Here is a 43663-nt window from a genome sequence, read left to right as displayed (position 1 = left end):
AACCTTATTCAGGACGGGACAGGGCAAAAAAAAAGGGGCGGTTTGACCCGCCCACATTTTTTCCCTATTCCCTGTATTCCTTTTCATCGTCCTGATGAATCGCGTCCTGCGATGTCCGTTCCCCTCTTCCTTGAAGGGCGTGTCTGTCCGTCGACACAACCCCGATATTAGAGAGTTCCCTGGCGAGAGCAATCGCCCTTCCCGGCTGAAACTGAGCGTAATAAGCCCTTCACATTAAAAAATATACATGTAATTCAATTGGTTAAATAATTAGTGTGAGCACGATCGCCGTCTGCCACAGTGTAAAAATAACGAACACTTACGAAACAGTAAGCCAAGGCTTACACCGCGAGCCTACATCTCGAACACGATCCTCCTGTTGGAGCTGCCTAAGGCTACGATCTTTTGATCTTGATCTTAAACAGGATCAAAAGATCGCAGCCTTCGGCAGCTCCTACACGAGCAACAGCACCGACATCAAAAACAGCAGGCAACAAAAAGCCCCGAACCAGTCGGGGCTTCTTGCGGGCGGTCGTGTGAGGTGCTTACTGAAACAGCGACTCGCTCGACAGGCCATTCTTTTCAAGGATCTCACGAAGGCGCTTGAGGCCTTCCACCTGGATCTGCCGCACCCGTTCCCGGGTCAAGCCGATTTCCAGGCCTACATCTTCCAGCGTACTGCTCTCGTGCCCGCGCAGGCCGAAGCGGCGAATCACCACCTCGCGCTGCTTGTCGGTCAGCTCGGAGAGCCATTGATCGATGCTCTGCGACAGATCGTCATCCTGCAGCAGTTCGCACGGATCGGTAGGACGATCGTCAGTGAGGGTGTCCAGCAGGGTTTTATCCGAATCCGGACCCAGCGAGACGTCGACCGAAGAAACCCGTTCATTCAGGCCCAGCATGCGTTTGACCTCGCCCACCGGTTTTTCCAGCAGGTTGGCGATTTCTTCGGGTGAAGGTTCGTGGTCGAGCTTTTGCGTCAGCTCCCGTGCAGCCCGCAGGTACACGTTGAGTTCCTTGACCACATGAATCGGCAACCGGATGGTCCGGGTCTGATTCATGATCGCGCGCTCGATGGTCTGACGAATCCACCAGGTCGCGTAGGTCGAGAAGCGGAAGCCGCGTTCAGGGTCGAACTTTTCCACCGCGCGGATCAGTCCGAGGTTGCCCTCTTCGATCAGGTCCAGCAGCGACAGCCCCCGATTGACGTAACGCCGGGCGATTTTCACCACCAGCCGCAGGTTACTTTCAATCATGCGCTTGCGCCCGGCGGGGTCGCCACTTTGCGACAAGCGCGCAAAATGAACTTCTTCCTCCGGGGAGAGCAGTGGGGAAAAGCCGATTTCGTTGAGATACAACTGCGTGGCATCAAGTGCACGCGTGTAATCGATGTACTTGTGTTGTTTAAGTGAAGCGGAGTGTTTGGATTTGGAACGAACGGAAGGTGGAGCAGCCCCTTCATCATTCGACATCGAAGATTCCGAATCGATGCCGGCCTCCATAAGGAGAACCTCATCGTCGATGTCAAACTCCGGCACTTCTTTACTGAGAGCCATTGTTATAGTCCTTTGGTGAGTTCGACCCCAAGCTCAAGCGACGCCTTTATCCTTGGCAGCGCTGGAGCCTGTCCCCCCTACGTGACGGAACAGGCTGGCTTACAAATCAACGTCTTGGCAGGAACTGCAGTGGATCTACAGGTTTACCTTGGCGGCGAATCTCAAAATGCAGTTTCACCCGGTCTGTACCCGTTGACCCCATTTCGGCAATTGTCTGTCCGACCTTGACCTGCTGTCCCTCCCGAACCAACAGCCTGCGGTTATGGCCGTAGGCACTGACGTAGGTTTCGCTGTGTTTGATGATGACTAATTCGCCGTAGCCCCTTAAGCCACTCCCGGCGTAAACCACCGTCCCATCAGACGCAGCTAAAACAGGCTGTCCCAAATCCCCGGCGATATCAATTCCTTTATTCAAACTACCGTTTGAAGAGAATTTACCAATCAGAATGCCATTAGATGGCCATCCCCAGCCGGTCGGGGCTGGGCCGGCAGGAGGCAGTGGCGCGGGGGCCGACTTGTTGGCGACGGACGGTGCAGCCCCAGTAGAACCGGTGGTTGTAGTGGTCGTCGTGCCATTTGCCTGGCGCCGGATTACCGTGGTTTTACTCGACGAAGAAGGCGAGGAACTGGCGTTGCTCACCACAGCGGTCGATGTTGAACCGGTGCGACCATCGAAGCGAATTGTCTGACCCGGATGGATCGTATACGGCGTAGGAATATTGTTCCGGGCCGCGAGGGCTTTGTAGTCCCAGCCGTAGCGGAAAGCGATCGAAAACATCGTATCGCCCGGACGGACTACGTACTGTCCGGTCGTCACGGTAGGACGCTGCGCCACCGCATTGTTGCGATCGACCACACGAACATTGTTCGATTTGGTGCTGGAGCAACCCACCAGCAAGGTGCTCAAGACAAGGCCAGTCACCAGGCGCTGAAAGCTCGTGTTACCCATACGCTGCGCAATGACTGTGAGACTCACCCGCCGCTCCCTTTGTGGTGGCTGAAAAATTGGAATGCCGGATGTCGGCATGAGGTGTCGCAAGTATAACGGGCCGAAACAGCTTTACCTTTAATGAAGCGAAATCGCTTCGCGCACACGTTTGCAAGTTGCCACTCTGCTGCGTTTAAACAATCGCTGCCGGAGTAAGACCCGAGCGAACGAAAGGAATTCAGCGCCTTTATATAAATGCTCAGGCCAGTGGCCCGTTGAGCAAAGGCACGAATCGAACAGCGCCGAGAACGTGTCGGGAAAAGCCGTTTTCTTCACGCACGATCAGCATCAGTTGTTGCACTTCTCCGGAGCCGACCGGTATGACCAGTCGGCCGCCAGGTGCCAGCTGATCGAGCAAAGCTTGCGGTACATCGGTGGCCACGGCGGTGACAATAATGCCGTTGTAAGGCGCCAGCGCCGGCCAGCCTTCCCAGCCATCGCCCCAGCGGAACACCACGTTGCGCAGGTTCAGTTCGACCAGACGCTCCTTGGCGCGATCCTGCAGGACCTTGATGCGCTCGACCGAAAACACCCGCTCGACCAGCTGTGACAACACCGCTGTCTGGTAACCGGAACCGGTGCCGATCTCCATCACCTTATCCAGCGGCCCCGCCTCCAGCAGCAGCTCGCTCATGCGCGCCACCATATAAGGCTGGGAAATCGTCTGGTTATGGCCGATCGGCAGCGCCGTGTCTTCATAGGCACGGTGCGCCAGCGCTTCGTCGACGAACAAGTGGCGCGGAGTCCGCCGGATCACTTCCAGCACCTTGGCGTTGGATACACCCTCTTCATACAGCCGCTGGATCAGGCGCTCGCGGGTACGCTGGGAGGTCATGCCGATGCCGCTGCGCAGTCGGTCTTCGTGTTCGCGAGCCATCAGCGCAGTCCCTCGAGCCAGCCGTCGAGGCTTCGGAAAGCATCGTTGAAGGTGCGATCGAGCTGCAACGGGGTGATGGAAACGTAACCCTGCATCACCGCATGGAAGTCCGTGCCCGGGCCGCCGTCTTCGGCGTCGCCAGCAGCGGCAATCCAGTAGCCGGCCTTGCCACGTGGATCGACCACTTTCATCGGTGCCGCCGCCCGGGCGCGATGACCGAGGCGGGTCAGCTGGATACCGCGAATATGGTCGATCGGCAGGTTCGGAATGTTCACGTTTAGCACCGTGCGCGGCGGCAGGTCGAGCCCGGCATGGGCCTCGACCAGTTTGCGCGCAAAGTAGGCCGCTGTCGGCAGATTATCCACCTGACGCGAGACCAGCGAGAAGGCAAACGACGGACGCTCCAGGAAGCGTCCTTCAAGAGCTGCCGCCACTGTCCCGGAATACAAAACGTCGTCACCCAGATTGGCGCCGAGATTGATGCCCGACACCACCATATCTGGCTGGCGCTCCAGCAAGCCATTAAGGCCCAGGTGCACGCAGTCGGTCGGTGTGCCGTTGAGGCTGATAAAGCCGTTGGCCAGGTATTGCGGGTGCAGCGGACGGTCGAGCGTCAGCGAACTGCTGGCGCCGCTTTTGTCCTGCTCCGGGGCGATAACCACGCATTCGGTGTAATCCGCCAGCGCAGCATAAAGCGCGGCGAGACCGGGTGCGGTTACCCCATCATCGTTAGAAATCAGAATACGCATGGGCTGTCCGTCTGCCCCACCGGCACCAGATCAACGAGTTCGCGCACCAATACGGTGGCGAAGCATCCGGCCGGGAGGACGAATTCCAGTTGCAGAATGTCAGGCTGGGGATAATGCCACGTCAACCCGCCAATGGGCAGCCGCAGGATGCGACGTTCGTGGCTCATGCCGGCATGAACCAACCAATCGCGCAGCTCTGCTTCATCGGCAGCGATCCCCTGCTCCAGTTCATGGACAACGCCTGCGGTCGGCGAGTCACCTTCGCCCCACTGCGGGCCGGTCGGGTGCAGATCGAGAATCGCCAGGCGCGGGTCGCTGCATTCAGCTTCACCGGCCGGGAAAAAGCTGCGGCTGTCGGTGAACGCCAGCAGATCGCCAACCTGAGCTTTTTGCCAAGTGCCATCAGCCACACGCGCCGCCAGCACTTTGTTGAATAGAAAGCTGCGCGCCGTCGACAGCAGACGCGAACGCACATTGCGCTGCTCCGGCAAGGCCTTGCGCGCCGCCCACGCACGCGCATCAACGACGTTGCCGCCGTCATGGCCGAAACGCTGGGCGCCGAAATAATTGGGGATGCCTTGCTGGGCGATCAGTTGCAGACGTTGTTCAATCGCGTCTTTATCACCAGTGAACTGAGTCAGGCGCAAGGTGAAACCATTGGCCGAATGCGCACCGCGTTGCAGCTTGCGTTTGTGGCGAGTGGTCTTGAGGATCTTCAGCGTATCGTTTTCCGCCGCCGACAGATCCGGATCGGCCTTGCCCGGCAGTTGCACGCTGAACCACTGGCGGGTCAGCGCCTGACGATCCTTGAGACCGGCATAGCTGACGGTACGCAGCGGCACGCCGGCAGCCTTGGCGATACGCCGTGCGGCTTCTTCAGTGTTGAGGCCGCGTTTCTCGACCCAGATCCACAGGTGTTCGCCATCGCCGCTGAACGGGATGTCGAGCACTTCATCGACCTGAAAATCTTCAGCGATAGCTTTCAGTACCGCGCTGCCGAGGGCGTCGCCATAGGCACGCGGGCCGAGCAATTGCAGTTCGTTCATGCGCGCAGCAACAAGGCAACGGAGTGCACGGCGATGCCTTCTTCGCGACCGACAAAGCCAAGCTTTTCGGTGGTGGTAGCTTTCACGTTCACTTGATCCAACTCAACTTGAAGATCCGCCGCGATCAGCGCGCGCATCGATTCGATATGCGGGGCCATTTTCGGCGCCTGGGCAACGATGGTGTTGTCGACGTTGCCGACTTTCCAGCCTTTGGCGTGGATCAGCGCGACGACATGACGCAGCAGCGCACGGCTGTCGGCGCCCTTGAATTGCGGGTCAGTGTCCGGGAAGTGCTTGCCGATATCGCCCAGCGCCGCGGCGCCGAGCAAGGCATCGCTCAAGGCGTGCAGCAGGACGTCACCGTCGGAATGAGCGAGCAGCCCGAAGCTGTGTGCAATGCGCACGCCGCCCAGAGTAATGAAATCGCCTTCAGCGAAACGATGCACATCATAGCCGTGGCCAATACGCATAAAAAAAACGCCCCGATTTTTGTCAGGGCGTGATTCTACCTGCATTAGGCCTTAAGGGCGCGTGCGTGATGCTGCAAGTGGTCGTCTATGAAGCTTGCGATGAAGAAATAGCTGTGGTCGTAGCCCGGTTGCAGGCGCAACGTCAGCGGATGGCCCGCCTGTTTTGCTGCTTGTTGCAGGGCTTCGGGTTTGAGCTGGGTGGCGAGGAAGTCATCGCGGTCGCCCTGATCGACCAACAGCGGCAGTTTTTCATCCGCCTCGGCGATCAATGCGCAGGCATCCCACTCCTTCCACTTGGAACGGTCTTCACCCAGGAAACGAGAAAAGGCTTTTTGCCCCCACGGGCAATCCATCGGGTTGTTGATCGGCGAGAACGCCGACACCGATTGATAGCGACCCGGGTTGCGCAATGCGCAGACCAATGCGCCGTGGCCGCCCATGGAGTGGCCGCTGATGCTGCGTTTGTCGGATGCGGGGAAATGCGCTTCAACCAGTGAGGGCAATTCCTGCACAACATAGTCATGCATCCGATAGTGACGCGACCAAGGTTCCTGCGTGGCATTCAGATAGAAGCCGGCGCCAAGGCCGAAGTCCCATGCGCCATCCGGATCGCCCGGTACATCCGGCCCACGCGGGCTAGTGTCCGGGGCGACGATGATCAAACCCAGTTCGGCGGCCATGCGCATCGCGCCAGCCTTCTGCATGAAATTTTCATCGGTGCAGGTCAGGCCCGACAGCCAGTACAGCACCGGCAGTTTTCCGCCCTGCTCCGCCTGCGGCGGCAGGTACACAGCAAACACCATGTCGCAACCGAGCACGTCGGAGCGATGGCGATAGCGCTTGTGCCAGCCGCCAAAACTTTTCTGACAGGAGATGTTTTCCAGGCTCATGTAAAAACTCCTACGCGGTCACGGCAACACGCCTTCACGACGTGTCGCCATATCCCGGCGATTGATCAGAAATGAATGACGGTACGGATGCTTTTGCCTTCGTGCATCAGGTCGAACGCCTTGTTGATGTCTTCCAGGCCCATGGTGTGGGTGATGAAAGTATCCAGCGGAATCTCGCCGCTCTGAGCCATGTCGACGTAGCTTGGCAACTCGGTGCGACCACGAACGCCGCCGAATGCCGAACCGCGCCAGACGCGACCGGTGACCAACTGGAATGGACGGGTGGAGATTTCCTGGCCGGCACCGGCGACACCGATGATCACCGACTCGCCCCAGCCCTTGTGGCAGCACTCAAGGGCTGCGCGCATCAGTTGCACATTGCCGATGCATTCGAAGGAGAAGTCAACGCCGCCATCGGTCATGTCGACGATCACTTCCTGGATCGGACGATCGAAATCTTTCGGATTGACGCAATCGGTGGCACCGAGTTGCTTGGCGATTTCGAACTTGGCCGGGTTGATGTCGATAGCGATGATGCGCGCAGCCTTGGCTTTAACAGCGCCGATCACCGCAGAAAGACCGATGCCGCCCAGACCGAAGATGGCCACGGTGTCCCCCGGCTTGACCTTGGCGGTGTTGAGCACAGCACCGATACCGGTGGTCACGCCGCAACCCAGCAGGCAAACCTTCTCGAGCGGCGCATCTTTGGAGATCTTCGCTACGGAGATTTCCGGCAACACGGTGTATTCCGAGAACGTCGACGTACCCATGTAGTGGAAAATCGTTTCGCCCTTGTAGGAAAAACGCGAAGTGCCGTCCGGCATCAAGCCTTTGCCCTGAGTCGCGCGAATCGCCTGACACAGGTTGGTCTTGCCCGACTTACAGAATTTGCACTGGCCACATTCCGGGGTGTACAGCGGAATGACGTGGTCGCCAACGGCAACCGAGGTTACGCCTTCACCGATGGCTTCAACGATAGCGCCGCCTTCGTGACCGAGGATCGACGGAAAGATGCCTTCCGGATCAGCGCCGGACAGGGTGTAGGCGTCAGTGTGGCAAACACCGGAAGCGACGACGCGCAGCAATACTTCACCGGCCTTGGGCATGGCGACATCGACTTCTACGATTTCCAGCGGCTTCTTGGCCTCGAAGGCAACGGCGGCGCGCGACTTGATCATGCTGACTCTCCAGTGAATCCATTGAATAAAAAAACCAGACAGCCAGTGTAGTTCAGCGCTGACTGATGAATAATCCGGACAAATGCAAAATATTATTGCTGTACAGGGATAATCCAATGTCCGAAAACCGCTGGGAAGGCATCGACGAATTTGTTGCCGTGGCTGAATGCAGCCAGTTCACCGCCGCCGCTGAACGCCTTGGGGTTTCTTCCTCGCACGTCAGTCGACAAATCGTACGACTGGAAGAGCGCTTGCAGACGCGCCTGCTCTATCGCAGTACTCGGCGGGTGACGCTGACCGAGGCCGGGCAGACTTTTCTGCAACATTGCCAACGTTTGCAGGATGGTCGCGAGGAGGCGTTGCGTGCGGTCGGCGATTTGACCAGTGAACCGAAAGGCATGCTGCGCATGACCTGCGCGGTGGCATACGGCGAACGCTTTATCGTGCCGCTGGTGACGCGGTTTATGGGGCTGTATCCGCAGTTGCGTATTGATATCGAGCTGAGCAATCGCCAACTTGATCTGGTGCATGAAGGGCTGGATCTGGCGATTCGGTTGGGTCGGTTACAGGATTCGCGATTGGTCGCAGCACGACTGGCACCCCGGCGCATGTACCTGTGTGCGTCACCGTCCTACCTTGAGCGGTACGGTCGCCCACACAGTTTGTCGGAACTGAGTCGGCATAATTGCCTGATCGGCAGCTCGGATATCTGGCAACTCGAACAGAACGGTCGGGAATTTTCTCAGCGAGTGCAGGGAAACTGGCGTTGCAACAGTGGGCAGGCGGTGCTGGATGCGGCGTTGCAGGGGGTCGGGCTGTGTCAGTTGCCGGATTATTACGTGCTGGAGCATCTGCACAGTGGCGCGTTGATTTCGTTGCTGGAGACGCATCAGCCGCCGAATACGGCAGTGTGGGCGCTGTATCCGCAGCAGCGGCATTTGTCGCCGAAGGTGCGCAAGTTGGTGGATTTTTTGAAGGTGGGATTGGCTGAGCGGCCGGAGTATCGAGGTTGAAAAGCAAAAGATCGCAGCCTTCGGCAGCTCCTACAACGGCATGCGAACCCATGTAGGAGCTGCCGAAGGCTGCGATCTTTTAGCGACGGTTAGCCCAACGCTGGCGCAACCATTCGAGATCTTCCGGCCGGGTAACCTTGAGGTTATCCGCGCGCCCTTCGATCAGTCGCGGCTTCAGCCCCGCCCACTCCATCGCCGACGCTTCGTCAGTAATCACGGCATCCGCAACCAGACTGTCCGCCAACGCCCGATGCAACGCGCCGAGGCGAAACATCTGCGGTGTATACGCCTGCCAGATCACACTTCGATCGACGGTTTCCACTACACGGCCATGCTTGTCGACCCGTTTCAAGGTGTCGCGCGCAGGCACCGCTAGCAATCCGCCTACCGGATCGTCCGCCAGTTCATCGAGTAACTTGTCGAGATCTTCGCGGCTCAGGTTGGGCCGTGCCGCATCGTGCACCAGCACCCAATCCTCATCATCGGCACCCTGCGCATGCAAATGCAGCAAGGCATTGAGCACCGAGCCAGAACGCTCAGCCCCGCCTTCAACGCGCTGAATTCGCGAGTCGCCAGCGCACGCCAGATTCGGCCAGTAAGGATCATCAACAGCAAGACTGACCACCAACCCCTTGAGGCTTGGGTGATCGAGGAAACAGCCGAGGCTGTGTTCGAGAATTGTGCGCCCGCCCAGTTGCAGGTATTGCTTGGGACGGTCCGCGGCCATTCGGGCACCGACGCCCGCGGCAGGAATCACGGCCCAGAAGGCCGGCAGGGAATTGATCATTGGGCCAACTGGTAAAGGGTTTCGCCGTCCTTGACCATGCCCAGCTCGTGGCGAGCCCGCTCTTCTACAGTCTCCATGCCTTTTTTCAGCTCGCTGACTTCAGCGTCCATCACTCGGTTGCGCTCCAGCAAACCCTCGTTCTCGGCATGTTGATCAGCAATCTGCTGATTCAGCTCGGCGACCTGCGCCAGACTGCCATTGCCCACCCACAGGCGGTACTGCAGACCGGCCAGCAGCAAGAGCAGAACGAGAAACAACCAGTAAGGACTGCGCATCGAATATCAGGTATCCAGTGAAAAAAGACAGCCACGCCAAAACTTTGAAGCATCTGATAGCACGAAGCCTGGAAAGATCCAGGCTTGTGCTGTCAAGGCATCAGATTAGTGGCAAATCCATCGCTGTCACGACTTTTTCGACACAATCCGCTGTCCTTTTATCAGTTGGTACTCAGCCGCGGAACTCGCTGCGACCGTTGTACTTGGCTTTGCCATTCAACTGCTCTTCGATACGCAGCAGTTGGTTGTACTTGGAAACGCGGTCGGAACGGCACAGCGAACCGGTCTTGATCTGGCCAGCCGAGGTGCCCACAGCCAGGTCGGCAATGGTCGAATCTTCGGTTTCGCCGGAACGGTGCGAGATCACTGCGGTGTAACCGGCAGCCTTGGCCATCTGGATGGCTTCAAGGGTTTCGGTCAGGGTGCCGATCTGGTTGAACTTGATCAGGATCGAGTTGGCGATGTTTTTATCGATGCCCTCTTTCAGGATCTTGGTGTTGGTGACGAACAGGTCGTCGCCTACCAGTTGCACCTTCTCGCCGATCTTGTCGGTGAGGATCTTCCAGCCAGCCCAGTCGGACTCGTCCAGACCGTCTTCGATCGAGATGATCGGGTAACGCTCGGTCAGACCTTTCAGGTAGTCGGCGAAACCTTCAGCGGTGAACACCTGGCCTTCGCCGGACAGGTTGTACTTGCCGTCTTCGTAGAATTCGCTCGCCGCGCAGTCCAGCGCCAGGGTCACGTCGGTGCCCAGCTTGTAACCGGCGTTGGCAACGGCTTCCGAGATCACTTTCAGCGCGTCTTCGTTGGAGGCCAGGTTCGGTGCGAAACCGCCTTCGTCGCCAACGGCGGTGCTCAGGCCACGGGCCTTCAGCACAGCTTTCAAGTGATGGAAAATCTCGGTGCCCATGCGCAGACCTTCCGAGAAAGACTTGGCGCCAACCGGCTGCACCATGAATTCCTGGATGTCGACGTTGTTATCGGCGTGTTCGCCACCGTTGATGATGTTCATCATCGGTACCGGCATCGAGTAAACACCCGGCGTGCCGTTGAGGTTGGCGATGTGTGCGTACAGCGGCAGGTCCTGATCCTGAGCAGCAGCCTTGGCCGCAGCCAGGGACACGGCGAGGATGGCGTTGGCGCCCAGGGTTGCCTTGTTTTCGGTACCGTCGAGCTTGATCATCGCGTGATCCAGCGCTTTCTGGTCGCTTGGGTCGGTGCCCAGCAGCAGATCGCGGATCGGGCCGTTGATGTTGGCGACTGCTTTCAGTACGCCTTTGCCCAGATAACGGCTCTTGTCGCCATCACGCAGCTCGAGCGCTTCACGCGAGCCAGTGGATGCACCGGACGGCGCGCAAGCGCTGCCGATGATGCCGTTGTCGAGAAGCACGTCCGCTTCCACGGTGGGATTGCCACGGGAGTCGAGAACTTCACGACCTTTGATGTCGACGATTTTTGCCATTGTTGTAAACACTCCAAAGTTGACGAAAACGACGCAGCTAGAGGAAATCTTTTTACCGTCGGCAAGTGGTGTGCAGCGGGCAGCTTGCAGACGACAACGCACATGCCCGAGGGCATGTGCGACAAATCGTGCGGTACTTTACCGGAGAATTGAGTGTTACGCGGTTTCTACCGTCGGAAAACTCTTCACCAGTTCGTCCAAAGCTTTGAGCTGGGCCAGAAATGGCTCCAGTTTGTCCAGACGCAAGGCGCAAGGGCCGTCGCATTTGGCGTTGTCCGGATCCGGATGCGCTTCGAGGAACAGACCCGCCAGCGACTGGCTCATGCCAGCCTTGGCCAAATCCAGAACCTGCGCACGGCGACCGCCAGCGGAGTCGGAACGACCGCCTGGCATTTGCAGCGCGTGGGTCACGTCGAAGAAAACCGGGTACTCGAACTGCTTCATGATGCCGAAGCCGAGCATGTCGACCACGAGGTTGTTGTAGCCGAAGCTCGAACCACGCTCGCAGAGGATCAGTTGGTCGTTACCCGCTTCCACGCACTTGCTCAGGATGTGTTTCATTTCCTGAGGCGCGAGGAACTGGGCTTTCTTGATGTTGATCACTGCGTTGGTCTTGGCCATCGCGACGACCAGATCGGTCTGGCGCGACAGGAAGGCCGGCAGCTGAATGATGTCGCAGACCTCAGCGACGACCGCGGCCTGATCAGGCTCGTGGACATCGGTGATGATCGGTACGCCGAAGGCTTGTTTGATGTCCTGGAAGATGCGCATGCCTTCTTCCAGGCCAGGGCCACGATACGAATGCACAGAAGACCGGTTGGCCTTGTCGAAACTGGCCTTGAACACGTATGGGATACCGAGTTTCTCGGTGACCTTCACGTACTCTTCACAAACCTGCATGGCCATGTCACGGCTTTCCAGCACGTTCATGCCGCCGAACAGCACCATGGGTTTGTCGTTGGCAATCTCGATGTCGCCGACGCGGATGATCTTCTGTGCCATCGGGTTACGCCTTCTTCTGGTGTTGAGCCAACGCTGCTTTGACGAAACCGCTGAACAGCGGGTGGCCATCGCGCGGTGTCGAGGTGAACTCAGGGTGGAACTGGCAAGCGACGAACCATGGATGATCCGCTGCTTCAACCACTTCAACCAAGGCTGCGTCAGCGGAGCGACCGGAAATCTTCAGGCCGGCTTCGATGATTTGTGGCAGCAGGTTGTTGTTCACTTCGTAACGGTGACGGTGACGTTCAACGATCACATCCTTGCCGTAGCAATCGTGCACCTTGGAGCCGGTTTCGAGCAGGCACTCCTGAGCGCCGAGGCGCATGGTGCCGCCCAGATCGGACGCTTCGGTACGCACTTCAACGGCGCCGGTGGCGTCTTCCCATTCGGTGATCAGACCGACAACCGGGTGGCCGCTGGCGCGGTCGAACTCGGTGGAGTTGGCGTCTTTCCAGCCCATCACGTTACGGGCGAACTCGATGACTGCCACTTGCATGCCCAAGCAGATGCCCAGGTACGGAACCTTGTTCTCACGAGCGTACTGCACGGCAGTGATCTTGCCTTCCACGCCACGCAGACCGAAACCGCCCGGTACGAGGATCGCGTCGACACCTTCGAGCAGCGCAGTGCCCTGGTTTTCGATGTCTTCGGAATCGATGTAACGCAGGTTGACCTTGGTGCGGTTGCTGATGCCGGCATGACTCATCGCTTCGATCAGCGACTTGTAGGCGTCCAGCAGTTCCATGTACTTGCCGACCATGGCGATGGTCACTTCGTGTTCCGGGTTCAGCTTGGCGTCAACCACCGCTTCCCACTCGGACAGATCAGCGCTGCCGCACTGCAGACCGAAACGCTCAACGACGAAATCGTCCAGACCCTGCGAGTGCAGGATGCCCGGGATTTTGTAGATGGTGTCGGCGTCTTCCAGCGCGATTACCGCACGTTCTTCAACGTTGGTGAACTGAGCTATCTTGCGACGCGACGAGATGTCGATCGGGTGATCGGAACGGCACACCAGTACGTCTGGCTGCAGGCCGATCGAACGCAGTTCTTTCACCGAGTGCTGGGTTGGCTTGGTTTTGGTCTCGCCGGCAGTGGCGATGTACGGCACCAAAGTCAGGTGCATCAGCATCGCGCGCTTGGCGCCGACTTCGAAACGCAGTTGACGGATGGCTTCGAGGAACGGTTGCGACTCGATGTCACCAACGGTGCCACCGATTTCAACCATGGCCACGTCAGCGTCGCCAGCACCCTTGATGATGCGGCGCTTGATTTCGTCGGTGATGTGCGGAATCACCTGGATGGTTGCACCCAGGTAGTCACCACGGCGCTCTTTGCGCAGCACGTGCTCGTAGACACGGCCAGTGGTGAAGTTGTTGTTCTGGGTCATGGTCGTGCGGATGAACCGCTCGTAGTGGCCCAGGTCCAGGTCGGTCTCGGCGCCGTCGTGGGTGACGAACACTTCGCCGTGCTGGAACGGGCTCATGGTGCCCGGGTCAACGTTGATGTACGGATCCAGCTTGAGCATGGTGACCTTAAGTCCCCGCGCCTCCAGGATGGCTGCCAATGAAGCCGATGCAATGCCTTTCCCCAAAGAAGAAACAACACCGCCCGTGACGAATATGTAGCGCGTCATGAAAAACCCTAGAAGTCTGCGTTAAAGCGGTCCGAGCCGCCGGGGAAAGCGAAGGAAGGCCGAAGCCCCCGATCACCTGCATTAATCACAGTGCACCTTTCAAAAAAACCGCCGCGTTGGGACAGACCGGCAGATGAAACACCGGTACGTTGCTCGCTACACATTTTTTGGAATCGCCCAGCAAAGACTGCTTGGTAATCGGCAACTCCTGCAATTCAGGCGAATCCACAGAAGTTGTATCAAGAAGGGAGCGTAGTCTACCGGAATGCTCCTTTCAGCTCAAACCTTGATCTTCGTCTGTTGGCTGCCAATGCAATTGCCAGCCGTCTTGCCCATTGCCATCAAGCCCCGGCAGGTTCGCCACCGCGAGCAGTTTGTCGCCGCGAAACAGCAGCGGCAATCTGCCACGGACGAAGCCCGGTACCGCGCGCTCGTTGAGCAGGCGCTTGAGATCACGATGACCGCGATCCGCCAGATGCATCACTTCGCCACCCTGACGATAGGCGATGCGCAATGGCCCGCAAGGCGCCTGTCCGCTGAACATGACACGGCCGTTATCGGCCAAGCGTAGCGCTGACGATGGCACTTGCCAGTCGGCGCCGATCACCGGCGCGCGCAACCAGTTACCGCTCAGCCACCACACACGACCGGCGCTGCGGTGCAACTCGCCCTCAGCCAGCCGCCAGACGGGTGATGCATCGGGAGCGGCTTTGCACAGATCCGTCCAGCCCGACCAATGGTCAGTGTCGGGCAATTGCGTGAAGGGTTCGAGCCAATGGCTGATCGCGTTTCGTTGCCGGGCGGTAGACAGTGCCGCGAGCGGCGCCAGTTCCAGCGACGGTAAGCCCAACCATGCGTAATCATGGGCAGTCGCAGCTTGCGCCAGATCGATCTGCGCCAGTTCGTCTAGCAGCCCCTGCGCCTCCCGCAGATGCGCGGCGCTGCGGGACATGCTTGCCTGCGCTTGCGGCCAGCGAGCGCTCAGCAGCGGCATGACCTGATGGCGCAGATAGTTGCGCGAGAATTGCCGATCCTGATTGGACGGATCTTCGATCCAGCGCAATTGATGAGCCTGCGCATACTCTTCCAGCCCGGCGCGGGAGATGTCCAGCAACGGACGAATCAGAGTGCCCTGCCCCACTGGCCGCTGCGCCGGCATCCCGGACAACCCGCGCACACCGGCGCCACGTAATAGCCGGAACAAAAGTGTCTCCGCTTGATCATCGCGATGCTGGCCAGTGAGCAATACGTCATTGGCTTGCGTCAGCGAACTGAACACCGCGTATCGCGCATCCCGCGCCGCGCGCTCCAGGCTTGCACCCGGTTGCACCTTCACCCGCTCGATCAGCAACGGCACACCCAGCGCATCGCAGATGGACTGGCAATGTTGCGGCCACGCATCAGCCGCAGCCTGGAGGCCGTGATGGATATGAACAGCGCACAGCGGGGGCAGGGATTCGGTTTTTACGAGATGGGCAAGCAGATGCAGCAGAACAGTGGAATCGAGTCCACCAGAGAAGGCGATACGCCAATGAGCGGCATTGCGCCAAGGCTCAAGGTTCAGCAGAAGCCGCGACGGCAAATCACTCTTCGAAGAATTCATAGAGAGGGTCGCTTCTCAAAGATCCTGTAGGAGCTGCCGAAGGCTGCGATCTTTTGATCTTGAAAGATCGCAGCCTTCGGCAGCTCCTACAGGGGTACTGCGTTCGACTTAGAGGCCGTAGCTCATCAGTCGATCATAACGGCGCTTGAGCAGCGCTTCGTTATCGAACGTCTTCAGCATCGCCAGTTGCGAGCTCAGCTCGGCACGAATCGAGGCAGCCGCGGTGGCCGGATCACGGTGTGCGCCGCCCAGAGGCTCGCCAATCACCTTGTCGACAATGCCCAGGCCTTTCAGACGTTCAGCGGTGATGCCCATCGCTTCAGCAGCATCCGGCGCTTTTTCTGCGGTTTTCCACAGAATAGATGCGCAACCTTCCGGCGAGATCACCGCGTAGGTCGAGTACTGCAGCATGTTCAACTGATCGCAAACACCGATCGCCAATGCACCGCCGGAACCACCTTCACCGATAACGGTGGCGATGATCGGGGTTTTCAGGCGCGACATCACACGCAGGTTCCAGGCGATCGCTTCGCTCTGGTTGCGCTCTTCAGCGTCAATACCAGGGTAAGCACCCGGGGTGTCGATGAAGGTCAGGATCGGCATTTTGAAACGCTCGGCCATCTCCATCAGACGGCAAGCCTTGCGGTAGCCTTCCGGACGCGGCATGCCGAAGTTGCGACGCACCTTCTCACGCACTTCACGGCCCTTCTGGTGACCGATGATCATCACCGGCTGGTCGTCCAGACGGGCGATACCGCCAACGATCGCAGCGTCGTCAGAGAAGTGACGGTCGCCGTGCAGTTCGTCGAACTCGGTGAAGATGTGCTGGATGTAGTCCAGGGTGTACGGGCGTTTCGGGTGACGCGCCAGGCGTGCGATCTGCCAGCTGGTCAGCTTGCCGAAGATGTCTTCGGTCAGCGTTTTGCTCTTGTCCTGCAGGCGGGAGATCTCATCGCCGATATTCAGCGAATTGTCATTACCGACCAAGCGCAACTCTTCGATCTTGGCTTGCAGGTCGGCGATCGGCTGTTCGAAATCTAGAAAATTCGGGTTCATAGGCGTCCGTCTTGGGTCGTGTCCCAAATGAGCTTGGGTCGGCCGGTTGTCTATTCGCGCCCTACCTTAAGGGAGAGGCGCGCTGAGGTCGAGATTAAAAATTCAGGTGGCGGGCGAGCGCAATGATGGCACTCGCCGGTCAACGGTATTGGAGGAAGACGTTGTCTCGCCCGAACTGGTCACGCAGTGCTTGAATCAACGCATCTGCCGGGTCGATCCGCCAGGTCTCGCCAAACTGCAGCAAGGTCTTCGCATCCGGGCTGGTGTACTCCATGGTCACCGGGCATGCGCCGCGATGACGCTTGAGCAAATCACCCAACCAGCGTAGCTGATCGCCTTTCAGGTCCTGGGTTTGCAGCTTCAGGCGCAGGCTCTCGGCAAGGTTGGTGCGCGCATCTTCCATGCTCATCACGCGCTTGACCCGCAGGCGCAGGCCGCCGGAGAAGTCGTCGTTGCTGACTTCGCCTTCAACCACCACCATCGCGTCGGTCTGCAACAGCGACTGCGCGGAGTGGAACGCATCGGCAAACAACGACGCCTCGATCCGCCCGGAGCGGTCGTCGAGGGTGATGAAGCCCATCTTGTCGCCCTTCTTGTTCTTCATCACCCGCAGGGCAATGATCATCCCGGCCACGGTCTGCGTGTCGCGGGCCGGCTTCAGATCAATGATGCGCTGGCGGGCGAAACGACGGATCTCACCTTCGTATTCGTCGATCGGGTGACCGGTCAGGTACAGGCCCAGGGTGTCTTTTTCACCCTTGAGGCGTTCCTTGAGGGTCAGCTCTTTGGCCTTGCGATGCACCGCGTAAACGTCGGCATCTTCCTCGACGAACAAGCCGCCAAACAGGTCGGCGTGGCCGCTGTCGTGAGTGCGCGCAGTCTGCTCGGCGGATTTGATCGCTTCTTCCATCGCGGCCAGCAGCACCGCACGGTTGCGGTCGATGTTGGCCTGATAAGCCTTTTGCTCTTCATGGAAGTACGGGCCGAGACGATCCAGCGCACCGCTGCGGATCAAACCGTCGAGGGTGCGTTTGTTGATGCGTTTGAGGTCGACGCGGGCGCAGAAATCGAACAGATCCTTGAACGGCCCGTCCGCGCGCGCCTCAGTAATCGCTTCAACAGGCCCCTCGCCTACACCCTTGATCGCGCCGAGACCATAAATGATGCGGCCTTCGTCGTTCACCGTGAACTTGAACTCCGAGGTATTCACATCCGGCGCGTCGAGACGCAGCTTCATGGTGCGAATTTCTTCGATCAAGGTCACGACCTTGTCGGTGTTGTGCATGTCCGCCGACAGTACCGCGGCCATGAACGGCGCCGGGTAGTGGGTCTTCAGCCAGGCGGTCTGGTACGAGACCAGACCGTAAGCAGCCGAGTGAGACTTGTTGAAGCCGTAACCGGCGAATTTTTCCACCAGGTCGAAAATGTTACCGGCGAGGTCGGCTTCGATATTGTTGGTCTTGCAACCCTCAATAAAACCGCCGCGCTGCTTAGCCATTTCTTCGGGTTTTTTCTTACCCATAGCCCGACGCAGCATGTCCGCACCGCCGAGGGTGTAACCGGCCATGACCTGAGCAATCTGCATCACCTGTTCCTGATACAGGATGATGCCGTAGGTCGGCGCCAATACTGGCTTGAGGCCTTCGTATTGATAGTCGGAGTGCGGATACGCCAGCTCAGCGCGACCGTGCTTACGGTTGATAAAGTCATCAACCATGCCCGATTGCAGTGGGCCCGGACGGAACAGGGCCACCAGTGCGATCAAGTCTTCCAGGCAGTCGGGCTTGAGCTTTTTGATCAGCTCTTTCATGCCGCGCGACTCAAGCTGGAATACCGCGGTGGTTTCAGCTTTTTGCAGCAGCGTGTACGTCGGTTTGTCGTCGAGCGGGATGAACGCGATGTCCAGCGGCGGCTCGTCGACCTTGGCGCGGTCGCGGTTGATGGTCTTCAGCGCCCAGTCGATCACCGTCAACGTCCGCAGACCGAGGAAGTCGAACTTCACCAGACCGGCCGCTTCAACGTCGTCCTTGTCGAACTGGGTTACCAGACCGTCACCGGCCTCGTCGCAATAGATCGGCGAGAAGTCAGTCAGCTTGGTCGGCGCGATAACCACACCACCGGCGTGTTTACCGACGTTACGCACAACGCCTTCGAGCTTGCGCGCCATCTCCCAGATTTCTGCGGCTTCTTCATCGACCTTGATGAAGTCACGCAGGATTTCTTCCTGCTCGTAGGCTTTTTCCAGGGTCATGCCGACTTCGAACGGAATCATCTTCGACAGACGATCCGCCAAACCGTAGGACTTGCCCTGCACCCGCGCCACGTCGCGCACCACAGCCTTGGCGGCCATGGAACCGAAGGTGATGATCTGGCTTACCGCGTTGCGCCCGTATTTCTCGGCCACGTAATCAATTACGCGGTCACGACCGTCCATGCAGAAGTCGACGTCGAAGTCGGGCATCGAGACCCGTTCCGGGTTAAGGAAACGTTCGAACAGCAGGTCGTATTCCAGCGGGTCGAGGTCGGTGATCTTTTGAACGTAAGCCACCAGCGAACCGGCACCCGAACCACGGCCCGGACCTACCGGTACGCCGTTGCTCTTGGCCCACTGGATAAAGTCCATAACGATCAGGAAGTAACCGGGGAAGCCCATCTGGATGATGATATCCAGCTCGAAATTCAAGCGGTCGACATAGACCTGACGCTTGGCTTCGTAGTCTTCGGTGGTGTCCTTGGGCAGCAGCACTGCCAGTCGTTCTTCAAGACCGTCGAAGGAGACTTTGCGGAAATATTCGTCGATGGTCATGCCATCGGGAATCGGGAAGTTGGGCAGGAAGTGCGTGCCCAGTTTCACTTCAATGTTGCAGCGCTTGGCGATCTCGACGGTATTTTCAATCGCGTCGGGAATATCGCTGAACAGCTCGATCATTTCCTCGGCGCTTTTCAGGTATTGCTGATCGCTGTAATTCTTCGAGCGACGCGGGTCGTCGAGGGCGCGGCCCTCACCGATGCACACGCGGGTTTCGTGGGCGGCGAAGTCTTCCTGCTTGATGAAGCGCACGTCGTTGCTCGCCACCAAAGGCGCGCCGAGTTTGTCGGCCAGCGCCACGGCGCCGTGCAATTGTTCTTCATCGTTGGGACGGTTGGTGCGCTGGATTTCCAGATAGAAGCGATCCGGGAACACCGCCATCCACTCGCGCGTCAGGGCCTCGGCTTCAGCCGGGTTGCCACTGATCAAGGCCATGCCGATCTCGCCCTCTTTGGCGGCGGACAGCATGATCAGGCCTTCGTTGGCTTCAGCGACCCACTCACGCTCGATGATGATCATGCCGTTGCGCTGGCCTTCGATGAAGCCGCGCGAGATCAACTCGGTGAGGTTGCGATAGCCCTTGGCGTTCATCACCAACAGGCTGAGCCGGCTCAGCGGTGCGTCCGGGTCTTTGTTCGACAGCCACAGGTCGGCGCCGCAGATCGGTTTGATGCCTGCGCCCATGGTGTTTTTATAGAATTTGACCAGGGAACACATGTTGTTCTGGTCGGTGACCGCGACCGCCGGCATGTTCATGGCGGTCAGCGCCTTGACCAGCGGCTTGATCCGCACCAGCCCGTCGACCAGCGAGTATTCAGTGTGCAGGCGTAGATGAACGAATGAAGCCGGCATAGTGATCCTGTCCAGTTACATAGAGACAACAAGGCCCGGATTGTACCGGGCCTCGAACAAAACATCAGCCTTGCGACTAAACCTGCGTCAGGCCTTCCAGCGCTTCGTAAGCCTGACGCACCGGGGCGAACGAGCGCCGGTGAATCGGCGTCGGGCCAAGCCGCACCAACGCTTCCAGATGAACGGGCGTCGGGTAGCCTTTATGGCCACCGATGCCGTAACCCGGGTAGATCAATTCGAATGCGGCCATTTCACGATCACGACTGACCTTGGCCAGAATCGACGCCGCTGCGATAGCAGGTACCTTGCCGTCACCCTGCACCACCGCTTCGGCGCGCATCGGCAGCTGCGGGCAGCGGTTACCGTCGATCATCGCCAGTTTCGGCTGAATGTGCAGGCCGGCGACCGCGCGCTGCATGGCGAGCATGGTCGCGTGAAGGATGTTCAGTTCGTCGATTTCTTCGACTTCTGCGCGGGCGATGCACCAGCTCAGGGATTTCTCGATGATCTCGTCGTAGAGCTTTTCACGCTTGGCTTCGGTGAGTTTCTTCGAATCGTTGAGGCCGAGGATCGGCCGGTTCGGATCGAGGATCACCGCCGCCGTCACCACTGCACCGCACAACGGGCCGCGCCCAACTTCATCGACACCGGCCACCAGTTCTTCGACTTCAGCGACCAGGGTGAAATCCAGACCCATTTGCATGCTTGTCTTGCTCATCGTGTTTGACCGATCAGGTTAAGGACGGCGTCCGCCGCCTGATTGGAAGCGTCCAGCCGCAGCGTGCGGTGGATCTCGTCGAAGCCACGGGTCTGCTCTTCGCCACCGTCGATCAGCGGCAACAGGGTCTGCGCCAGCGCATCGACCGTCGCATCATCCTGCAACAGTTCTGGCACCAGCAAGCGCTGGGCGAGCAGGTTCGGCAAAGACACGTACGGGCTCTTGACCATGCGTTTGAGAATCCAGAACGTCAGCGGCGCCAGACGGTAAGCCACTACCATTGGGCGCTTGTACAGCAGCGCTTCGAGGGTCGCGGTGCCGGAAGCGATCAACACGGCGTTACACGCAGCGAGGGCCAGATGGGATTTGCCGTCGAGCAAGGTCACCGGCAGATCACGGCCGGCGAGCAGCTCTTCAAGCTGCGCGCGGCGTTCGGGATTGGCGCACGGAATGACAAAGCGCACACCTGGGCGCATGGCGCGCAATCGTTCAGCGGTGTCGAGGAAAAGCCCACCCAAGCGCGACACTTCGCCACCACGGCTGCCGGGCATCAACGCCACCAGCGGGCCGTCGGGCAGGCCCAACTCGGCACGCGCCGCCGCGCGATCCGCCTCCAGCGGAATGGTATCGGCCAGCGTGTGGCCGACGAACCGCACCGGCACGCCCTTCTCTTCGTAGAATTTCGCTTCGAACGGCAGCAGCGTGAGCATCAGGTCGCAGCCTTCGCGAATCTTCAGCACGCGTTTCTGCCGCCACGCCCACACCGACGGGCTGACGTAATGCACGGTCTTGATCCCGGCCTGACGCAGCTTCAGTTCGATGTTGAGATTGAAATCCGGAGCATCGATGCCGATGAACACGTCCGGCTTCTCGGCGATCAATGTGGCGATCAGGTCCTTGCGGCGCTTGAGCAACTCGCGCAGGCGACCGAGCACTTCTACCAGGCCCATGACCGACAAGCGTTCCATGGGAAAGTACGACGTCAGGCCTTCAGCCTGCATCAGCGGCCCGCCGACGCCGATGAACTCGACCGCCGGATGCTGCGCCTTGAGGGCGCGCATGAGACCGGCGCCGAGAATGTCACCGGAAGCCTCACCCGCCACCAGCGCAATACGCAAATTAGCCATGATCAGCGAGTGATGCCGCGAGTCGACGACTGGATCGAGTCGCGGAAAATCGCAACTTCCGGGAATTGCGCCGCCGGCTCTGCCAGCTCCGCCAGAGCCTGCTCGACCGTCAGGCCTTGGCGGTAGACGGTTTTGTAGGCGCGACGCAGTGTGTGAATCGCATCTTCACTGAAACCACGACGGCGCATGCCTTCGAAGTTCATGCTGCGCGCTTCGGCCGGGTTGCCGAACACGGTGACGAACGCCGGAACGTCCTTGCCGATCGCCGTGCCCATGCCGGAAAAGCTGTGGGCACCGATGTGGCAATACTGGTGAACCAGGGTGAAACCGGAGAGGATCGCCCAGTCATCAACGTGTACATGGCCGGCCAACGCGGTGTTGTTGACCAGAATGCAGTGGTTGCCGATTACGCTGTCGTGACCGATGTGGGCATAGGCCATGATCAGGTTGTGATCGCCCAGCGTGGTTTCCGAGCGATCCTGAACGGTGCCACGGTGGATGGTCACGCCTTCGCGGATGACGTTGTGGTCACCAATCACAAGACGGGTTTCTTCACCTTTGTACTTCAGATCCGGCGTGTCTTCGCCTACCGAGGAAAACTGGTAGATGCGATTATGCTTGCCGATGCGCGTAGGGCCTTTGAGGATTACATGCGGCCCGATCACGGTACCCTCGCCGATTTCCACACCTGCGCCGATGACCGACCACGGGCCGACCTCGACGCCGTCAGCCAGTACGGCCGACGGATCGATGATTGCGCGAGGGTCAATCAAACTCATAGCTTGCGTTCCGCGCAGATGATTTCAGCCGAGCAGACCGGCTTGCCGTCCACCGAAGCCTGGCATTCGAACTTCCAGATCTGGCGCTTGCAGCTGATGAACTTGGCTTCAAGGATCAACTGGTCGCCCGGCAACACAGGCTGACGGAAGCGCAGCTTGTCGGAACCGACGAAGTAGTAAAGCGTGCCGTCGGCAGGCTTCACATCAAGCATTTTGAAACCGAGGATCCCGGCAGCCTGAGCCATCGCTTCGATGATCAGTACGCCCGGCATGATTGGATGCGCCGGGAAGTGACCATTGAAGAACGGTTCATTGATGCTGACATTCTTGTAGGCGCGAATGCGCTTGCCTTCAGTGTCCAGTTCCACCACCCGGTCCACCAGCAGGAACGGGTAACGGTGAGGCAGGTATTCGCGAATCTCGTTGATGTCCATCATTTCGGGGGGAAGCCTATGTAAAGATTGGGAGCGCGACTGACGCGCACTCCTCTAGCAAATCAAGGAGGCAGTCTAGAGGCTGTGCACACTTGATATGGAAATGGTATCAGCCATCTGATGAAGCATTGCCGTCAGGGGTCACTTCCCCTACGCGCTTTTCCAGCTGTTTCAAACGTCGCGCGATGTCATCGAGCTGACGGATGCGGGCCGCGCTTTTGCGCCATTCGGCCGCCGGTTGCATGGCTGTACCGGAAGAATAGGCACCCGGCTCGGTAATCGAGTGAGTCACCATGGTCATCCCGGTGAGGAAAACGTTGTCGCAAATATCAATGTGGCCAACCAGACCGACACCGCCAGCGAGCATGCAATGCTTGCCAATCTTGGTGCTGCCAGAAATGCCGACACAGGCGGCCATGGCGGTGTGATCACCGACCTGGACGTTGTGCGCAATCTGGATCTGGTTGTCGAGCTTCACACCATTGCCGATCACGGTGTCGGCCAGCGCACCACGGTCGATGGCGGTATTCACGCCAATCTCGACATCATCGCCGATGGTCACGCCACCGATCTGGGCAATTTTCTGCCAGATACCCTTCTCGTTGGCAAAGCCGAAGCCTTCACCACCGAGTACCGCACCGGACTGAATCACCACACGTTTGCCGATGCGCACGTCGTGATACAGGGTCACGCGGGGCGCGAGCCAGCCGCCTTCACCAATTTCACTGCGCGCGCCGATAAAGCAATGTGCGCCCAAGGTCACCTGAGCAGCGATCCGCGCACCGGCTTCGACAACCACAAACGGGCCGACGCTGGCGGTTGGATCAACCACAGCGTCGTCCGCAATCACTGCCGATGGATGGATACCCGCCGCAGCTTTTGGTTTGGGATCGAACAAGTGCGAAATACGTGCGTAGGCCAGATAAGGATCCGGCACCACCAGCGCATTCCCGGCAAAGCCTTCAGCATCAGCTTCTTTGAGCAATAGCGCCGCTGCCTGCGAGCCTGCCAGGTATTTGCGATATTGAGGATTTGCCAGAAAGCTCAACTGAGCTGGGCCAGCCTCTTGCAAAGTGGCTAGCCCAGTAATTTGCTTCTCCGGGTCGCCACGCAGGGTGGCGCCGAGGAACTCGGCCAACTGGCCGAGTTTGATAGTCACGGTCATGGGTTACTTCAGCTGATTCATGCGCTCGATAACCTGGCGCGTGATGTCGTACTGAGGCTTGACATCAATTACTGCGCCACGCTCGAACACCAGGTCAAAACCACCTTTCTTGATGACTTCTTCCACTGCGCTATCCAGTTTCGGCTTCAGTTGCTTGAGCATTTCGCGGTCGGCAACAGCTTTGGCTTCGTTCAGCTCTTTGGACTGGAACTGGAAGTCACGGGCTTTTTGCTTGAATTCCAGCTCCAGACGCTCACGCTCGCCTTGCTGCATCTTGTCGCCACCGGCCATCAGACGGTCCTGAATGCCTTTGGCGCTGCTTTCCAGAGTTTTCAGTTTGGTCAGTTGCGGACCGAACTTCTTCTCGGCATCCACGGCGTACTTCTTGGCCGCGTCGGATTCCAGCAGCGCCATCTGATAGTTCAGAACAGCGATTTTCATGTCGGCAAATGCCGGGCCTGCCACCATCAAGGAGGCCAGGAGAACCAATTGAGTCAACTTACGCACGATGCACTCCTACAAAATCCATTGTCGTTATCTTGGGTCAGACGCTTAGAACGTCTGGCCGAGGGAGAATTGGAACACTTGAGTTTCAGCGTCATCCGGTTTCTTGATCGGCATGGCCAACGCGAAGCTCAGAGGACCCAGCGCGGTGACCCAGGTCACACCCACACCGACGGAGCTCGCCATGTTGCTGAGGCTGATATCGTTGCACTGAGTGCTGGAAGTCGAACCGACGGTAGCGTTGGTAGTCTTCTCGCACTTGGAGTCAAACACGTTACCGACATCCCAGAATACCGAAGTACGCAGGGAGCGCTGATCTTTGACAAACGGCAGCGGGAACAGCACCTCGACACCACCCTGGATCAACACGTTACCGCCGAACGGCAGCGGATCCTGATCCGGGTCGGCAAGCGTACCGGTGTTGCCGGTCACACCTGCACCTCGGCTAGGCGTACTGCGCGGACCCAGCGTACTGTCCTTGAAGCCACGAACCGAGTTGAAACCACCAGCATAGTAGTTTTCATAGAACGGCAAGCCGTCAGTCGAACCGTAACCGTCGCCATAACCCAATTCGGTGTGCAGACGCATGGTGTAGTTCTCGCTCAGTGGCTGGAACAACTGGCCACGGTAATCAAGCTTGAAGAACGACAGGTCGCTGCCTGGAATAGTGGTTTCCAGCGTCAGGCTCTGGGAGCGGCCACGGGTCGGCAACACGCCTTTGTTCAAAGTGGATTCGGACCAGCCGGCCGACGCCTTGAAGTTCAGGTATTGATCGCCTTCCTTCTTAACGAAGTCGAAAATCTCGTCAACGGTATAAGTACCGGTCTTGATCTTGTCTTGTTGTGCGGACAGACCAAAGGTCAGACGCGAAGTCTCGCTGATCGGGTAGCCAACGTTGACGCCGGCACCGAGGCTGTCTACCGCATAGCTCGCTACGTCGACGTCGAGGTCTTTGTAGTCAGTGGTGCGATAGAACGCGTTGTAACCCAGGCTCACGCCATCGGCGGTCCAGTACGGGTCAACGTAACCGAAGTTGTAGCGGCTCTGGTATTCGCTTCGGGTCAGACCGACGCTGACACGGTTACCGGTACCGAGGAAGTTGTTCTGGGTGATCGAACCACCGAGGATCAGACCGGCGCTCTGGGCGAAACCGACGCTGGCGGTGATCGAACCGGAAGCCTGTTCTTCAACCGCGTAGTTCACGTCGACCTGGTCGTCGACACCCGGCACGGCCGGGGTTTCAACGTTGACTTCTTTAAAGAAGCCCAGACGCTCAAGACGGGTCTTGGATTGGTCGATCAGGTAGGTCGAAGCCCAGCCGCCTTCCATCTGGCGCATTTCACGACGCAGCACTTCGTCCTCGGACTTGGTGTTGCCACGGAAGTTGATGCGGTTGACGTAAGCGCGCTTGCCTGGATCGACAGCAAACAGGATGTCGACAGTGTGGTCGTCATCGTGCGGCTGAGGCACGCCGTTGACGTTGGCGAAGGTGTAACCCTCGTTGCCCAGACGACGGGTGATCAGTTCGGAGGTGGTGGTCATCAGCTTGCGCGAGAACACCTGGCCCTTCTGCACCAGCAACAGCGATTTGACCTGGTCTTCAGGGACTTTCAGGTCACCGCTGAGTTTGACGTCACGAACGGTGTACTTCTCGCCTTCGGTCACGTTGACGGTGATGTAGACGTGTTTCTTGTCCGGGGTAATGGACACCTGGGTCGAAGCGATATCCATGTTGATATAGCCACGGTCCAGGTAGTAGGAACGCAGACGCTCCAGGTCACCGGAAAGCTTTTCACGGGCGTACTTGTCATCGTTCTTGAAGAACGACAGCCAGTTGGTGGTTTTCAGTTCGAACAGGTCGGTCAGGTCTTCCTCAGGGAAAACCGTGTTGCCCACCACGTTGATGTGCTGAATGGCGGCAACGGTGCCTTCGTTGATCTTCACTTTCAGACCAACACGGTTACGCGGCTGCGAGACCACTTCGGTATCGACGGTAGCCGAATAGCGGCCCTGCGCGACGTACTGGCGCTGCAGTTCGTTACGCACGCCTTCGAGGGTGGCACGCTGGAAGATCTCGCCTTCGGCCAGACCGGATTGCTTGAGGCCCTTCATCAGGTCTTCAGTGGAAATCGCCTTGTTGCCTTCGATTTCGATACTGGCGACGGATGGGCGCTCGACAACCGTGATTACCAGAACGTTGCCTTCGCGGCCCAGCTGGATATCTTGAAAGAAACCGGTTTTGAACAACGCACGAGTGGATTCCACCAGGCGACGATCATCCGCCTGCTCGCCGACGTTCAACGGCAAGGCACCAAAGACACTACCCGCGGAGACCCGCTGGAGGCCATTGACGCGAATATCAGAGATAGTGAAGGACTCGGCGTGAACTTCGGCGATCATCAATACGGTGAGAACCGCAGTTAGCAGCAGACGTTTCATGAAGTCCTTTCTTATTCCAACTGGCAATAAACAAACTGCCGCAAAATGCGGCAGATTCGCAATTCAGCGAAGCGTTACAGTCGACCCAGATCGTTGACCAGAGCAAGCAACATCACCCCGACCACCAAACTGATACCGATCTGTATCCCCCAACCTTGCACCCGATCCGACAAGGGACGACCACGCGCCCACTCGATCAGATAAAACAACAAATGCCCCCCATCCAGTACAGGAATGGGCAGCAAATTCAGAACACCCAGGCTAATACTCAGATAAGCAAGGAAATTCAGGAAATCAGCGACGCCCGACTGGGCAGAAGCGCCCGCCACTTTAGCAATGGTTATCGGTCCACTCAAGTTTTTTACCGAGAGCTCGCCGAACAGCATTTTCTTTAGCGAATCGAGGGTCAGGACGCTCATGGTCCAAGTGCGACGAGCGCCCTCGCCAATCGCGGCCAAAGGCCCATAGCTGACCTCGCGGATCATTTCCGGCGGCCAGTCGATCGCTTTGACGCCAGCGCCCAGATAACCGCTTGGCGCCTTGCTTTCGCCGCGAGCCGCCAGCGTCACCGGGACGTCGATTTGAGCACCATCACGCTCGACACGCAGCATGATTTTGGTATCAGGACGCGTACGAACGGTATCGACCACTTGCTGCCAGTCGTTCAACGCCAGACCGTCGAGCGACACCAGACGGTCGCCGGTTTTCAGGCCAGCAGCTTGCGCCGGGCCTTTTGGATCGAGCTCAGCCAGCACCGGCGGCAAGGCCGGGCGCCATGGACGAATACCCAACGAACGAATCGGATCCGGCTCGTCGGCCCCCTTGAGCCAATGATCCAGCGCCAGTTCGCGCGGCGAATCCGCCGTAGAACCCTGCTCACGCACCAATAACTGCAGTGAACCGCTTTCACCCAGACGACGCACTAATTGCAAATTGACCGCTGCCCAGCCCGAAGTCGGCTCGCCATCAATTGCGACAATCTCCTGACCCGCCGTCAGACCAGCCTTGGCGGCGATACTACCGGACTCGACCGCACCGATGACCGGGCGCACCTGCTCGCTGCCCAACATCGCCAGCACCCAGAAGAACACCAGGGCCAGCAGGAAATTGGCAATCGGACCCGCGGCCACAATGGCGATACGCTGACGCACGGACTTGCGATTGAACGACTGATCAAGCTGCTCGAACGGGACTTCGCCTTCGCGCTCATCGAGCATCTTGACGTACCCACCGAGCGGAATCGCGGCAACCACGAACTCGGTGCCTTGCTTGTCGTGCCAGCGCAGCAGGGGCATGCCAAAGCCTACGGAGAAACGCAGAACCTTGACGCCACAGCGTCGCGCGACCCAGAAGTGGCCGAATTCGTGAAAGGTGACCAGCACACCCAAGGCGATCAGGGTGCCGGCAATCATATAGAGCGCGCTCATCTACTTTCTCCGCAATCCTGTTCAGTGTCGCGTGTAGCCATTGTGTTGCAAAATCTATCGGCCGTGCCGGCTCAGCCATTGCTCAGCCAGAATCCGGGCTTTTGCGTCGGCGGTAAACACCGCATCGAGATCATCCAGCGCAACAACCGGCTCAAGACTCAAGACTTCTTCGATGATACTCGCGATTTCCAGGTAGCGAACCCGCCCATCGAGAAACGCTGCCACCGCCACTTCATTGGCCGCATTCAACATCGCCGGCGCGCTGTCGCCCGCTTCAGCCGCTTGACGGGCCAGACGCAAGCAAGGAAAACGCTGTTCATCCGGGGCTTCGAAGTCCAGCCGCGCGACTGCAAACAGATCCAGCGGCGCCACACCCGAATCGATGCGCTCCGGCCAAGCCAGGGCGTTGGCGATCGGCGTGCGCATATCAGGGTTGCCCAATTGCGCCAGCACCGAGCCATCGACGTAATCGACCAACGAGTGGATCACACTCTGCGGATGGATCACCACCTCGACCTGCGCAGGCTTTGCATCGAACAACCAGCAGGCCTCGATCAACTCAAGCCCTTTATTCATCATGCTGGCTGAATCCACGGAGATCTTGCGCCCCATGGACCAATTCGGGTGCGCACAGGCCTGATCAGGTGAAACATGCGCCAGCTCAGCCATCGGCGTCTGCCGGAAGGGGCCGCCAGAGGCTGTCAGCAAGATCCGTCGCACGCCCACCGAACTCAAGCCACGGGCGAAATCCTGTGGCATGCACTGGAAAATCGCATTGTGTTCGCTGTCGATCGGCAGCAGGACCGAACCACTCTTGCGCACGGCTTGCATGAACAAGGCGCCGGACATCACCAGCGCCTCCTTATTGGCCAGCAGGATTTTCTTGCCCGCCTCGACCGCAGCCAGCGTCGGACGCAGGCCCGCAGCGCCAACAATCGCCGCCATGACCGCATCGACTTCCGGAGCAGAGGCGACCTGACACAAGCCCTCCTCCCCCACCAGAACACGGGTCGGCAAGCCGGCAGCACGCAAGTCGTCCTGCAGACCACGCGCGGCAATCGCTTCCGGCACCACTGCAAACTGCGGCACGTGACGCACGCAAAGGGCCAGCAACTCACTCAGGCGAGTGAAACCACTCAAGGCGAAAACTTGATAACGCTCAGGATGACGAGCAATGACGTCGAGGGTGCTCAGGCCAATCGAGCCTGTCGCCCCAAGAACGGTAATCTGTTGAGGACGACTCACGGCGCAGCCATCCACAGCAATACAGCGAAGACGGGGATGGCGGCGGTCAAGCTATCGATGCGATCCAGAACACCACCATGACCCGGCAGCAGATTACTGCTGTCCTTGATGCCGGACTGACGCTTGAACATGCTTTCGGTCAGGTCGCCGACAACGGAGATGAAAACGATCAGCGCGGCGCCAATCAAGCCTTTGAGCAATTCGGCAACCGTCCAGTCACGCACCAGCCCGACGACGGCAGTGATCACCAGACTCAATGCCAGACCGCCATAAACGCCTTCCCAGCTTTTACCCGGACTGACTTGGGGCGCCAGTTTGCGCTTGCCGAATTTTCGGCCAGAGAAATAGGCGCCAATGTCCGCGCCCCACACCAGCACCATGACCGCCATGATCAGCCAGTTGCCCAGCGGATACTGCTTGATCTGTACCAAACCCTGCCAGGCGGGCAAGAGAATCAGCAAGCCAATGACCAATTTGGTGGCAGCCGTGGACCAATGTTCGCTGGAACGCGGATAGGTCAGTACCAGGTACGTCGCCACCGCCCACCAGAGCACCGAAGCCCCCAGCACCCAAGGCGCCAGGCCTGGCAACACATACATGACGAACAACATCAATGCGACGACCGCGGCATAGCCGACGCGGAACGATTGTGCGGTAAAGCCCGCCAGACGTGCCCATTCCCAGGCACCCAGGCTCACGACCAGACCGATGAACAGGGCAAAACCCGAACCTTCGAGCAGGAAAAAACCGCACAAGGCGATCGGCAGCAGGATCAGCGCAGTGATGATTCGTTGTTTAAGCATTAAACCCGGGCTCCAGCTTCGACCTGTTCACTCGTTTTACCGAAGCGACGCTGACGCGAAGCGAAATCGGCCAGCGCATTGCGCATGGCATCGTGTTTGAAGTCCGGCCAGAACAGGTCGGAGAAATACAACTCGGCGTAAGCCAGCTGCCAAAGCAGGAAGTTGCTGATGCGATGTTCGCCACCCGTGCGAATGCACAGGTCCGGTAGCGGCAGATCACCGGTGGCCAGACAGGTTTGCAACAGATCAGGAGTGATGTCTTCCGGGCGCAGATGCCCGGCCTGGACTTCACGCGCCAGACGCTGTGCAGCTTGCGCGATATCCCACTGACCGCCGTAATTGGCGGCGATCTGCAGAATGAAGCGATTGGCACCTGCCGTCATCGTTTCAGCTTCACGCATGGCGGCCTGAAGCTCAGGATGAAAGCGCGAACGATCACCAATGATGCGCAGGCTGATGTTGTTGTCGTTGAGGCGCTTGGCCTCACGACGCAGCGCCTTGAAGAACAGATCCATCAAGGCACTGACTTCATCGGCCGGACGCTGCCAGTTTTCACTGGAGAAGGCGAACAAGGTCAGCACTTCGACCTTGGCCTCAGCGCACACCTCGATCACTGCCCGCACAGCATCCACGCCCGCTTTATGCCCGGCGACACCTGGCATAAAGCGTTTTTTAGCCCAGCGATTGTTACCATCCATGATGATCGCGACATGGCGCGGCACCGCGGACGGCGCAGTCTGCTTGGTCTTGTCCATTAAAAACTCGACCCTTATACGGCCATCAGATCCGCTTCTTTTTGCTTGGTAGCTGTATCGATATCAGCTTCGGCCTTGTCGGTCAGCTTCTGGATATCGGCAGCAGCACGACGCTCTTCGTCTTCGCTGATTTCTTTGTCCTTGACCAGCTTTTTCAGCTCGCCCAAGGCGTCACGACGAATGTTGCGCACGGCAACACGAGCATCTTCGGCGGCACTGCGCGCCTGCTTGGTGAAGCCCTTGCGGGTTTCTTCAGTCAGGGCAGGCATGGAGATCAGCAACAACTCGCCCAGGTTGGTCGGGTTGAGGTTCAGGCCAGCGCTCTGGATTGCCTTATCGACTGCCGCGAGCATGTTGCGCTCGAAGGCAACGACTTGCAGGGTGCGCGAGTCCTTCACAGTGATGTTGGCTACTTGAGTGATGGAGGTGTCTGCGCCGTAGTACGGCACCATCACGCTGCCCAGAATGCTTGGGTGAGCCTTGCCGGTACGAATCTGGCCAAAAGCATGGGACAGAGAGTCCAGGGATTTTTGCATGCGCTCTTGAGCGTCTTTCTTGATTTCGTTGATCATTGTTGACCTTCCTCGATCAGGGTGCCTTCAGCGCCGCCATGGACGATGTTCAGCAGGGCACCAGGCTTGTTCATGTTGAATACGCGCAACGGCATCTTGTGGTCGCGGCACAGGCAGATAGCGGTCAGATCCATCACGCCCAGCTTGCGATCCAGTACTTCATCATAAGTCAGATGATCGAACTTCTCGGCATGCGGGTCTTTGAACGGGTCTGCGGTGTAAACGCCATCAACCTTGGTCGCTTTCAGCACGACGTCGGCGTCGATTTCGATTGCACGCAGGCAGGCTGCCGAATCCGTGGTGAAGAACGGATTGCCGGTACCGGCCGCGAAGATCACGACGTCTTTGGAGTTCAGGTGACGCATGGCTTTGCGGCGATCGTAGTGATCGGTCACGCCGACCATGGAAATGGCCGACATGACGATGGCCGAGATATTGGCACGTTCCAGCGCATCGCGCATGGCCAGGGCGTTCATCACAGTGGCCAGCATGCCCATGTGGTCGCCTGTGACCCGATCCATACCGGCTTTGCTCAGGGCTTCGCCACGGAACAGGTTGCCGCCACCGATCACCAGACCGACCTGAACGCCGATGCCGACCAGTTGGCCGACTTCCAGCGCCATGCGATCCAGTACTTTCGGATCGATCCCGAACTCTTCCGAGCCCATCAGGGCCTCGCCGCTAAGCTTGAGTAGAATGCGTTTATAGCGAGCCTGATAACCACTGCCCTGCTGAGCCATTGCGAATCTCTCCTGCGGCGTATTAAAAAATTCTTTGCGAGCTGTTTACAGCTGGCGTTCACTCTAGCTTGGCGCTGCTTCAGCGCCATCGGAACATGGCTTTGTAAGTCAGTTCCAAGTGGAAACCAATAAAAAATTGGTGACCCCATCTGAAAAGAGGCTGCGCGCGTGAGCGGGCAGCCTCTTTCGGGCGACAGTTGAAAACTGTCTTATTGCTTGGCGGCAGCCAGCTGGGCAGCAACTTCTTCAGCGAAGTTGTCGACCGGCTTCTCGATGCCTTCGCCTACTTTGAAGTAAGTGAAGGAAACGATTTCAGCACCGGCTTTCTTGGCCAGTTCGCCAACCTTGATTTCAGGGTTCTTGACGAACGCCTGCTCAACCAGGCTTGCTTCGGCCAGGAACTTGCTGATACGGCCTTTGACCATATTTTCAACAATGTTTTCTGGCTTGCCTTTGATTTTTTCTTCGTTCAGCTGCAGGAACACAGCTTTTTCGCGCTCGATCGCTTCAGCCGAAACTTCCGATGGCAGCAGGAACTCAGGGTTGCTGGCCGCTACGTGCATAGCGATGTCTTTGGCCAGTTCAACGTTGCCGCCTTTCAGAACAACTGCAACACCGATCTTGTTGCCGTGCAGGTAGCCACCAACAACGTCGCCTTCTACGCGAACCAGACGACGGATGTTGACGTTTTCGCCAACCTTGCCGACCAGTACCAGGCGAGCAGCTTCTTGGGCTTCGATCAGCGGAGCAACATCAGTCAGCTTGTCAGCGAAGGCTTTTTCAATGCTTTCAGCAACGAATGCCTTGAAGTCGTCCTGCAGAGCCAGGAAGTCGGTCTGCGAGTTCACTTCCAGCAGAACAGCAGATTTGCCGTCTTCTTTCAGAGCGATCGCGCCTTCAGCAGCTACGTTGCCTGCTTTTTTGGCAGCCTTGATTGCGCCCGAAGCACGCATGTCATCAATGGCTTTTTCGATGTCGCCGTCAGCCTTTTCCAGGGCTTTCTTGCAGTCCATCATGCCTTCGCCAGTACGCTCACGCAGTTCTTTAACCAACGCTGCAGTAATTGCTGCCATTTTCAAATTCCTCTTGGATAGGTTTTCAACCATTCCACCCGATCGAACGGGCGTTCAATTCTTCCCGAACCCGTTTGTAGCCGCTGCACGTTACAAATACAGGGCGGGCGCTGCCACAAGTGGGCGCCAACAATTGGTTTTCGAGGTGGCAAAAAGGGGGCCAAGCCCCCTTTTTGCTTACTGAGTCAACGCCAGGGCGTTAATTACTCAGCTGCAGCTGCCGGAGCTTCTTCAGCTGCGAATTCTACAGTGCCGCCGCCAACATTGTTGCGACCACGGATAACAGCGTCAGCCATCGAACCCATGTACAGCTGGATAGCGCGGATTGCGTCATCGTTGCCTGGGATGATGTAGTCAACGCCTTCCGGGCTGCTGTTGGTATCGACAACGCCGATAACCGGGATGCCCAGCTTGTTGGCTTCGGTGATCGCGATGCGCTCGTGGTCAACGTCGATCACGAACAGTGCGTCTGGCAGACCGCCCATGTCCTTGATGCCGCCCAGCGAACGATCCAGCTTCTCAAGATCACGGGAGCGCATCAGCGCTTCTTTCTTGGTCAGCTTGGCGAAAGTACCGTCTTCGGCTTGAACTTCAAGGTCACGCAGACGCTTGATGGAAGCACGAATGGTTTTGAAGTTGGTCAGCATGCCGCCCAACCAGCGGTGATCGACGTACGGCGAACCGCAACGTGCTGCTTCTTCAGCAACGATCTTGCCAGCGGAACGCTTGGTGCCGACGAACAGAATCTTGTTTTTGCCCTGGGCCAGACGCTCTACGAAAGTCAGAGCTTCGTTGAACATTGGCAGGGTTTTTTCAAGGTTGATGATGTGAATCTTGTTACGCGCGCCGAAAATGTACTTACCCATTTTCGGATTCCAGTAACGGGTTTGGTGACCGAAGTGCACACCGGCCTTCAGCATATCGCGCATATTGACTTGGGACATGATAGTTCCTTAATAAGTCGGGTTTGGCCTCCACGTATCCCAATGACCAACCAGTGGCATATAGCCAAAAGCACCCAGGTCATCGTGTCGACACGTGTGTGGATTTAAGCCTTTCGGGGTATCCCCGGAAAGCGGCGCATTTTATACCACAGGGTGCGCAGAAACGGAACCCGAAATCTGTATTCGCACCAAGGACATGGGCGCACCCCCCTTGGAATCGGCTTCGAACGCACCATTGTATAGAGAGAAGCGATGCACGCAGGCGCGGATTTGCGCCGTGCGTCTGTTAGAATCGCGTTTTTCAGGGTCGCAAAACGCACACCTGCCACCCTATTCGTATCAGCAAGCGCCGCCGAGCGCAGAGAGGGCCTGTATGACCGTCAACCTCAAAACCCCCGAGGACATCGCTGGCATGCGTGTCGCCGGCAAACTGGCCGCCGATGTGCTGGAAATGATTGCCGAACATGTCAAACCGGGCGTTACCACCGATGAGCTGAACCAGATCTGCCACGACTACATCGTCAATGTGCAGCAAGCCATCCCTGCCCCGCTCAACTATAAGGGCTACCCGAAGTCGATCTGCACTTCGATCAACCATGTGGTCTGCCACGGTATCCCGAACGACAAGCCGCTGAAAAACGGCGACACCCTGAACATCGACGTGACCGTGATCAAAGACGGCTACCACGGCGACACCAGCCGCATGTTCCACGTCGGCGAAGTGCCGGTCTGGGCTGAACGTCTGTCGCAGATCACCCAGGAATGCATGTACAAGGCGATCGAAATCGTCAAACCTGGCTGCCGCCTCGGCGACATCGGCGAAGTCATCCAGAAGCACGCTGAAAAGAACGGCTTCTCGGTGGTCCGCGAATTCTGCGGTCACGGTATCGGCAAGGTTTTCCACGAAGAGCCGCAGATCCTCCACTACGGCCGCGCCGGCACCGGCATGGAGCTGAAGGCTGGCATGACCTTTACCATCGAGCCGATGATCAACCAGGGCAAGGCCGACACCAAAGTATTGGGCGACGGTTGGACCGCGATCACCAAAGACCGCAAGCTGTCGGCACAGTGGGAACACACCCTGCTGGTCACCGACACCGGCTACGAGATCTTCACCCTGCGCGCCGACGACACTATCGCGCGCATCTCGGCCTGATCCAGCAAACGCTCCCAGCCTTATAGAAGGAAAGCCAATCGATGCCGCAGGTGGATCCCGAACTCTTCGACCGCGGCCAGTTCCAGGCTGAACTGGCCTTGAAAGCGAGTCCTATCGCGGCGTTCAAGAAGGCGATCCGTCAGGCTCGCGAGGTTCTCGACACGCGTTTTCGCCAAGGCCGCGACATTCGCCGCCTGATCGAAGACCGTGCCTGGTTCGTCGACAACATCCTGCAAAAGGCCTGGGAGCAGTTCAACTGGAGCGAAGACGCCGACATCGCGCTGGTCGCGGTCGGCGGCTATGGCCGCGGTGAGCTGCACCCGTATTCCGACATCGACCTGCTGATCCTGCTGGACAGCGCCGACCACGAAGTTTTCCGCGATTCCATCGAACGGTTTCTCACCTTGCTGTGGGACATCGGCCTGGAAGTCGGTCAGAGCGTTCGCTCGGTCGACGAATGCGCCCAAGAGGCCCGCGCCGACCTGACCGTAGTCACCAACCTGATGGAAAGCCGCACCATTTGCGGCCCCGAGCGTCTGCGTCAGCGCATGCTCGACGTCACCAGCACCGCACACATGTGGCCGGCCAAGGAATTCTTCCTGGCCAAACGCGCCGAGCAAAAGGCCCGCCACCACAAATACAACGACACCGAATACAACCTGGAACCCAACGTCAAAGGCTCGCCCGGCGGCCTGCGGGATATTCAGACCATTCTGTGGGTTGCGCGTCGCCAATACGGCACGCTGAACCTGCGCGCCCTCGCTGGCGAAGGTTTCCTCGTTGAGAGCGAAAACGCCCTGCTCGCCTCCTCCCAGGAATTCCTCTGGAAAGTGCGTTACGCCCTGCACATGCTCGCGGGCCGTTCCGAAGACCGCTTGCTGTTCGACCATCAGCGCACCATTGCCGGGCTGCTCGGGTTTGAAGGTGACGACGCCAAACAGGCCGTCGAAAACTTCATGCAACAGTATTTCCGCGTAGTAATGAGCATTGCCCAGCTCAGCGACCTGATCATCCAGCACTTCGAAGAAGTCATCCTCGCGCCGGAAGACGAAGCGCCGCCACAGCCGATCAATGCACGCTTTCAACTGCATGACGGCTATATCGAAGCGCGCAACGACAACGTATTCCGCCGCACGCCATTCGCCATGCTCGAAATCTTCGTGCTGATGGCCCAGCAGCCGGAAATCAAAGGCGTGCGCGCCGACACCATTCGCCTGCTGCGCGAGCACCGTCATCTGATCGACGACAACTTCCGCAACGACATACGCAACACCAGCCTGTTCATCGAACTGTTCAAGTGCAAGATCGGCATCCACCGCAACCTGCGCCGTATGAACCGTTACGGCATTCTCGGGCGTTATCTGCCGGAATTCGGTTTTATCGTCGGGCAAATGCAGCACGACCTGTTCCACATCTATACCGTCGATGCGCACACGCTGAACCTGATCAAGCACCTGCGCAAATTGCAGTACACGCAGGTCTCGGAAAAATTCCCGCTGGCCGCCAAGCTGATGGCCAAGCTGCCCAAACCCGAACTTATCTACATGGCCGGTCTGTACCACGACATCGGCAAGGGCCGGCATGGCGATCACTCGGAGATCGGCGCGGTCGATGCCGAAGCGTTCTGCCAGCGCCACCAGTTGCCGGTGTGGGACAGCCGCCTGATCGTCTGGCTGGTGCAGAACCATCTGGTGATGTCGACCACCGCCCAACGCAAGGACTTGTCCGATCCACAGGTGATCCACGATTTCGCTCAGGCTGTCGGCGACGAAACCCGCCTCGACTATCTGTACGTGCTGACCGTGGCCGACATCAACGCAACCAACCCGACGCTGTGGAATTCGTGGCGCGCCAGTCTGTTGCGCCAGCTCTACACCGAAACCAAGCGCGCTTTGCGTCGTGGCCTGGAAAACCCGGTCGATCGCGAAGAACAGATCCGCCAGACCCAGAGCGCCGCACTGGATATTCTGGTGCGCGGCGGCACCGACCCGGACGATGTCGAGCAGTTGTGGGCGCAGTTGGGCGATGACTATTTCTTGCGCCATACCGCTGGCGACGTGGCCTGGCACAGTGATGCGATCCTGCAGCAACCGGTCGATGGCGGGCCGCTGGTGTTGATCAAGGAAACCACCCAGCGCGAGTTCGAGGGCGGCACGCAGATCTTCATTTATGCACCGGACCAGCACGACTTCTTCGCGGTGACCGTGGCGGCGATGGATCAGCTCAACCTGAACATTCATGACGCGCGGGTTATCACCTCCAGCAGCCAGTTCACCCTCGACACTTACATCGTGCTCGATAACGAGGGCGAGTCCATCGGCGACAACCCGACGCGGGTCAAACAGATCCGTGAAGGCCTGACCGAAGCGCTGCGCAACCCCGACGATTACCCGACGATCATTCAGCGCCGGGTACCGCGCCAGCTCAAGCATTTCGCCTTTGCACCGCAAGTGACGATCCACAACGATGCGCAGCGCCCGGTGACTGTGCTGGAGTTGACCGCACCGGATCGACCGGGCCTGCTGGCGCGGATCGGCGGGATTTTCCTCGAGTTCGACCTGTCGCTGCAGAACGCCAAGATTGCGACCTTGGGCGAGCGGGTGGAAGACGTGTTCTTTATCACTGATGCGCACAACCAGCCGCTCTCCGATCCGCTGCTGTGCAGCCGCTTGCAGGACGCGATTGTTGAGCAGTTGAGCGTCAATCAGGAACCGGATATCAAGCTTTCGCGTATCAGTATTTGAATCAATGAATTTCCCCTGTGGCGAGGGGATTTATCCCCGTTGGGCTGCGTAGCGGCCCTAAAACCATTCACTGCGATTTGACTGAAAGTCCGCGCGCACAGGTTTTACGACTGCTTCGCAGCCGAACGGGGATAAATCCCCTCGCCACAATGGCTCCCCTTTCACACTTAAAGAGGCCCCAATGAACAACGCTCTGAACCAGCTCCAGCCCTACCCGTTCGAGAAGCTCCGTGCCCTGCTCGGCACCGTCACGCCGAACCCGGACAAACGCCCGATCGCCCTGTCGATTGGCGAGCCGAAACACCGCTCGCCAGGTTTTGTCGCCGAAGCACTGGCGAACAGTCTGGATCAGATGGCGGTCTATCCGACCACCTTGGGCATCCCGGCCCTGCGCGAAGCCATCGCCGGCTGGTGCGAGCGGCGTTTTGGCGTGCCGAGCGGCTGGATTGATCCGGCGCGCAACGTGCTGCCGGTCAACGGCACCCGGGAAGCGCTGTTCGCCTTCACTCAGACCGTGGTCAATCGCGGCGATGATGCTTTGGTCGTCAGCCCGAACCCGTTCTATCAAATCTATGAAGGCGCCGCGTTCCTTGCCGGGGCCAAGCCGCACTACCTGCCATGCCTCGACGAAAACGGCTTCAACCCGGATTTCGACGCGGTGTCGCCGGACATCTGGAAGCGCTGCCAGATCCTGTTCCTGTGCTCGCCGGGTAACCCGACCGGTGCGCTGATCCCGGTCGATGTGCTGAAAAAACTCATCGCTCTGGCCGACGAATACGATTTCGTGATTGCTGCGGACGAGTGCTACAGCGAGCTGTACTTCGACGAACAAACGCCACCGCCCGGCCTGCTCACCGCTTGCGTTGAACTGGGCCGCAAGGATTTCAAACGTTGCGTGGTCTTCCACAGCCTGTCCAAGCGCTCGAACCTGCCAGGCCTGCGCTCCGGTTTTGTTGCTGGCGATGCCGACATCCTCAAAGGCTTTCTGCTGTACCGCACCTATCACGGCTGCGCGATGCCAGTACAAACGCAACTGGCCAGCGTTGCCGCGTGGAACGACGAAGAACACGTGCGCGCCAACCGTGCGCTGTACCGTGAGAAGTTTGACGCGGTACTGGAAATTCTCAGCCCGGTGATGGACGTGCAACGCCCGGATGGCAGCTTCTATCTGTGGCCAAATGTGAACGGTGATGACGCGGCGTTCTGCCGTGATTTGTTCGAACAAGAGCATGTCACTGTGGTGCCGGGTTCTTATCTGTCCCGTGATGTCGATGGCGTTAATCCGGGTGCCGGCCGTGTGCGTATGGCGCTGGTTGCGCCGTTGGCTGAATGTGTTGAAGCGGCGGAACGAATTCGCGCGTTTTTTACCCGTCAGAAATAAATAGCTGAAAACCGTGCCAGGCAATCTGGCACGGCAACTTGCGCTTGCAAGTTACACTTCAAAACAACTGATCACTCCCTCTTTCGGCCCTCACGACTTACTCTTGAGTCGCGAATTTCATCGCATAAAATTCAACATTAAGTACAACTTCAGGGAAGAAGATAAAGATGAATGATCTCCAGGATTGCAAACTCCTACAGTGGCCGGATGATCTCGCTGCTTATGAGGCGGCCATTAAAGAGAATCCGGCGAACGTAACTTCCGCCAGCGGCGGTCGACGCAAACGCTCGCTGATCAACTATTCAAAACTGTGGGCCAATGGTCGAACGCTGACCATCGCCTTCATCGACGACGTGGATCCTGATCACAAACGCAAAATCATGGAGGCAGCTGTTCGCTGGATTCCGTACGTTAATCTGAGTTTCGAGTTTGTCGATGACCTGCAAGGTGATATTCGCATCGCCACAAAGAATAATTACAACAGTTCCATGCTCGGTACAGACGCGCTGCTGATTCATCCGGATTGGCCAACGATGAACCTGGGCGTCAAACCGGATCATGAAGACTTTGAAACCATTGTCACCCACGAGTTTGGCCATGCTCTGGGCGCCATGCACGAACACCAGCACCCGCAGGCCGACATCCCGTGGGACAAACCGAAAGTGTACGACTATTACCAGAACCGCGAGATGGGACCGCTGACCCCGGAGCAAGTGGACTTCAACCTGTTCACGCCATTCAACACCCTCGAAGCGATTTACACCGAGTACGACCGTAAATCGATCATGCATCATCCGGTATCTAACGATTTGACTTTAGGCGACTGGGAGAACCCGATCAATCGCGAGATCAGCAAGAAAGACATCAAGATGATGAGCTTGCTCTATCCCCAATAAGCAATCTCGCAAAAACAAGGAAGTTAAACCATGTTATCCAATTCAACTTACGCCCCCGCCCTGTCCCAGACAAATTCGTGTGGAGTGCATTACTGATGTGGGCTAAAAAAAATCCATCGAAACTGTGGACTCCCGGCCGTATTCTTCGTATTGCCTTCCTCAATGGCACGCAAGAGTTCAAAGACGCGACCATCGCGGCAGCCAGCAATTGGTTGCCGCACATCAACTTGAAGTTTGATTTCGTTGAGGGTGTCGAGGGGGATATCCGCATACTTAGCAACGATGGCGTTTTCTCGTCCAATATTGGCACTGACGCATTACTCAATACCCATACAGCGACGATGCAGCTCTGGCCTCACCCGGCCATTCACGCGCGTTATTTCGCCGCGAATGTGATGCATGAGTTCGGCCATATGCTGGGTGCGGAACACGAACAGATCCACCCGGCAGCCGCAATTCCATGGAATGTGCCCGCCATCTACGAAAGACACGGCATTACCGATAATCCTGATGAGGATAACTACGAGGCGAACAGGAAGCGCCAATGGCTACACCGTGAGTATCTTGATCGGGCAGCCACCGAAGACAGCATTTGCTCGGACTACGACCGCAAGTCGATCATGCACTACGTCATCTACCAATCCTGGACCACAGGCGATTTTCAGAATTTTCTTAATCTGGAGCTCAGCGAAAAAGATAAAGCCTTCATGGCGAAGGCTTACCCCTGCCCGGTGTAAACCCGGGCCTGGTTATTTCACCTGTCCCAGATTTGCCTCGCTCAAATCAAGTTCACCCAACACTTCACGTAACACGTCATCACCAATCTGGTGATGACGGCTGAGACTATAGAGTTCCAGGCGCTGCGCGCGCAGCGCCTTCAAACGTAAACGCCGCTCCAGCAGATCCATCTGAAACGCCATCGCCTGCGCTTCGGCGGAATCGTTGAACACGTCAAGTTGATGGCGATATTCAGACATGATCCGCGCCTTGAGCTCTGCCGCCAGCGCTGCTTGTGCAGCATCTTGCGGCGGTAACTCTTCAGTTTCCAGAGAGTGAATCGCTGCTTCAGCCGTTTTGCGCCAGGCATCGCGCACTTCCTGCCGGCGCTTGTCGTCCGGGCTCTTTTCGATGCCGCGCAGTAACAGCGGCAGCGCGATGCACGCCGAAATCAGCGAGAGCAGAATCACCCCGGCGGCGATGAAGATCAGCAGATCGCGCTCGGGAAATGCCTCCGAGCCCATCAGCATCGGCACCGACATCACACCCGCCAGCGTCACCGCTCCGCGCACACCGCCGACGGTCAGCAGCCAGCAGGAACGCGCGGTCGGCACTTGAGTCAGCTCGCCTTTACCGCGCAAACGCCGCAGCAACACCGACAAACGCCAGATGCTCTGCACCCAGATAAACCGCAGCAATACCAACGCGAGGAAAATCGCCACGACGTCGAGGCAGCGATAGAACAATGTCGGCCACAACGTCGGTTCGTGGCTGACCACGGCTTTGATGATGTCCGGCAATTGCAGACCAAGCAGCAGGAAAATCAAGCCGTTGAAGGCGAATTCCAACAGTGACCAGACGCTGCGATTGAGCAGGCGGGTGCTGGTCTGGCGTGGCAACAAGTCGAGCCAGCTCTGCATCATCCCTGCCGCCACCGCCGAAAGAATCCCCGACACGCCAAGGCGTTCAGCCAATACATAAGCAGCGAACGGCAGCAGCAACATGAACACCACGTGGGTCGCCGGATCGTCCCAGCCGCGCGCGATCATCCACGCACGCAAACGCCCGACCAGCCAGCTCAACGCCACGCCGACCGCCAGACCACCGAGCGCCACCACGACGAAGGTCAGGCTGGCGTTGGTCAGCGAGAACACCCCGGTGATCGCGGCGGCCAAAGCGAACTTGAACGTCACCAGACCCGAGGCATCGTTCATCAACGCCTCGCCCTGCAGGATGTGCATCAGCGGCGTCGGCAAGCGATTCTGCGAAATTGCCGAAACCGCCACGGCGTCGGTCGGTGACAGCACAGCGGCCAGGGCGAAAGCCACCGGCAACGGAATCGCCGGCAATAACCAGTGAATGAAATAGCCGGCACCGACCACGGTGAACAGCACTAACCCGACCGCCAGCGTCAAAATCGGCCCGCGCAGATGCCAGAATTCGCGTTTGGGCATGCGCCAGCCATCGGAAAACAGCAGCGGCGGCAGGAACAGAAACAGGAAGAGTTCGGGGTCGAGGGCGACGTGCAGACCCAGCGTCGGCCACGCCAGCAAGGCGCCAGCGGCGATTTGCACCAAAGGCAGCGGCAGCGGAATGACCCGTCCGACCAGACGCGAAACGCTGACCAGCATCAGCAGGATCAGGACGGTATAAGCAGTTTGCATAAAGCGAAAATCTCAGACAATCGACAGCGTTGAACTGCCATATTAGCCGCTTAGCATGCGTCTGGCGTTTGCACCTATGTCGCACACGCCCCAACTGATGTCCGCAAAACAATGTGTAGGAGCTGCGGCAC

General features: G+C 58.3%; 38 protein-coding genes. 6 read left to right on the top strand and 32 right to left on the bottom strand.

Going from position 1 to position 43663, the window contains the following annotated elements; translation table 11 throughout:
- Positions 1-545: 545 nt before the first annotated feature.
- From rpoS to PMI37_RS13740, 8 genes are all read right to left on the bottom strand, one after another.
- Entirely contained in the window at positions 546-1556 is a 1011-nt protein-coding gene (gene rpoS, locus PMI37_RS13775) for an RNA polymerase sigma factor RpoS (protein WP_008081736.1), read from the bottom strand.
- Between the two features lie 106 nt (positions 1557-1662).
- Entirely contained in the window at positions 1663-2532 is an 870-nt protein-coding gene (locus tag PMI37_RS13770) for a peptidoglycan DD-metalloendopeptidase family protein (RefSeq protein ID WP_008081734.1), read from the bottom strand.
- A gap of 211 nt (positions 2533-2743) precedes the next feature.
- A complete protein-coding gene (locus PMI37_RS13765; RefSeq protein WP_177323314.1) occupies positions 2744-3379 on the bottom strand; it encodes a protein-L-isoaspartate(D-aspartate) O-methyltransferase in 636 nt (211 codons plus the stop codon).
- A gap of 41 nt (positions 3380-3420) precedes the next feature.
- Positions 3421-4170: a 5'/3'-nucleotidase SurE gene (gene surE, locus PMI37_RS13760; protein ID WP_008081730.1), complete on the bottom strand. Its 750-nt coding sequence runs from the start codon at positions 4168-4170 to the stop codon at positions 3421-3423.
- Positions 4158-5216: a tRNA pseudouridine(13) synthase TruD gene (gene truD, locus PMI37_RS13755; protein WP_008081729.1), complete on the bottom strand. Its 1059-nt coding sequence runs from the start codon at positions 5214-5216 to the stop codon at positions 4158-4160. Before truD ends, surE begins: the two co-directional genes overlap by 13 nt.
- Positions 5213-5686 carry a 2-C-methyl-D-erythritol 2,4-cyclodiphosphate synthase gene (gene ispF, locus PMI37_RS13750; protein WP_034149878.1) on the bottom strand — a complete coding sequence of 158 codons (474 nt, stop codon included), beginning with the start codon at positions 5684-5686 and terminating at the stop codon, positions 5213-5215. The genes truD and ispF overlap by 4 nt, the downstream gene beginning before the upstream one ends.
- Before the next feature lie 44 nt (positions 5687-5730).
- Positions 5731-6576, bottom strand: a complete 846-nt coding sequence (fghA, locus tag PMI37_RS13745; RefSeq protein WP_008081727.1) for an S-formylglutathione hydrolase — start codon at positions 6574-6576, stop codon at positions 5731-5733.
- A gap of 65 nt (positions 6577-6641) precedes the next feature.
- Positions 6642-7754, bottom strand: a complete 1113-nt coding sequence (locus PMI37_RS13740) for an S-(hydroxymethyl)glutathione dehydrogenase/class III alcohol dehydrogenase (protein ID WP_008081726.1) — start codon at positions 7752-7754, stop codon at positions 6642-6644.
- Positions 7755-7870: 116 nt separating this feature from the next.
- Here PMI37_RS13740 and PMI37_RS13735 point away from each other — a divergent pair, with 116 nt between their 5' ends.
- Positions 7871-8767, top strand: a complete 897-nt coding sequence (locus PMI37_RS13735) for a LysR substrate-binding domain-containing protein (protein ID WP_008081722.1) — start codon at positions 7871-7873, stop codon at positions 8765-8767.
- Between the two features lie 79 nt (positions 8768-8846).
- On the opposite strand, the gene ispD is transcribed toward PMI37_RS13735, so the two are convergent.
- From ispD to rpsB, 23 genes are all read right to left on the bottom strand, one after another.
- Positions 8847-9554, bottom strand: coding sequence for a 2-C-methyl-D-erythritol 4-phosphate cytidylyltransferase (gene ispD, locus PMI37_RS13730; RefSeq protein ID WP_008081721.1), 708 nt, complete (start codon positions 9552-9554; stop codon positions 8847-8849).
- Positions 9551-9829: a cell division protein FtsB gene (gene ftsB, locus PMI37_RS13725; protein WP_007908838.1), complete on the bottom strand. Its 279-nt coding sequence runs from the start codon at positions 9827-9829 to the stop codon at positions 9551-9553. Before ftsB ends, ispD begins: the two co-directional genes overlap by 4 nt.
- A gap of 172 nt (positions 9830-10001) precedes the next feature.
- Positions 10002-11291: a phosphopyruvate hydratase gene (gene eno, locus PMI37_RS13720; RefSeq protein ID WP_007908839.1), complete on the bottom strand. Its 1290-nt coding sequence runs from the start codon at positions 11289-11291 to the stop codon at positions 10002-10004.
- 156 nt (positions 11292-11447) lie between these two features.
- Positions 11448-12293 carry a 3-deoxy-8-phosphooctulonate synthase gene (gene kdsA / locus PMI37_RS13715; RefSeq protein WP_008081720.1) on the bottom strand — a complete coding sequence of 282 codons (846 nt, stop codon included), beginning with the start codon at positions 12291-12293 and terminating at the stop codon, positions 11448-11450.
- Positions 12294-12297: 4 nt separating this feature from the next.
- Complete coding sequence (locus tag PMI37_RS13710) at positions 12298-13929, bottom strand: CTP synthase (RefSeq protein ID WP_008081719.1); 1632 nt, start codon at positions 13927-13929, stop codon at positions 12298-12300.
- Positions 13930-14203: 274 nt separating this feature from the next.
- Complete coding sequence (gene tilS / locus PMI37_RS13705) at positions 14204-15532, bottom strand: tRNA lysidine(34) synthetase TilS (protein ID WP_008081718.1); 1329 nt, start codon at positions 15530-15532, stop codon at positions 14204-14206.
- Between the two features lie 108 nt (positions 15533-15640).
- A complete protein-coding gene (locus tag PMI37_RS13700) occupies positions 15641-16588 on the bottom strand; it encodes an acetyl-CoA carboxylase carboxyltransferase subunit alpha (protein WP_008081717.1) in 948 nt (315 codons plus the stop codon).
- A 139-nt stretch (positions 16589-16727) separates the two neighbouring features.
- The gene (dnaE, locus tag PMI37_RS13695) at positions 16728-20249 is read right to left on the bottom strand and encodes a DNA polymerase III subunit alpha (RefSeq protein WP_008081712.1); all 3522 of its coding nucleotides are present in this window, start codon (positions 20247-20249) and stop codon (positions 16728-16730) included.
- Between the two features lie 76 nt (positions 20250-20325).
- Positions 20326-20952, bottom strand: a complete 627-nt coding sequence (gene rnhB, locus PMI37_RS13690; protein ID WP_007908845.1) for a ribonuclease HII — start codon at positions 20950-20952, stop codon at positions 20326-20328.
- A gap of 11 nt (positions 20953-20963) precedes the next feature.
- Positions 20964-22094 carry a lipid-A-disaccharide synthase gene (gene lpxB, locus PMI37_RS13685; RefSeq protein ID WP_008081711.1) on the bottom strand — a complete coding sequence of 377 codons (1131 nt, stop codon included), beginning with the start codon at positions 22092-22094 and terminating at the stop codon, positions 20964-20966.
- A 2-nt stretch (positions 22095-22096) separates the two neighbouring features.
- Entirely contained in the window at positions 22097-22873 is a 777-nt protein-coding gene (lpxA, locus tag PMI37_RS13680) for an acyl-ACP--UDP-N-acetylglucosamine O-acyltransferase (RefSeq protein ID WP_008081710.1), read from the bottom strand.
- Positions 22870-23310 carry a 3-hydroxyacyl-ACP dehydratase FabZ gene (gene fabZ / locus PMI37_RS13675; RefSeq protein WP_003222142.1) on the bottom strand — a complete coding sequence of 147 codons (441 nt, stop codon included), beginning with the start codon at positions 23308-23310 and terminating at the stop codon, positions 22870-22872. The genes lpxA and fabZ overlap by 4 nt, the downstream gene beginning before the upstream one ends.
- A 106-nt stretch (positions 23311-23416) precedes the next feature.
- Positions 23417-24472 (bottom strand): UDP-3-O-(3-hydroxymyristoyl)glucosamine N-acyltransferase, encoded by a 1056-nt coding sequence (gene lpxD / locus PMI37_RS13670; protein ID WP_008081709.1) that lies wholly within the window; start codon positions 24470-24472, stop codon positions 23417-23419.
- A 3-nt stretch (positions 24473-24475) separates the two neighbouring features.
- Positions 24476-24979, bottom strand: coding sequence for an OmpH family outer membrane protein (locus tag PMI37_RS13665; protein WP_007908849.1), 504 nt, complete (start codon positions 24977-24979; stop codon positions 24476-24478).
- Positions 24980-25024: 45 nt separating this feature from the next.
- Complete coding sequence (gene bamA, locus PMI37_RS13660) at positions 25025-27415, bottom strand: outer membrane protein assembly factor BamA (protein WP_008081708.1); 2391 nt, start codon at positions 27413-27415, stop codon at positions 25025-25027.
- Between the two features lie 74 nt (positions 27416-27489).
- Positions 27490-28842, bottom strand: a complete 1353-nt coding sequence (gene rseP, locus PMI37_RS13655; RefSeq protein WP_008081706.1) for a sigma E protease regulator RseP — start codon at positions 28840-28842, stop codon at positions 27490-27492.
- 54 nt (positions 28843-28896) lie between these two features.
- Positions 28897-30087: a 1-deoxy-D-xylulose-5-phosphate reductoisomerase gene (gene ispC, locus PMI37_RS13650; protein WP_008081704.1), complete on the bottom strand. Its 1191-nt coding sequence runs from the start codon at positions 30085-30087 to the stop codon at positions 28897-28899.
- Positions 30084-30890, bottom strand: coding sequence for a phosphatidate cytidylyltransferase (locus PMI37_RS13645; protein WP_008081702.1), 807 nt, complete (start codon positions 30888-30890; stop codon positions 30084-30086). The genes ispC and PMI37_RS13645 overlap by 4 nt, the downstream gene beginning before the upstream one ends.
- Complete coding sequence (gene uppS, locus PMI37_RS13640; protein ID WP_008081700.1) at positions 30890-31645, bottom strand: polyprenyl diphosphate synthase; 756 nt, start codon at positions 31643-31645, stop codon at positions 30890-30892. The genes PMI37_RS13645 and uppS overlap by 1 nt, the downstream gene beginning before the upstream one ends.
- A gap of 14 nt (positions 31646-31659) precedes the next feature.
- Positions 31660-32217, bottom strand: a complete 558-nt coding sequence (gene frr, locus PMI37_RS13635; protein WP_008081697.1) for a ribosome recycling factor — start codon at positions 32215-32217, stop codon at positions 31660-31662.
- The gene (pyrH, locus tag PMI37_RS13630) at positions 32214-32957 is read right to left on the bottom strand and encodes a UMP kinase (RefSeq protein ID WP_003222124.1); all 744 of its coding nucleotides are present in this window, start codon (positions 32955-32957) and stop codon (positions 32214-32216) included. Before pyrH ends, frr begins: the two co-directional genes overlap by 4 nt.
- Before the next feature lie 209 nt (positions 32958-33166).
- Complete coding sequence (gene tsf / locus PMI37_RS13625) at positions 33167-34030, bottom strand: translation elongation factor Ts (RefSeq protein WP_007908856.1); 864 nt, start codon at positions 34028-34030, stop codon at positions 33167-33169.
- A gap of 203 nt (positions 34031-34233) precedes the next feature.
- On the bottom strand, positions 34234-34974 hold the full coding sequence (rpsB, locus tag PMI37_RS13620) for a 30S ribosomal protein S2 (protein WP_008081695.1): 741 nt from the start codon (positions 34972-34974) through the stop codon (positions 34234-34236).
- A 373-nt stretch (positions 34975-35347) separates the two neighbouring features.
- On the opposite strand from rpsB, the gene map reads away from it, so the two are divergent.
- The 5 genes from map to PMI37_RS13595 all read left to right on the top strand — a co-directional run bounded on the left by map (position 35348) and on the right by PMI37_RS13595 (position 41888).
- Positions 35348-36130, top strand: a complete 783-nt coding sequence (gene map, locus PMI37_RS13615) for a type I methionyl aminopeptidase (RefSeq protein ID WP_008081693.1) — start codon at positions 35348-35350, stop codon at positions 36128-36130.
- 41 nt (positions 36131-36171) lie between these two features.
- Positions 36172-38874 (top strand): [protein-PII] uridylyltransferase, encoded by a 2703-nt coding sequence (locus PMI37_RS13610; RefSeq protein ID WP_008081691.1) that lies wholly within the window; start codon positions 36172-36174, stop codon positions 38872-38874.
- Between the two features lie 181 nt (positions 38875-39055).
- Positions 39056-40255, top strand: a complete 1200-nt coding sequence (gene dapC, locus PMI37_RS13605) for a succinyldiaminopimelate transaminase (RefSeq protein WP_008081690.1) — start codon at positions 39056-39058, stop codon at positions 40253-40255.
- Between the two features lie 167 nt (positions 40256-40422).
- Complete coding sequence (locus tag PMI37_RS13600) at positions 40423-41151, top strand: M12 family metallopeptidase (RefSeq protein WP_008081689.1); 729 nt, start codon at positions 40423-40425, stop codon at positions 41149-41151.
- 95 nt (positions 41152-41246) lie between these two features.
- Complete coding sequence (locus PMI37_RS13595) at positions 41247-41888, top strand: hypothetical protein (RefSeq protein WP_008081688.1); 642 nt, start codon at positions 41247-41249, stop codon at positions 41886-41888.
- Between the two features lie 12 nt (positions 41889-41900).
- On the opposite strand, the gene PMI37_RS13590 is transcribed toward PMI37_RS13595, so the two are convergent.
- Positions 41901-43532 (bottom strand): Na+/H+ antiporter, encoded by a 1632-nt coding sequence (locus PMI37_RS13590; protein WP_008081687.1) that lies wholly within the window; start codon positions 43530-43532, stop codon positions 41901-41903.
- Positions 43533-43663 lie beyond the last annotated feature (131 nt).

Origin of the sequence: Pseudomonas sp. GM80 (assembly GCF_000282515.1) — a bacterium.
GTDB lineage: Bacteria > Pseudomonadota > Gammaproteobacteria > Pseudomonadales > Pseudomonadaceae > Aquipseudomonas.
Note: the sequence above shows the minus strand (reverse complement) of the source record. Positions and strands in the feature narration are given on the sequence as shown.

What these genes read in the sequence shown, in the direction of transcription:
- rpoS (WP_008081736.1), bottom strand. Translation starts at nt 1,556, where the DNA reads ATGGCTCTCAGTAAAGAAGTGCCGGAGTTTGACATCGACGATGAGGTT.
- PMI37_RS13765 (WP_177323314.1), bottom strand. Translation starts at nt 3,379, where the DNA reads ATGACCTCCCAGCGTACCCGCGAGCGCCTGATCCAGCGGCTGTATGAA.
- surE (WP_008081730.1), bottom strand. Translation starts at nt 4,170, where the DNA reads ATGCGTATTCTGATTTCTAACGATGATGGGGTAACCGCACCCGGTCTC.
- truD (WP_008081729.1), bottom strand. Translation starts at nt 5,216, where the DNA reads ATGAACGAACTGCAATTGCTCGGCCCGCGTGCCTATGGCGACGCCCTC.
- ispF (WP_034149878.1), bottom strand. Translation starts at nt 5,686, where the DNA reads ATGCGTATTGGCCACGGCTATGATGTGCATCGTTTCGCTGAAGGCGAT.
- fghA (WP_008081727.1), bottom strand. Translation starts at nt 6,576, where the DNA reads ATGAGCCTGGAAAACATCTCCTGTCAGAAAAGTTTTGGCGGCTGGCAC.
- PMI37_RS13740 (WP_008081726.1), bottom strand. Translation starts at nt 7,754, where the DNA reads ATGATCAAGTCGCGCGCCGCCGTTGCCTTCGAGGCCAAGAAGCCGCTG.
- PMI37_RS13735 (WP_008081722.1), top strand. Translation starts at nt 7,871, where the DNA reads ATGTCCGAAAACCGCTGGGAAGGCATCGACGAATTTGTTGCCGTGGCT.
- ispD (WP_008081721.1), bottom strand. Translation starts at nt 9,554, where the DNA reads ATGATCAATTCCCTGCCGGCCTTCTGGGCCGTGATTCCTGCCGCGGGC.
- ftsB (WP_007908838.1), bottom strand. Translation starts at nt 9,829, where the DNA reads ATGCGCAGTCCTTACTGGTTGTTTCTCGTTCTGCTCTTGCTGCTGGCC.
- eno (WP_007908839.1), bottom strand. Translation starts at nt 11,291, where the DNA reads ATGGCAAAAATCGTCGACATCAAAGGTCGTGAAGTTCTCGACTCCCGT.
- kdsA (WP_008081720.1), bottom strand. Translation starts at nt 12,293, where the DNA reads ATGGCACAGAAGATCATCCGCGTCGGCGACATCGAGATTGCCAACGAC.
- PMI37_RS13710 (WP_008081719.1), bottom strand. Translation starts at nt 13,929, where the DNA reads ATGACGCGCTACATATTCGTCACGGGCGGTGTTGTTTCTTCTTTGGGG.
- tilS (WP_008081718.1), bottom strand. Translation starts at nt 15,532, where the DNA reads ATGAATTCTTCGAAGAGTGATTTGCCGTCGCGGCTTCTGCTGAACCTT.
- PMI37_RS13700 (WP_008081717.1), bottom strand. Translation starts at nt 16,588, where the DNA reads ATGAACCCGAATTTTCTAGATTTCGAACAGCCGATCGCCGACCTGCAA.
- dnaE (WP_008081712.1), bottom strand. Translation starts at nt 20,249, where the DNA reads ATGCCGGCTTCATTCGTTCATCTACGCCTGCACACTGAATACTCGCTG.
- rnhB (WP_007908845.1), bottom strand. Translation starts at nt 20,952, where the DNA reads ATGCAAATGGGTCTGGATTTCACCCTGGTCGCTGAAGTCGAAGAACTG.
- lpxB (WP_008081711.1), bottom strand. Translation starts at nt 22,094, where the DNA reads ATGGCTAATTTGCGTATTGCGCTGGTGGCGGGTGAGGCTTCCGGTGAC.
- lpxA (WP_008081710.1), bottom strand. Translation starts at nt 22,873, where the DNA reads ATGAGTTTGATTGACCCTCGCGCAATCATCGATCCGTCGGCCGTACTG.
- fabZ (WP_003222142.1), bottom strand. Translation starts at nt 23,310, where the DNA reads ATGATGGACATCAACGAGATTCGCGAATACCTGCCTCACCGTTACCCG.
- lpxD (WP_008081709.1), bottom strand. Translation starts at nt 24,472, where the DNA reads ATGACCGTGACTATCAAACTCGGCCAGTTGGCCGAGTTCCTCGGCGCC.
- bamA (WP_008081708.1), bottom strand. Translation starts at nt 27,415, where the DNA reads ATGAAACGTCTGCTGCTAACTGCGGTTCTCACCGTATTGATGATCGCC.
- rseP (WP_008081706.1), bottom strand. Translation starts at nt 28,842, where the DNA reads ATGAGCGCGCTCTATATGATTGCCGGCACCCTGATCGCCTTGGGTGTG.
- PMI37_RS13645 (WP_008081702.1), bottom strand. Translation starts at nt 30,890, where the DNA reads ATGCTTAAACAACGAATCATCACTGCGCTGATCCTGCTGCCGATCGCC.
- uppS (WP_008081700.1), bottom strand. Translation starts at nt 31,645, where the DNA reads ATGGACAAGACCAAGCAGACTGCGCCGTCCGCGGTGCCGCGCCATGTC.
- frr (WP_008081697.1), bottom strand. Translation starts at nt 32,217, where the DNA reads ATGATCAACGAAATCAAGAAAGACGCTCAAGAGCGCATGCAAAAATCC.
- pyrH (WP_003222124.1), bottom strand. Translation starts at nt 32,957, where the DNA reads ATGGCTCAGCAGGGCAGTGGTTATCAGGCTCGCTATAAACGCATTCTA.
- tsf (WP_007908856.1), bottom strand. Translation starts at nt 34,030, where the DNA reads ATGGCAGCAATTACTGCAGCGTTGGTTAAAGAACTGCGTGAGCGTACT.
- rpsB (WP_008081695.1), bottom strand. Translation starts at nt 34,974, where the DNA reads ATGTCCCAAGTCAATATGCGCGATATGCTGAAGGCCGGTGTGCACTTC.
- map (WP_008081693.1), top strand. Translation starts at nt 35,348, where the DNA reads ATGACCGTCAACCTCAAAACCCCCGAGGACATCGCTGGCATGCGTGTC.
- PMI37_RS13610 (WP_008081691.1), top strand. Translation starts at nt 36,172, where the DNA reads ATGCCGCAGGTGGATCCCGAACTCTTCGACCGCGGCCAGTTCCAGGCT.
- dapC (WP_008081690.1), top strand. Translation starts at nt 39,056, where the DNA reads ATGAACAACGCTCTGAACCAGCTCCAGCCCTACCCGTTCGAGAAGCTC.
- PMI37_RS13600 (WP_008081689.1), top strand. Translation starts at nt 40,423, where the DNA reads ATGAATGATCTCCAGGATTGCAAACTCCTACAGTGGCCGGATGATCTC.
- PMI37_RS13595 (WP_008081688.1), top strand. Translation starts at nt 41,247, where the DNA reads ATGTGGGCTAAAAAAAATCCATCGAAACTGTGGACTCCCGGCCGTATT.
- PMI37_RS13590 (WP_008081687.1), bottom strand. Translation starts at nt 43,532, where the DNA reads ATGCAAACTGCTTATACCGTCCTGATCCTGCTGATGCTGGTCAGCGTT.